The organism is Alkalibacterium sp. AK22 (genome assembly GCF_000585255.1).
Classification (GTDB): domain Bacteria; phylum Bacillota; class Bacilli; order Lactobacillales; family Carnobacteriaceae_A; genus Alkalibacterium.
Genome location: NZ_JANL01000029.1, coordinates 57,672 through 110,781, shown reverse-complemented (window position 1 = coordinate 110,781; position 53,110 = coordinate 57,672). Strand labels below are relative to the sequence as shown.

At 41.6% G+C, this 53,110-nt stretch carries 37 protein-coding genes (1 of these 37 running past the window's edge); 3 read left to right on the top strand and 34 right to left on the bottom strand.

Annotation, left to right across the window (positions count from 1 at the left end; all coding sequences use genetic code 11):
- A partial coding sequence (locus ADIAL_RS06205) for a SpaA isopeptide-forming pilin-related protein (RefSeq protein WP_034301347.1) occupies positions 1–5,434 on the bottom strand: 5,434 nt, incomplete at its 3' end.
- Between the two features lie 183 nt (positions 5,435–5,617).
- Between ADIAL_RS06205 and ADIAL_RS06200 the strand changes: the two genes are divergently transcribed.
- Positions 5,618–7,132 carry a helix-turn-helix domain-containing protein gene (locus ADIAL_RS06200; RefSeq protein WP_034301345.1) on the top strand — a complete coding sequence of 505 codons (1,515 nt, stop codon included), beginning with the start codon at positions 5,618–5,620 and terminating at the stop codon, positions 7,130–7,132.
- Between the two features lie 238 nt (positions 7,133–7,370).
- On the opposite strand, the gene ADIAL_RS06195 is transcribed toward ADIAL_RS06200, so the two are convergent.
- From ADIAL_RS06195 to ADIAL_RS06175, 5 genes are all read right to left on the bottom strand, one after another.
- On the bottom strand, positions 7,371–8,732 hold the full coding sequence (locus ADIAL_RS06195) for a xylulokinase (protein ID WP_269317647.1): 1,362 nt from the start codon (positions 8,730–8,732) through the stop codon (positions 7,371–7,373).
- A 667-nt stretch (positions 8,733–9,399) separates the two neighbouring features.
- Positions 9,400–10,374: an ATP-grasp domain-containing protein gene (locus tag ADIAL_RS06190; protein WP_081757708.1), complete on the bottom strand. Its 975-nt coding sequence runs from the start codon at positions 10,372–10,374 to the stop codon at positions 9,400–9,402.
- Between the two features lie 54 nt (positions 10,375–10,428).
- Complete coding sequence (locus ADIAL_RS06185; protein WP_034301339.1) at positions 10,429–11,598, bottom strand: diaminopimelate decarboxylase; 1,170 nt, start codon at positions 11,596–11,598, stop codon at positions 10,429–10,431.
- 224 nt (positions 11,599–11,822) lie between these two features.
- Positions 11,823–13,262: a 6-phospho-beta-glucosidase gene (locus ADIAL_RS06180; protein ID WP_034301392.1), complete on the bottom strand. Its 1,440-nt coding sequence runs from the start codon at positions 13,260–13,262 to the stop codon at positions 11,823–11,825.
- A 153-nt stretch (positions 13,263–13,415) separates the two neighbouring features.
- A complete protein-coding gene (locus ADIAL_RS06175) occupies positions 13,416–14,291 on the bottom strand; it encodes a tetratricopeptide repeat protein (RefSeq protein ID WP_034301337.1) in 876 nt (291 codons plus the stop codon).
- A 352-nt stretch (positions 14,292–14,643) separates the two neighbouring features.
- Here ADIAL_RS06175 and ADIAL_RS06170 point away from each other — a divergent pair, with 352 nt between their 5' ends.
- Entirely contained in the window at positions 14,644–15,585 is a 942-nt protein-coding gene (locus tag ADIAL_RS06170; RefSeq protein WP_034301334.1) for a hypothetical protein, read from the top strand.
- Between the two features lie 70 nt (positions 15,586–15,655).
- On the opposite strand, the gene galU is transcribed toward ADIAL_RS06170, so the two are convergent.
- From galU to ADIAL_RS06155, 3 genes are all read right to left on the bottom strand, one after another.
- Positions 15,656–16,543, bottom strand: a complete 888-nt coding sequence (galU, locus tag ADIAL_RS06165; RefSeq protein WP_034301332.1) for a UTP--glucose-1-phosphate uridylyltransferase GalU — start codon at positions 16,541–16,543, stop codon at positions 15,656–15,658.
- 292 nt (positions 16,544–16,835) lie between these two features.
- Entirely contained in the window at positions 16,836–17,729 is an 894-nt protein-coding gene (locus ADIAL_RS11060) for an N-acetylmuramoyl-L-alanine amidase family protein (RefSeq protein ID WP_051503761.1), read from the bottom strand.
- Between the two features lie 11 nt (positions 17,730–17,740).
- Positions 17,741–18,289: a sigma-70 family RNA polymerase sigma factor gene (locus ADIAL_RS06155; protein ID WP_034301330.1), complete on the bottom strand. Its 549-nt coding sequence runs from the start codon at positions 18,287–18,289 to the stop codon at positions 17,741–17,743.
- A gap of 792 nt (positions 18,290–19,081) precedes the next feature.
- Between ADIAL_RS06155 and ADIAL_RS06150 the strand changes: the two genes are divergently transcribed.
- Positions 19,082–19,696, top strand: coding sequence for a hypothetical protein (locus tag ADIAL_RS06150; protein ID WP_034301328.1), 615 nt, complete (start codon positions 19,082–19,084; stop codon positions 19,694–19,696).
- 112 nt (positions 19,697–19,808) lie between these two features.
- Here ADIAL_RS06150 and ADIAL_RS06145 read toward each other — a convergent pair whose 3' ends face one another.
- From ADIAL_RS06145 to ADIAL_RS06025, 25 genes are all read right to left on the bottom strand, one after another.
- Positions 19,809–20,504, bottom strand: a complete 696-nt coding sequence (locus tag ADIAL_RS06145) for a CpsD/CapB family tyrosine-protein kinase (protein ID WP_034301324.1) — start codon at positions 20,502–20,504, stop codon at positions 19,809–19,811.
- Between the two features lie 15 nt (positions 20,505–20,519).
- Positions 20,520–21,263 carry a YveK family protein gene (locus tag ADIAL_RS06140; RefSeq protein ID WP_051503760.1) on the bottom strand — a complete coding sequence of 248 codons (744 nt, stop codon included), beginning with the start codon at positions 21,261–21,263 and terminating at the stop codon, positions 20,520–20,522.
- Between the two features lie 29 nt (positions 21,264–21,292).
- Entirely contained in the window at positions 21,293–22,819 is a 1,527-nt protein-coding gene (locus ADIAL_RS06135) for a lipopolysaccharide biosynthesis protein (protein ID WP_034301322.1), read from the bottom strand.
- A 20-nt stretch (positions 22,820–22,839) separates the two neighbouring features.
- Complete coding sequence (locus ADIAL_RS11055) at positions 22,840–23,976, bottom strand: glycosyltransferase (protein WP_051503759.1); 1,137 nt, start codon at positions 23,974–23,976, stop codon at positions 22,840–22,842.
- A 47-nt stretch (positions 23,977–24,023) separates the two neighbouring features.
- Positions 24,024–25,103: a glycosyltransferase gene (locus ADIAL_RS06125; protein ID WP_034301318.1), complete on the bottom strand. Its 1,080-nt coding sequence runs from the start codon at positions 25,101–25,103 to the stop codon at positions 24,024–24,026.
- Positions 25,100–26,176: a glycosyltransferase gene (locus tag ADIAL_RS06120; protein WP_034301315.1), complete on the bottom strand. Its 1,077-nt coding sequence runs from the start codon at positions 26,174–26,176 to the stop codon at positions 25,100–25,102. The genes ADIAL_RS06125 and ADIAL_RS06120 overlap by 4 nt, the downstream gene beginning before the upstream one ends.
- A 59-nt stretch (positions 26,177–26,235) precedes the next feature.
- The gene (locus ADIAL_RS06115; protein WP_034301312.1) at positions 26,236–27,606 is read right to left on the bottom strand and encodes an O-antigen ligase family protein; all 1,371 of its coding nucleotides are present in this window, start codon (positions 27,604–27,606) and stop codon (positions 26,236–26,238) included.
- An 822-nt stretch (positions 27,607–28,428) separates the two neighbouring features.
- Positions 28,429–29,262 (bottom strand): carbohydrate ABC transporter permease, encoded by an 834-nt coding sequence (locus ADIAL_RS06110; RefSeq protein WP_034301309.1) that lies wholly within the window; start codon positions 29,260–29,262, stop codon positions 28,429–28,431.
- On the bottom strand, positions 29,259–30,134 hold the full coding sequence (locus ADIAL_RS06105; RefSeq protein WP_034301382.1) for a carbohydrate ABC transporter permease: 876 nt from the start codon (positions 30,132–30,134) through the stop codon (positions 29,259–29,261). The genes ADIAL_RS06110 and ADIAL_RS06105 overlap by 4 nt, the downstream gene beginning before the upstream one ends.
- 174 nt (positions 30,135–30,308) lie before the next feature.
- A complete protein-coding gene (locus ADIAL_RS06100; RefSeq protein ID WP_231492101.1) occupies positions 30,309–31,622 on the bottom strand; it encodes an ABC transporter substrate-binding protein in 1,314 nt (437 codons plus the stop codon).
- 36 nt (positions 31,623–31,658) lie between these two features.
- Positions 31,659–34,748: a glycoside hydrolase family 2 TIM barrel-domain containing protein gene (locus tag ADIAL_RS06095; protein WP_051503758.1), complete on the bottom strand. Its 3,090-nt coding sequence runs from the start codon at positions 34,746–34,748 to the stop codon at positions 31,659–31,661.
- A gap of 143 nt (positions 34,749–34,891) precedes the next feature.
- Positions 34,892–37,132, bottom strand: a complete 2,241-nt coding sequence (locus tag ADIAL_RS06090; RefSeq protein WP_034301307.1) for an alpha-galactosidase — start codon at positions 37,130–37,132, stop codon at positions 34,892–34,894.
- Between the two features lie 170 nt (positions 37,133–37,302).
- Positions 37,303–38,292 (bottom strand): LacI family DNA-binding transcriptional regulator, encoded by a 990-nt coding sequence (locus ADIAL_RS06085; protein WP_034301303.1) that lies wholly within the window; start codon positions 38,290–38,292, stop codon positions 37,303–37,305.
- Between the two features lie 25 nt (positions 38,293–38,317).
- Positions 38,318–39,370, bottom strand: a complete 1,053-nt coding sequence (locus ADIAL_RS06080) for an aldose epimerase family protein (protein WP_034301301.1) — start codon at positions 39,368–39,370, stop codon at positions 38,318–38,320.
- A 47-nt stretch (positions 39,371–39,417) separates the two neighbouring features.
- On the bottom strand, positions 39,418–40,926 hold the full coding sequence (gene galT, locus ADIAL_RS06075; protein ID WP_034301298.1) for a UDP-glucose--hexose-1-phosphate uridylyltransferase: 1,509 nt from the start codon (positions 40,924–40,926) through the stop codon (positions 39,418–39,420).
- Between the two features lies 1 nt (position 40,927).
- Positions 40,928–42,094: a galactokinase gene (locus tag ADIAL_RS06070; RefSeq protein ID WP_155849192.1), complete on the bottom strand. Its 1,167-nt coding sequence runs from the start codon at positions 42,092–42,094 to the stop codon at positions 40,928–40,930.
- 526 nt (positions 42,095–42,620) lie between these two features.
- Complete coding sequence (locus ADIAL_RS06065) at positions 42,621–43,868, bottom strand: dicarboxylate/amino acid:cation symporter (RefSeq protein ID WP_034301296.1); 1,248 nt, start codon at positions 43,866–43,868, stop codon at positions 42,621–42,623.
- Positions 43,869–44,281: 413 nt separating this feature from the next.
- Positions 44,282–45,799 carry a lipopolysaccharide biosynthesis protein gene (locus tag ADIAL_RS06060; RefSeq protein WP_034301294.1) on the bottom strand — a complete coding sequence of 506 codons (1,518 nt, stop codon included), beginning with the start codon at positions 45,797–45,799 and terminating at the stop codon, positions 44,282–44,284.
- Positions 45,800–46,034: 235 nt separating this feature from the next.
- A complete protein-coding gene (locus tag ADIAL_RS06055; RefSeq protein WP_034301291.1) occupies positions 46,035–47,042 on the bottom strand; it encodes a sugar-transfer associated ATP-grasp domain-containing protein in 1,008 nt (335 codons plus the stop codon).
- A 347-nt stretch (positions 47,043–47,389) separates the two neighbouring features.
- Entirely contained in the window at positions 47,390–48,460 is a 1,071-nt protein-coding gene (locus ADIAL_RS06050; protein WP_051503757.1) for a sugar-transfer associated ATP-grasp domain-containing protein, read from the bottom strand.
- 362 nt (positions 48,461–48,822) lie between these two features.
- Positions 48,823–49,851: a dTDP-glucose 4,6-dehydratase gene (rfbB, locus tag ADIAL_RS06045; RefSeq protein ID WP_034301289.1), complete on the bottom strand. Its 1,029-nt coding sequence runs from the start codon at positions 49,849–49,851 to the stop codon at positions 48,823–48,825.
- A gap of 23 nt (positions 49,852–49,874) precedes the next feature.
- Positions 49,875–50,744, bottom strand: coding sequence for a glucose-1-phosphate thymidylyltransferase RfbA (gene rfbA, locus ADIAL_RS06040; RefSeq protein ID WP_034301286.1), 870 nt, complete (start codon positions 50,742–50,744; stop codon positions 49,875–49,877).
- Positions 50,745–50,756: 12 nt separating this feature from the next.
- Positions 50,757–51,848, bottom strand: a complete 1,092-nt coding sequence (locus tag ADIAL_RS06035; RefSeq protein ID WP_034301284.1) for a DegT/DnrJ/EryC1/StrS family aminotransferase — start codon at positions 51,846–51,848, stop codon at positions 50,757–50,759.
- A gap of 15 nt (positions 51,849–51,863) precedes the next feature.
- Positions 51,864–52,331 (bottom strand): GNAT family N-acetyltransferase, encoded by a 468-nt coding sequence (locus ADIAL_RS06030; protein WP_034301281.1) that lies wholly within the window; start codon positions 52,329–52,331, stop codon positions 51,864–51,866.
- Between the two features lie 8 nt (positions 52,332–52,339).
- Positions 52,340–53,110: the 3' portion of an ATP-grasp domain-containing protein gene (locus ADIAL_RS06025; protein ID WP_034301277.1), read on the bottom strand. It continues 426 nt past the right edge of the window; 771 of the gene's 1,197 nt are visible here — the last part of the coding sequence; the start codon falls outside the window, past its right edge — the gene reads right to left on this strand; its stop codon occupies positions 52,340–52,342.

The following is a 53,110-nucleotide window of genomic DNA, read 5'->3' as shown; positions in this document are numbered from 1 at the left end:
TGTCTGTTCTTACCTTTTCGCCATCTCGGTAAAGACTAAAGACAGGATCCGACAAGGCTTCTCCCTGACTTGTGATTTTCTGGAACTGGACACTACCTTGAACATTTTCAAAGCTTCCTAAATCGAGCTGTTCAGGTTCATCTTCTGATTCGGCAAAAATCTGAAAGCTGACAGGCGTGGTGTTTCTGATAAAACCATCAGGCGCGCTCGTTTCAACTAAAGTATAGTCTCCTGGAGCCAGATCATTGATTTCAATGATGCCCTCCTGATTGCTTGTCCATTCGGATAACCGTTCGCCCTCTTTCAGCAAATCAAATGTTGCGTCAGCTAGAGCCTCTCCATTCTGATCTGTTTTCTCCAGTCGTATGCTTCCTTGGTAGTTGATTACTGGATCAACTTCAATAGTTTCTAGCACGCCGGTATGCTCATTAGGCACGGTAAACAAACGCTCCACCGTGTTTTTTATAAACCCTTCAGGTGCCTGAGACTCAACTAGGCGATATGAACCTGGGGCCAGCTGCTTAACTTCCAGCATCCCCAAGTCGTCCGTAATCAAATCACTAAACAGCCTTTCACCCTCTTTATACAAAGTAAAGCGTGCACCTTCGAGGGGCGCTCCTTCTGCATCTGTTTTCTGAAGCAGCACGTCTCCCTGGAAGTTTTCGAAGGTTCCCAGATCTATTGTTTCCAGTTCTCCGGCATTGCGGTCACTGATCTCAAATTCCAGCTGCTCCGTGTTTGTAATGAAACCTTCGGGAGACTGAATTTCTCTTAACCTATATGAACCCGGAGCTAAATCAGTCACACGGATACTTCCGTTGTCTCCTGAAACAATACCATCTTGGATCAGCAAATCATTATCATCTCTTACTTCAAAAACAGCACCTGATAAGCCCGCTCCATCTTTGTCTGTTTTGATCAACTCGATACTCCCCTGATAATTTATAAAATCATCAAGCATGATCAATACAGGCTCTCCTGAATGTTCAGACTTTATCTCAAAAGTAACAGGCTCAGTGTTGATTGCAAAGCCTTCTGGGGCTTGAACTTCTACAAAGCTGTACTCCCCTGGTTCTAAGTTCTCGACTGTGATGACGCCTGCTTCATCTGTTGTCCATTCAGATATAGCTTGATCACCCTGTCTAAGTTCAAATACTGCACCGGGCAGGATTTCTCCCGATGCATCGGTTTTAATCAAACGGACAGTGCCTTGATAGTTCGTCCAGCTACTTAGCTGAACAATATCGGGTTGTCCACTGTTTTCAGCTGTAATGGAAAAACTCTTTTCGTCGGTGTCTCTTATATATCCTTCAGCTGAACGTGTTTCTCTTACAGTATAGTTTCCTGGAGCAAGATTAGATACTTGCACTCGCCCATTTCGGTTTGATACAGGCTCGGCAACACTATCCCCATTGCTGTTTCTTATTTCAAAACGAGCTCCTGCTAAAGCATTGCCTGCTTGATCTTCCTTTTGCCATCTAACCTGGCCCTGATAATTCATGATTTCAATAGTTGGAACGGGCTGGGTGCCATCTTCCTTAATGGCTACCGTAAATGGGAAACGCTCTGTGTTTAAAATAAAGCCCTCAGGCGCTTGTACTTCCTGTACAAAGTACTGACCAGGATCGAGATCCTCAACGACTGCTCTCCCGTTCTCAGCTAATATATTTTCTCGAATAACCTCTCCTGTTTCGGATAGAACGGAGAACACAAAATCTGAGCGAATCCTACCTGAAGGGGACACTTTTCTGATATCCACCTGGGTACGTCTATTTTGAGCAGAAAATTCAGTTACCTGTTCATCTTCATCATGATTCAATGTAATGAGGCGTCCAGCAGCTAGATCTTCATCAATCACATAACGCTCAGGGGCCTCTACTTCACGGAGAAGGTATGTCCCACGTCTCAAACCTCCAAATCTCAGCTGACCGTTTTCATCAGTTCGTCCTCGTCGGAGTACTTGACTGCCTCGTTCAGTTAAGAGTTCAAATTCTGCTCCTGGAAGTAACGTCTCTGCCGGATCAGCTTTTTGAATGAGCAGGCTTCCTCGAATGCTAGATCCGTCTCCACCTCCCTGGTTGGATTTAAAAACTGAGATTTCCTCATCAGTCAACTCCAGAAACTCCACAGTGTTTCCTTCTACTCTGAACGCATTGGTGATGGCTTCGCCCTGGCTGACTAGTGGATCAATCAGAGAGCTGTAAGTTAAAATATAGGCTTCAGTAATTTCCGAAGGGAATGTCAGCTCAAAAGACTGTTCTCCTGTTTCTTCATCTATAGCAAGAACCAGATTATAGTCTTGTCCTTCAGTCAGGATTGTTTCTGATTTTGACAAGACGCCGTCTGCTGAAACATCTGCCTGATACAAAACAAAGGATTCCGGCACAAGCTGAGCGTTCAAATCCGGTGTATCCGTCAGCTTAAACTCTGTTACACGCGAGCGATTGGGATTTAGTTTAATTTCCCAATCAATACGTTCACTAAACTGTCCTGTCTGCTGGCCTGACTTGTCCGCAAACACACCGCCAAAAGGTACTTCAACCGAGGCTTCCAGGCGAATCGTTTCCTCATTGTTTGTCACAGTCGCTACATTATCAATGACTGCATCTCTGACCCAGCCATCGGTGAACTCTGTATTGAAGCGGACACCAACAGCTAGCCGCTCCCCTTTTAGAGAGTCATCCAGACTGACTACAAAGACTTCATTGTCTTCAACAAACTCAAGTGTAAACTGATTATCATTGAGGACTTGTTCATTGATCCGGTCTCCATTTGCCGCAACTTCATAAGAAAAGACTTCAAAAGAATCCATGAGCCACTGCTGGTTACCCGGCAACCGGTCTCTTATTTCAAAATCTTCACCAATAGGTAGTCTGGCGTAATTCGCAAACACAGACCAGGTTGTTTCTCTTGTTACTGCATTATAGCGTCCGTTTTTAACCCCATTGGAGGCTGTCAGCCCCGTGCTTCCAGAGCTGACTCGACCTGAATCGCTACTAAAAGTACGGTCTCCCTCTTCCCATTCAATCTTCGCTGTGTTAGCGTAAGTCGCTGTTCCGTCTGAATTCCGCTCAAAGCGTGTAGAGTAGCGCAAAGTGAGTGGAAAATCAATTGATTCAGTGAAGGTGAGTACAAACCCACCCGCTTCTTCTGCCTGCGCTTCAGTATAATCAATCGTATAGCCCGTAAACTCTTCACCCTCTATCGTTAACAATTTCAACTCGAATCCCGAGTAGTTATCGTCATTGGGTAAGAGCGATAGACCATCTCCTTCAAAAGTATCTGTCAGTACAAGGTTATTCATTGTATAACTGTTTCTGTTGATGCGCAGTTCCCAGTCTATTTGTTTTCTGCCAATATCTGTAGCCACATGACGCTTTCTTAGCCCTTGCTGGCCAAAGGCGCCGCTGGAACCACTGGAAGCCTCTGTTCCGGTAAGGATTTCGTTAATCACTCGACCTCCGCTTTCGACGATGCCGGTTCCCTGCTGGCCTGTTAAACGGGTCGTGTATACAATCTGGTAAGCCTGCCGGTCAATTAAGTCATTGAACTGTAGATCAAAACCTGAGTTGTCTGCACGGATATCCAAGGTGTATAAAGAAGAAGAAACTGGACTGGCAGATCGTATCGGCTGCCCCTGATTGTCTATTGACACCTCGAAGACTTGGAAAGAACCTTCTTTCAAAGCCATGACATTCTCTGGTGTCCATGTATCTGCTAGAGTAGCGCTACCTTGATCAATCAGTTTTTCATTAAAGTTATAATTAATAGTCCAGTCAAATGTTTGTAAAGTAGAATCATATCTTGGACTAAGCTTCTCGATAGCAAGACCGTAACCACTGCTTACAGTAGACGTTGTGGTATGGTTTTGCCCATCACTTGCAAGCACAGCACTATTTGTAAACGTCTGGGCTCCATCAAAACCTGTTTCTGGTTCAATAATGTCCGTTGTGTAGCGTATACGGTAAGCTTGTCTCAACTGGTCCTCATTTAGTCCACTTAAGTCTATCACCAACTTGCCTTCCTCTACGCTCACGGAGTAGGCCGCAGTATCTAGACGCTCTTCCTCAATGCGCTCTCCTTGAGGAGTCATGCGTAGTACTGTGATTTCCAGGCTATCCGACTGGTAAGCCATAAATTCAGGCAACTGATCTGATACAACCGGATTGACCATTGTATCCAGTGCTGTATTGATGTCAATCGTCCAAAAAGCTTCCGTTGAGTTGAATCCTTCGTTGTTTATTGTTCCTTCTTTATCAATCAGGCGGCTATTTTTAGGAATAACAGGAAAACTAACGACAAATTCCGGAACAATGTCAAAAGCAATTTCCTGTTGAATCTGATCGCTTAGTGCCTCTTCATCAAGAGCTACTTCAAAGAAAAACGACCCTCTTACATCATCCCCTTCAACGCCTTCATTGAAGGTAAACAGAACGGTTCCTTCCTGTGTGACCGACCAGGTGCCAACATCCCCAAGCAAGCCACTCGTGCCTGACACCGGTCTAAATTCATCCGGCAAATTGAAGGTATACGTATCTCCAGCGCTAACTGTATGTCCATCAATCAAAAACCAGCTGAAATCCAGTCGTCCAATGGATGACGCATTTAAATCCAATGGGTTGTCTGCATTGAAGACGGTCCCTTCTCTGTCCGTAAAGCGGACATCAGTGAAGCGTACTTGCTCTTCTGTTGCGCGCCCTTCTTCTATTTCATCCTGGGAATCTTCCTCGGTTGAAGCATTCGCTTCATCGGTAACCTCTTCATCTATTTGTTCATCCGTCTGTTCAGCTTGTTCTTCTTTATCGCGTTCATCCTCTTCAAGATCCTCAAAAGTATGCTCATTAGAGGCACTGAAATCTGATTGATCCTCTTCCGTGTCTACGGAATCCTTATTATCTTCTTCTGCCTCGTCATGTCTAGCTTCTTCAAACTCAATCGTCTCAGTAGTTTTCTGAGGCTTGACTGTTAGTGTCTGCTCGAAACGTTCACCATCTGCTGCAAATATAAACGCAACTGCTGCTTCTTCATCAGTTCCTGTGTCTATAGTCGCATCCACTAAAAAGCTGCCTGCTGTTTGCTCTATTACAGTTAAATCTATATAGTCTGGTGAAAGCGTGTATGTACCTATAGATTCTCCTGTTTCTTCATCAAGCAAGTCTCCATCTGAAGACGGCACATGTATTGCTTCGGGTAGCTCAATGTGTCTACTCTGTTTCTCTTCAGTGGTGTTCTCATACTGGACAGCAATCTTGATGCTGTCACCATCGATAACAGAATCGACTGTTTCCAGTGTGTCATTATCTATAATAGTTATTGAGTCTATCTGAAGGCCTTTGTCATTCGACCAGTCCTCGGCAATCACCGTAAAAGGTATCATAGCCAGTTGCTGAATAAACAACATGATCGTTATCATTGCATGCATTATACGCTTCATCTTTTTCCCCCTGTTTAATATAGTTTAAATTCTAAGTAAAACGCATTTTAGCAAAAATATTCATACGAAATCGTTCATTATTTGCACACTACAAGGCAAATAATGAATCTGACACCTGTTTTCATGTATAAACAATTATCTTTTGTGCTATTATGAATTTAAATGAGTAGGAGGATGATGAATATGTGGGAGCTAATTTCTTCTAAAGAACAAAAGCAGTATCAAATCATCGAACATCTCTATTACGCAGAAGAGACACAGACTATCGAAGACCTAACCAAGATTACCGGGGCTTCCCGACGGAGCACGGTTGACGATTTAAAAGAAGTGAGGAAACATGTGGAAGCTGCCGGAGGTGTACTCCATACAAACAATGATGGACTGGAAATCCGTCTGCCCAGACACTACTGTATTGATTATTTTCAGAACCAACTGATTCAAAGGGCGTTAGGATTCAACTTGCTGGAACTTCTATTTTTTCATACTAAACTCTCTGCTAAGCAACTTGAGGACCGGCTGTATTTGAGCACCTCATCTTTGAATAGACGCGTACAAGCAGCAAATTCCGCAATGCGTGAATTTGGGCTGTCAATACAAACGAATCCGTATACTATACAAGGAGACGAATATTTGATCCGTCGTTTCTTTACTACATATTTTATTGAAGCATATGGATATGAGTATTGGCCGTTTGAATCGGTAGATTTCGAGGAAGTATCAGCGATTATGGATTCGTTGACGGCTCTTTCCTCTATTAAATTTGAAACGGTCAATTTTCACCGCTTCAAAGTATTTACGGCGGTCAGCCTAATTCGAGAGCGCAAAGGATTTGATATATATAACTCGAAGTTGAACGAGTCCCCCATTGATACCAGTGAACTGCTTAAAGTCACTAAACACGTAGACCGTTGGCTTTCAACTTTACACTTACCCAAAGATAAGCATGCTGAATACACCAAACTATATACCTACTACATGTTCTATTACTTTAAATCTTATACGGACAAACCGCTGTCCTTTTTTAATCAACATGCCGCTTTAAAATTTATGGAGGATCTTGAGAAAATAGCTTCTAATTTCCAACTACCGAAGATTGACTTCAGTCAACTATCTGAAAAAATCGATGAAATGCTTTTTAACTATTCGAAAATTCCTTACAAGAGAGCGCTCGATAACTACTTACTATTCCCTTCACGTGATCTTTCCCTGGTCGGTTTTTACAAATGGAATTATCCCTTGTTTTATGACCAGCTGAATCAAGTGCTCAAAACAATGTACCTGGACTATGAGCTGAGCGAACAGAATGTCAATGTACAAACTTTGCTCTCAACTGTTTTAAACCGATGGGATCAACTCACCCTGCATTTATACGAAAATTACTCCGTGTGCCGCCTATTAGTTTACAGCCCCATCAGTTTAAGGCATGCAAATAATCTTGCCAGTATGCTCCGGTCCAAACTTGAGCGGGCCTGCACAGTTGAAGTCTTTTCAGGAACCCGACTGACAAAAAAACAATTATCTTCGTATGAGTTTGATATATTAGTTACTGCAACAACTCCGAAGATAAATATTTCTCAGCCGGTTATCGCTATGCACAGGAAATTAAGTGGACATCATATGGCTCCCTTAGTTAAAGAAATTGACCGCATAATGGACATGAACCGGTCCAAATCGCGTTATACTTTTAATGAAATATAGCCACAACTAATCAGAGACAGAAGGCATGATCTTAATTATTCAGCTGAACAGTCGGCTACCGAATAGGCTTTTATAACACTCACAGCCCCCTTTTAGCCTACTCTTATGATCAGACTATGTAACTAACTCAGTGTGTTTCAGTGTACAAGGACGACAAAGTAAATCACCGGTAAAATCAGGAGAGTCGATTCTCTGATTTACCGGTGATTTTTTTACCTCTTATTTTTAAAATGTAAGCTTACTGCATATGGCTTACAGCACTTTTTTCCACTTTCAAGAGTTCCTTGTACCGAAGCAGAAAGTCTTTGAAGGCTGCCTGTCCCTCTTTTTGCGGTTTGATGGCGTGGGACTGTTGCTGGCTGAATACTTTGTCAGAAAGAAAGTCTTCCAGATTTTCTTCCGCTTCTTTATTGATCAGATAGCTTGCCAGCAAAGCCATTCCCCAGGGGCCTCCTTCTCCTGCACTTTGCGTCACTGAGATGGATGCATTTAAAGCATCAGCCATCATCTGCTGACCGACATGAGCCGTTTTAAAAAATCCTCCATGCCCAACAATTTGTTTGATACTGACCCCTTCCTCAAGAATCAGAGTGTCCATTCCGAGCTTTAACGTGGCTAAAGCAGAGTAGATTTGCGTGCGCATAAAGTTTGCCAGGCTCAATGTGCTGTCCGGCATCTGCACAAACAAAGGCCGTCCTTCTTCCAGTCCTGTAATCGGTTCACCTGAATAGTAGTTGCAGCTCATCAGCTGACCATTATCAGGCTCCGCCTCCAGAGCTTTATTGAAAAGCGTATGAAATAACTGGCTGTCTGAGACTTCAAATCCAAAACTTTCAAATAAATCCTTGAACAAGCCTGCCCAGGCATTGATATCTGTCGTAAAGTTATTGCAGTGAACCATGGCTGTCGGCTTACCTGCCGGTGTGGTGACCATGTCGATTTCTTCATAGTAGTCAAGCAGGCTGTTCTTTAGTACGAGCATAGCAAATACTGATGTACCAGCGGACACGTTACCGGTTTGTTCTGCTACAGCATTCGTGGCTACCATACCTGTTCCCGCATCACCCTCTGGCGGACAGAATCTCACGCCTGGTTTCAGTGTACCGGAAGGATCGATCAGAATGGCTCCTTCTTTTGTCAAACTACCAGCTGATTCCCCGGCACTTAAAATATCTGGTAAAATATCCAAAAGGGTCCAGCCTTTGTCCACATGCTGAATAGCCTGATCATAAGCGTCAATTTTATTTTGATCGAACTGACCGGTCAGACTGTCTACAGGAAACATGCCGGATGCTTCACCAACACCCACAGCCTTGACACCGGTCAGCTTCCAGTGGATGTAACCGGCCAAGGTCGTCAGGTAAGCAATCTCCTTGACGTGCTCTTCCTTATCCAAAATAGCCTGATGCAGATGCGCAATACTCCATCTTTGTGGAATATTGAAGGCAAATAGTTCGGTCAGTTCCTTGGATGCTTTCTGCGTTGTCGTATTTCTCCATGTCCGAAAAGGGGTCAGCAACTGTCCTTGCGAATCAAAAGCAAGGTAGCCATGCATCATGCCTGAAAAGCTCATATAATCAATATCAGTGTAATTGACTATTTGTTTCCACGTTTGGCCCTCCTCAGTTTTTCCTATTTCATACCACCTTTAATTTCAGTACCCGTTCCACCAGAAACCGTTTACAAAGCTTTGAACAATAAACACTTTCAAACAATTATTTTTGATGGTTTAATGGATGTATTCATTCAGCTGCTCTCGACAGTCTGTTGATCGCATCTCACCGCTGTGCCATATAAAGTGACTTTTATGATCGATCCGTTTGTTTCATCTTTTATCTCCACTTTTCTTGCTGTGCCGGCTATCCGTCCTCATTCTACTTCCCCCTTTTATACTAAAAATCAACTTTCCGGCAAGGTTAATATTTAGTGATGCGGATTGATATAAATGATCCGTTATGATAGTTAGTTTGTTGAATTAACTAACCGGTAACATAACCCTAGCGAATCTCTGAAGCGTTTTCAATCGCTTCCAAATAAAAAGATAAAATTAAAATAATCGGTCATCCTTAGTCTCTTTATGCCTCAGATCGAACAAGGTTAATCATTAAATTCTGGTATCCATATCAGCAAAAACAGGAGGCTATATGAATACCAGACTGAAGGCCGTTTTGAATGATGCAAGAAGGTAGAGACATCTGACATGACTAAAAAAAATAACGCTAGCAAGTTTCCCCACCAGCGTTATTTACTTGACCCACCTAAAACAGTTAAGCGAGATCTTGCTCTTTTCTTATGACGACGCTGTCATACATCATCATCAAGACATTCTCTTCATAGTCTCCCATGTTTCTTTCATTCTCAAAGCCTTTTATATTGTTGCTGATAAGCTTGATAAAATTGACGCCACACCTATGAGCATGCACATACCCTCCGCCAAATCTCGGATTAATTTCCGACAAGTAGTATTCACCCTCTTTATAGAAAAAATCAATATCAATGGGGCCTCTAAAATCAAAGTATTGCGTAAGTTCATCTATCATTTCAAAAAGTGCTTCATCTTTAAATGAGATGGTCTTGTTTGCCCCACCAATCGTCGTAGCTAGTTTCCTTTTAAGAAAAACACTGACCGGCCTGTGTTGCACAGTGTCAACATAGACATCTGCACTTATATCTGTCCCTTCCATAAATTCTTGAATAACCAAATCCTGATTGTCCTCACATAGGAGTTTCAGTCTATCAAGCGATTTTACTTTAGTAGCACCGACACTTCCACTTCCTGTTCGCGGCTTGACAAATACAGGAAAATCAATTTCCTGAGACTGATAATCAACAAAAAACGCTTCAAAACTCGGATAGGTTTTGACTGTTTTAATATTACACTGCTTTATATATTTAAACATGTCGTACTTGTCAAAACAGATAGATGCAGTCTTTCTGCACGGTGCGAGCACTTCTACCCCCAAAGCACTAAAGCGCTCGCGGTTCTCAGATAGTAATTTAATTTCTGGATCAATGAACGTTGTTACTGCTTTAATCTTTTCACGTTCACAAATCTCAAGCAGTGTGGTCAAATAGTTGTCAGCTGTAATCTCAGGAACAATATATGGCTTGTCAGCTATATATAAAGCCGGCGCAGTAGGATCACAGTCAGTTGCAACGATTGTAGACCTTTCGCCAAGCGAGGATTTGAAATTTTTTATTAATTCCCCTCTTCTCCCTACACTACACAGTAATATATTCATAATACCTCGCTCCCTAATTGTGAAATAAACTTGTTTACTATACTTGATTATTCTCTAACCGTTTTGAATAGTGTAATAGTCCTGCACAGTCATTCTTTTTCGGATTAGCTGACTAACCCCGCTGTCTTCCACATACACTTCAGGAAAGTATTTGATAAACGGTCCCCCAAAAGTCATAGTATAGGCCCCTACTTTAGAGTAGATGATACGATCTCCAATTGAAAGAGCCCGCCCACCGGTAATAGACATGATTCGATCGTGATCCATGCAAGTATATCCGCAGATTATTTGTTTGCTTTTAATCTTGCTAGCGTCATAATCTGATTCAGTAGCATAATCATACTTATCTTTCGCCCATAACGGATCGATGTTGATTCTGCTGCCGTCTGTAGTGACTACCGTTGCTTTGGACGTGTCCTTGACATCGATAACTGAGGTATGAAAGCTCACGGCAGAGCCAATAATTGCCGATCCTGGTTCAACTATAAGTTTAGTTTTTTCAACATCGACTACATTTTTCAATTCCTCATAAATGACATTGACATAATCTACTGGACCCGGCTTCCCCTCTACTCCACCAAAGAAACCTCCTCCCACATCAATAAATGAAGGATCTATGTTGTACTTCAGAATCAGTTCCTTAGCATATAAGGCAATTTTTCGGTATACATCCACACTTCTTGACACACTGTTACAGTGAAAATGAAGTCCAATTCTGTTCTTCTCGTCACCCAACCTTAATATATCTATAGCCTGAGCTAGGTCCCTATTTTCTTCAGAGAAACCAAACCTAAAGCCCTCGTTTGTGTAAGCCACATCGCTTTCATCAAATATAGAGGTATCTACATTTATCCTTATTCCAATATTGCTGTTGGATTCCTTTATATGCGCCTTGAACCAGGCTAGCTCATTTTTAGAGTCTATGTTCACGATAGAGCCTTTTCTAACGGCACTGATGAAATAGTCTTCACTTTTAATTGGACCATTGTAGATGATTTCCGTTTCAGCGAATCCACAAAGCAAGGAGAGCTCATATTCTTCATCTGATACGACTTCAGCCTGTAACCCTTGTCCTTTAAGATACTTTAATAACCAAGGCATAGAGTTAGTCTTTACAGAATAACCGATACTAGAGTGTGCCCATATACGATTTAAAGCATCTTTAAAACTTACTAAATTAGCATCCAGCAGCTGCTTATCTAACAAAAAATATGGCGTTTGCATAGCTTCAACTCCCCTTTAAACTTCAAAATAGTATAAAGTGAACTACATGCACGAGTCATTTTTTACAATCATATTAACTATACTTTGTTATTTATAAAATTTACTATACCACAACCTGACAGCGGTCACAATTATTTCCCAGCTCCATAACCAAGCCTCAAAGTGTAACTAAATCATGGCTTAGTCCCGTGACTCAAGCAACAGCTCCTCGCATGCTCACAAGATCATTCATCCCCCAAACCATTTTGCTTAATCACTTGCTGGTACCAGCCAAAAGATTCTTTTCTGATCCGCTTTAACGAGCCTTTTCCCTGGTTGTCTTTGTCGACATATACGAAGCCGTAGCGTTTTTCCATTTCGCCTGAACCGAAGCTGACGATATCAATCACGCCCCAAGGAGTGTAGCCCATAAGGTCCACACCGTCCTCGTTCACGGCGAGCGTCATGGCTTTGATGTGCGCTTTTAAATAGTCGACCCGGTAGTCATCACAGATCTTTCCGTCACTGTCGATTTTATCGTAAGCGCCCATGCCGTTCTCAACTATAAAAAGCGGTTTGTTATAACGCTGGTAAACGATATTAAGCGTATAGCGCAAGCCGGTCGGATCAATTTGCCAGCCCCAGTCGTTCGCAGTCAAGTAGGGATTCGCAGTATCTTTGGCTCCCGGATAATCTCTGACGGCTTCTCCACCAACGTCAGGCAAGGTCGTCACCGCATGGGACATGTAGTAGCTGAAGCCGATATAGTCTACTGTGCCTTGCTTCAGTGCGTTCAAGTCTTCTTCAGTATAGACAATCTTATAGCCCTGCTTTTTCCACCGGGCAAGTGCATAAGCCGGCAGTTCCCCGCGCACATGCACATCACTGTAAAAAAAGCGGCGCTCCATCATTTTTACCGCAGCCAGCTGGTCATGCGGATGAGCTGACAGAGGATAAACAGGAACATAGGCCATCATGCAGCCAATCTGAAAGTCGGGATTGATTTCTTTCCCGATTTTGACAGCTTTAGCACTGGCGATCAGTTCATTGACACTGGCTTGAATAGTCACTTCTTCTTTATTGTCTTCTTCACCAAAACGCACAGCTGAGTTCGTCCATGTGTGCAGCTCGTCAAATGAATCCATCTGGTTGTTGATTTCATTGAACGTCATCCAGTACTTGACTTTATTTTTGTAGCGTGTCATGACGGTCTGTGCATAATGGACAAAAAAATCTATCAGCTTTCGGTTTTTAAAGCCTCCATACTCGGTGTGGAGATGGTAGGGAATTTCAAAATGCGACAGCGTGATGACTGGCTCGATCCCCTGCTTAAGCAGCTCGTCAAACAGGTCATCATAAAACTGCAGGCCCTCTTCATTTGGCTCCTGTTCATCTCCTTTTGGAAAAATTCGTGCCCAGTTGATTGAGGTCCTAAATGCTTTCAGACCCAGCTCTTTGAGCAGCTGGATATCCTCTTTATAGCGGTGATAGAAGTTTGAAGCCTCATGATTGGGATAATATTCCCCCTCTTTTATACCTGCAGTTATTTTTCTTTTCGTATCAACGTCGCCGGCTGTCATAACATCGGCAGTTGACAGTCCTTTCCCTCCGGACCTGTAAGCCCCTTCAATTTGATGAGCAGCCACTGCCCCGCCCCATAAAAAATCTTTTGGCAATCGGTTCATTTCTTTATTCAAAATAGCACTCCTATTTATGTTATTCCTTACTCTTTCAGCTTATCGGAATTGCAGAAAAAGGCAATTGTTTTTTGCCGCCTATAATTTTCATATAGAAAAAGCCAGGCACCTGCCCGGCTTTACATATGATTGCTGACGTGTCTATAAGTTCAATATACTTTCAAGTTCCTGGTCGCTTACCTCGTACATGGTAACATCCGCTCCGTCGAAATAAAGTTCTTTTCTGTCGTTCATTCGTACTTTGTATTCATGTATATCAGTGTCTTCCGGTTCCCCGTGGAAGCCGTAGGAGGTTGCATCAACCGTCAATGTATCCCCGTCTACCCAGTAGTCATTAATGATCATCGTTGAGTACTCTGAAAGCGCAAAGCCTTCACGAATTTCTACATCTGCTATCTCAATAATAAAGTAAGCTCTTGACTCAAAAGGTTCGCCGTAAAACATGATGTAAGTCCCCTGGAAATCCTCAAATACCAGCTCCTTACTTTCTACTGCTGTAGAATCGTTGCTGGTATCGATGCTGGCACCCTGTTCAGTTAGAGCGTTGTCCCCTTCGGAGTCTATACTATCCTGACGAACGGGCTCTTCTGTATCCGTCAGAGCCTCGCTACTGCTTTCTGCCAGAGCCCCTTCCACCCGTGACGCCATTATTAACTGTTCCAGTGTTGCCTGAGCACTTACGGCCAATTCTGCTGCCCGCTCTACCATTTCCTCTGATCCATCTTCCCTGTCGATCACAAAGTTCAGCTGTTCGATTGCTGAATCATAGTCATTTAGATCATAAAATTCGACTCCATTTTGATAGTGCTCAATCTGATACATTAGATTCATGATGCGCGTATCGTCGGGCCTAATTTCACGAGCTTCCTGGAAGGAGGCTTCTGCTCCCGGATAATTCTCGGCTATCAGTTGGTCCATACCTGCCTGATAATGAGTATTGAAGGTATCTTCTGAATTATCGCTGCAACCTGAGAGTACAAACGGCAGCAAAAACACAAGCAGCCATCTTTTTCTCATTATCCTCACTCCTCTTTAGTGTCTCTGTGTTGTTAAGTTTTTCTTGATGTCTGACTAGACTACTTTTGTAGCCCATCCTATTTCCACTTATTTAACTGAGTATACAGTATTTTCATTAGATAATCTTCTCAGGCGTCCTGTAAGCCAGGACGTCTTCTGCTCGTCTGTAACTATTTAACGGTAAAATAGAACCTGTACAGGTTTATGTTCATTTTGTCCTTTTCTTTTTTTAAATATGTAAATATAAGAGCATTTTTACAAAATTATGATGACATTTAGGCCAAAAAACTATAGACTAAGAGACAGAAAGCGGATACAATATAATTAATCATATTATGGGAGGAGCAACCACTTGAAAGATGCTTATTATATTCGAGACGCTCATCAGTATTTCAGAAAATGCCAGGAAACTCTACTATCCAAGCACACTGACACTTTAACAGATTGCAACCTGATGCCCATGAAGCAGCAGACATTGGATCATTATTTTATTCCCCCAGTCCCTATCCTCTATGACCGGTACTCCACTGAAGAACTTGATCAGTTACTGGATATCAGCTTACCTGCAGAGGCACTTTTTCCAACGGGGCAGACTTATTATGTTATGGATATTAGCAGTCAGCAGCATACGGCTTACAACTCCATCCTGTTTCAACTTGATGATGCTCCTAAAAAGTCGATGGAATCAACGGCTGCAATCATGACCCGTTACTTTGAATCCCGCCAGTTACCCTATCGTTCTATGCAGAAATTCGGCAATACACTGGGGCACTTCCACTGCCTGCCCTATCTATATGGGGATACCTGCTTTGTGCCCGACAGGGGAGCAAGTAAGCAGTCAGCCAGCTGGTATGCTTTGCATCACATGACTGATGTCTATTACGCCAGTGATCAGTCTGCGACTGTTTTGTATCATCACCAGTACCCTTTGCTGAATCTCTCTTTGAAAAAGGCGACGTTCAAAAAACAGCTGTCTGTTGCCTGTGACATGCTCCGTGTTCAAAATGCCTTAGCTGATCATATTTTATTGTTATATCCACAGCAGTACATCAAGGTACAGCAGCCACCGGATAATCTGATTCAAAAAGAACTGCTGCGCACATCCTTTCAGGCCCCTCCCCTGACTTTTTTTGAATATCTCGACTATATGATTTATTTCAAGGTCCAGCACGTCCTGACAGGTATTTTCGGAGTGGACAATCCCTACCTTGAAGAAGCAAGAGAGGGATTTAGAAAACCTAAATTTATGGACCGGTTCCCGGTAAAAAAAGGCAGAGGCCATCGTATACACTAACATGTGATTTACTTAACATACATGCACACAAAAAAGCTCTGACCCATATACAGTCAGAGCTTTTCAGGTGTTATTTTTGTTTAACCGATTCTTTCTCAACTAACGTTTCAAGGTAAGCCAGAAACTCTTCTCTTAAATCTTCTCTTCTCAGAGCCGTTTCAACCGTTGCTTCCAAAAACCCTTGCTTATTCCCAACGTCGTAACGCTTGCCTTCAAAATCATAAGCCACCATGTCTTCTTTTGAAGCCAGCTCCATCAAGGCATCCGTCAGTTGGATCTCGCCGCCTTTACCAGGCTGCGTTTCTGCTAGGATATCAAAAATTTCAGGATTGATGATGTAGCGACCTAAAATAGCAACATTAGATGGTGCTTCTTCAACAGAGGGCTTTTCGACCAGCCCTTTGACAGAATAAACATTGTCTTGAAGCTGCTTGCCGTCGACGATACCGTATTTGCTGACTTCTGAATCAGCGACTGTCTGCACACCCAGAACGCTTGACCCGTACTGATCATAACAGTCAATCATCTGCTTCAGGCAAGGCGTATCTTCCGTATGCACGATATCATCCCCCAGCATGACAGCGAAGGGTTCGTTCCCCACAAACGTTTTCGCACAAGCAATAGCATGACCCAGACCCTTGGCTTCTTTCTGTCTTATGTAGTGAATGTCGACCATATCGGAAATGTTATTCACGAGTTCCAAAAGCTCTGCTTTTCCTTTTTTCTCCAGTTCAAGTTCCAGCTCTACAGAATGATCAAAGTGATCTTCGATGGCGCGCTTAGCTTTACCCGTAATGATCATGATTTCTTCAATCCCACTGTCAATGGCTTCTTCAACGATATACTGAATGGTCGGCTTGTCAACAACCGGCAGCATCTCTTTTGGCATGGCCTTTGTTGCAGGCAAAAATCGTGTGCCAAAACCTGCTGCTGGAATGACTGCTTTTTTTACTTTCATTTTATCTTAACTCCCTTTTTATATTTTTTTGTCCTGAATACAGACAGCTTATTTTTATTATATATTTAATAAAAATATTAAGCAATATAATACATACGTTATTTTATCTTGCTGATTGCTCAACCTTGACGAGGAACTCTCGTACACTTGTTTAACGTATCTTTCAGTGAAATTGTATTATACCACAGGACTTTGGCCTAACCTATCAAAACAGCTGAGTTTACATCCGCTGCACCTAAACTGTAAACAAGCAGTAACCCACAGGCAGGCTACTGCTCTCTATTTCATCTATTTATATCAGTTCAACAAAACGTGAACTGGCCGTGACATAAAAGATCTGACCCCGGGAATTTCTGACCTTGTACTGTTCGCCCCTGCCAACTGGGATTTTTTCCATTACTACTGGAAATCCCAGGCCTTTATTCAAGTAGCCATAAACATCCTTGTCCTGCCAGCTTGGCTTACTGTAAAACCTTAGCTTTCCTTCGTGGACACTGCGCAGTCGTCTGCCAATATAAGTATCAGGACAGACACCACTATGGGGTTGATTTATTAGTACCGGGGTACTCCCCTTATCGCCACCGTCAGCCGCGTTTACGCTTTTAGCCGTCTTGACTCTGGCAGCTGGAGACTGATAGAGTATGTTCACTTTGCTGCATACCCCTTCAATCACGGCCTCCGCCGCTGCTGTAAATACGTCTTCATTTAAATAAAGCTGGTGATCTTCGCGGTTATCAATAAAGCCGTATTCAATAATGACGGTCTCCGTGCGTCCAGTGAGACGGTGCATGAAATAATAATCGACGCCTTTTTTGATTTCTCTTGAGAACGCCCGTCTTAACGGCAGACCGGTCGCACTGACCAGTCGTCTGGCCAAGTCTTCCGCAAATGCCGGTTGGGCCCGAACGGAATAGATTGTTTCGACTCCTCTCGCTGCACCATTGAATGCATTCCAGTGGTTGGACAGACAGACATCATACTGGTCCTTTATTTTGGAGACCCGCTGCATGTGATTCAGTGAATGATCACTCTGGCGCGTCATATATACCTGTGCTCCCAGTTCCTTAAGCCTTTCATACTGATACAAACTGATTTTTAAAGCCCACTCTTTTTCCTGAACCCCAAAACCGGACGCACCCGAATCTGCTCCGCCATGACCGGCATCGATAATCACTGTTTTACTCATCTTTTTCCTCCTTATCCCTGTTTTAAAATATGCTTAAAGCTGTCGAGTTTAACGGCTATGCGTTTTTTCCACTGGTAAACCGTTTTTCTACTGACACCGTAAGTTGATGCAATTTCCGTTACACTCAGCTGCTTGATGACTGCATCTTTCAGGTAGCCTTGCTCGTTTTCTGTTAGCAAGCTGAGCATGGATGGCAATAATTCCCAGACCAGCCAATCCTCATTCATAGATACTCCCCGTTCAGTTTCGCCTACACTATCGTAATCCGGCAGCACGGTTTCTCTCTTTTGCTGCCTAGACGTTTTTCTCAGTTCATCAATTAATGCCCACCGAACTTTCTGAAAAGCATAGCCGGTGAACTGATAAATGTATTCTTCCTGCAGCAAGTCCTCTGGATACGTTTGATACGCTTCAACCAGTTTGATTAGTCCGGTCTGGACTAAGTCATCATAATCTGGGTGATCATAACGTATCCCGCATGTTTTAACCGCACCGTATACAATCCCACTATGCACAAAGAAAAAATCCTGTTCCAATTCTTCACTTAATTGTCTGCTCATCTTGTTTTCCTTTATTGAAGATCTTCTCTAGTTTATTTATACAAGGCCCTGTATGCCTTTACTATATGCTTGAAGGCTTTCTCATTCAAAAACCCAAAGCAGGCACGAAAAGAGCTGAATGCACAGACATGCGCGAATATGGACTGTTCCTTATTTGAACAAGTCTATTCACTTCCCTATTCTCATACACTTCTTATTATACTGATAAGGAGTGAGCGCTATAAAAAGACAGCCCAGGCTATTCTGAGCTGTCTCTCTTTATGTATGTTAACTGACCTCTTCCATTTCCAGACTATCTTCCAGGACTTAAATCACTGACTAGCACCGTGAGTGAGCACCTTCTATTTTACCGTTGAAGGGGGTGCTTTCTGTGCCATCTGATTTACATATCATTTTGCGGACGATAACTCTTTTGCCCGCTTCCTACTCAGTTAAAGTGATCATCTTTTTTCAACTGATTGCTTTTGCTAATCCTATAATCGTGTCATATATATTCTTCATCAAGAGTTTCTTTTACCATAATAAATGATTTAGCGATGATAGGAACACCTCTTATAATACGAAGTACGCTGTTTTCCCAAACCTTTACACACTACTTTTATGCTATTTGAAACGATAAACAGCTCTCTTTATGTATAGACGAACTAAAAAAAAGCTGGCGGATCACATTCACACCCCTCTGCACGCGTTAGATACTGAATCCGCTCCCAATTTCAACTGAATAATAACCAGTTAACCTCAGCCGTTTTTTGTGTTAGACTTATAGAATCAGCGTAAAAGGAGAAAAACAACATGACTCAGAACACACTAAATACAATTCAAGAAATGGAAATCAAGAAAGCCCCTGAAGAGAGTACACAAGAAGCTGCCAATCAGCTGTACACTAAAAAGCAGTTGGCTTATTTCATCGAGCGCCACGACCTCGACATTGCCAAGAGCTGGAAGAAAGCCGAAATTGTATCTGCCCTGACTGAATGGATGGACGCAGCTGCAAAAGAACTGCTTAAAGCAGATGCTGATTTGCAGGCACTATTGGCTCAGTTGACTACAGAAGACAGCTTTGACCTCTACAGCGATGCCCTTTCCCGAGAGCAGCAAGAAAGCTTACGCTTACTAATTGAGCACGGATTAGTTTACAATGTCGACGGTTCAGCCTGGATACCTGAATCAGCGAAAAGTCAGGCTACTGAGAGTCCCTCGATTTCTAAAGAAGCAGCCGATTCAAACGAGGCTCAAAAAACAGCAGCACCTAAGTCTCAGGAGACCCAGACAGCTCAACAGACCAATGCATGGTCCAGACCTGCTCAAAAAGCGCCGGCTTTATCTACACAGGAAAAGATTGCCCGAAATAAACAAGCCAGACTGGCATACTTTAAAAAGCAAGCTAAAAAGAAAAAGCGTAAATAACATTATAAACAACCGCCCCAAACAGGTAATGAATAATTATCCCTGTTTGAGGCGGTTGTTTATTTGCTCTTGTGTGTTTCCTTACAGCAATCAACTCACCGTAATCCTTTGACTATTCTTTATAGTAATAATGAGAGTGTTTGGAAGGAACCATTCGATTCATTACTGCTCCTATAACATTAGCATGGATCATATCGAGCATTTTTTTTGACTTCATCACCTCATCTTTTGTAGCCTTGCCATTTGGAATAACAAAAATGACCCCATCCACTCTCCCAGACATGATTTGAGCATCAGTAACTGCTAAGATTGGTGGCATATCGAAAATAACCAAATCATATTCACTTTCCATCATTTCAATTAGCTCTTCCATACGCTTTGTGGCTAAAAGTTCGGAAGGGTTTGGCGGAATCGGCCCGCTCGTCAAAACAGATAAGTTTCCCATATCGGTAAGATAAACAAGATCGGACAAAGCTTCGTTTGGATGCGTCAATAACGTTGTCAGCCCACTGTGGTTATTAAAATTAAAGGTTCGATGCACGGTTGGCTTTCTCAAGTCCGCATCTACCAGTAGCACTCTTTTGTTTTCCAAAGCAAAAGTCGATGACAGATTAGCTGCAACAAATGATTTACCTGCACCTTGAACAGCTGATGTGATGACAATTGATTTAAGCGATTTATCTACCATTGAATACTGAATGTTGGTTCGTACGGTTCTGAACTGCTCGGAAACGACGGAACCGGGTTTTGTTTTGACAATGATGGCTGTCTGCTTATCTACACGGTGTTTATGACTGTTTACTGACATTATCTTTACTCCTCTCTATATTCTACTCTTGACCCTAGGCGGGTAAGTCCCTTGCTCTATTCCCGAAGGCTGTTTAAACTGTTTCATCTCTCTTGAGGTCACTTCGTTTATTTGACCAAGATTTGACCATCCCAGCTGGTCAGAGATGTACTGGTCTGATTTAATTGTGTTATCCATCAGTTCCAGCAAGAAGCTTAATCCTAAACCAGCAAAGAGTCCCAGCATAAATCCTAGCGTCAGATTAAGCATAATATTGGGAGAGACAGGGTCCGTATTTGGAATCCCTTGAGAAATAATCGTGACATTTTGTACATTCATGATCTCATTGATTTTGATACGAAACGTTTCTGCTATGTTATTAGCAATACTTGCGGCCTGATTAGGACTGTCAGCTCTCACATGTATTGAAAAGACCTGAGACGTGTCTGTTGTACTGATTTCAATTCGTTCACTTAGTTCAGTGTAGCCCATGTTAAGGTCTAAATTGTCTTGAACCTCGTCTAGGACAATGGGACTTTGAATAATGTCTCTATAGGTATTGATTAACTGAAGGTTGGTATATATATCACTCTCTCTTATATCCTCTCCCAGTTGCGACCGATTAACAAGCAGCTGAGTGGTTGAGCTGTATTGAGGTACTGCCAGCATAAAGGAGTATACAATCATGAACAATAAGCCTATTAGACTGGCTCCTACAATAATTTTCAGTCTTTTTTTGAATAGCTGCAGCACTTCAATCAAGGTAATATCTTTATCCATAAGAATTCTCCTTTGATGGGCTATCATTTTTAGCTTGCTTTAAGTTTGAGCATCTGTTTGAGCGAATAAGTCAACAAGTGGTAGCTTTTCTTCTCAAATATTAGGCTAAAAACAGCAGCAGTTGCGACTGAGAATATACCCGTATAGATACTTGAAAGAATCCAATCGAGCCACGTCACTATATTTAGAGGGAAGAGAAGGGTAAATACGCTGACATTTAACAAAACAATGAGGATAACCTTTGCCGCCCTGTAAAACGTCTTTCTAGCTGTCTGCTTTAGGATCTGCCTGTTTGAGAATAAAATAATGTCAATTGTCCTGTATCCAAATGATGCCATCGTTCCCACGAGTAATCCATAAATTCCCATGCGTTGAATTAGCATCAGCGACACTAGCAAGTTGATAGCAGCTTCTAACATTGCCCTCCATTGCGTTTCCTTGAAATATCCCCCTGCATTGATTAGCGTGTCACCTGGGACCCGAAGATTATTTGCTATCCCGATGGCCACGAACAATAAGGCTATTGTAGGATTACTGTAGGAAACGTCATTGGCTCCTGCAGTATAGAGCCTGACAAAAGGCAAAATCATGATGGAAGTGACCGAGTAAATGACTGTAACAACACTAAAGTATAAAAATTCATACAATTCATAGTTCGACTTTAACGCCTCTCTATCCTGTGTAAGCATCAAACTTCCAAAACTTGCGACACTTCCTTGAGCAAAAACTGTTTTCATTAAACTATAGAGGTGAGAAAACACTAACTGGTACACTGCGTAAATGCTGACCAGAACCATGTCCCCTGTGACAATCGTCAAAATCAGAATATCTGTATTGTTTACCACGAGACCCGCAATCTGATGAAGAAAGGCTGACCAGCGTTTAGACAGTGCTCTCTTGTCTCCTTTCACCTGTTTATCCAATCCTTTGTAATGTCGTTTAACATAGTGATTCTGCAGCAGCATGACGACAAGGATCGCGATTGTAGGAATAGCCTGTACTAGAATAACTGAACTAGCCCGGCGTATAAGCAGAATCTGGATTACCCCTCTGAGCACAAGAGCCACTATGTTAAACAGAGTCGCTACATAGAGCTTTTGATCTGCTTGCAGCAAAACAGTATGTTTGCTGATCAGAAACGATGTTAGCGTGCTCTGCATTCCCATGACGAGCATTAGCCAGAAGACAATATTGACAGGGACTTCAGGAATAAAATAAGGAAGGATCAAAGCTAGAAGGACAACGGAAGCAGTAAAGGCCATGCCTGTTTGAATGTAATATTGCCGAATCGCGTTTAATATTTCATTCAACCGTCTAATGTCTTTTTTGTTTAGAGGATCGTAAAGAGCCTGGATAGACGCCGTATTCAAACCTGCATTTAAAAGCAGCACATAGCTCATCACGTTTGTAATTGAAGAAGTCAGGCCATGAATCGTTGGTCCATAGTATGTCAGAAACAACCGAGGAATGATGAAACCAAAACTGATCATCACCAGTTGATATGAAAATTCAAAGACTGCATTTTGAATGGTGGCTTTTTTTCTGCCTATCTCCACTGTCACTTCGCCTCCTTCCATTAGAAGTGTATGGAAGCTGTACTTGTATACAGTTTTTGCAACTCCAAGATAATTTCACTTATATCAAACTGATCAAGCCTGTAGGTGTCATTAGAGGTTTTTTGAGGGGTGAGTACAGCTTCTGCCCACAAATCAACCGAATCAGCTAGTGAACACGTTTGGATAAGATTAGTGATGCAGACTTCAGACGTTATCTTATCAGACACCACACACCTTACACCGGCTGCCTGAGCTTCAAGTAAGACAATGGGAAAGCCCTCAAACAGAGAAGGAAACAGAAACACATCCATTACTTTCATTAGTTCAGGAATATCTGCCCGATTTTCTAAAATAGTCACATGCGAATTTAACTGCATGTGTCTGATCTTGCGTTCAATCTCCCCTCTTTTTTCCCCACTGCCGATAAGCAGCAAATGAGTTAGGGGATGACGCCTTTGACATTCCTTAAATATATCTAGTAAAAACAGGTGGTTTTTCTGCTCTGTAAATCTTCCGATATGTCCAATAACCTTTGTTTCTTCAGGGATATTCAATTGCTTTTTTTTATCCATCGAGTCGAAAGCAGGTATCTCAAAACGCTTGCTGTTGATTCCATTGTGCAACACTAGCACACTGTCCGTATCAAACAGTTCCTTAGCCTCATCCATCATTTTATGATGTAAAGCAATCAGCTGCATTTGCTTGTGTTTGATGCAGTATCGGGTAGACCATCTGTATACTTTCTGTGATTTTCTGAAGTGGACATCAACCTCATTATGCAGTGTATGAAAAAGCTGAATATTTCTCTTTTTTGTAGGTAAAGGTATTAAATACTCATTGGTTTGCAAGTGGGAATGGATAATATGGGGCTGTTCTTTCTTTACCCGTTTGTTCCATCGGTAATAACGCTGCATTTTATGAACCAGCCTGGCCAACAGTCTGGTTGAGTTGGGAAACAGCAGCTCATCACCCAAGTAAATGACTCGAATGTCGGCTTGTTTGAGTTTTTTTTCGTTTGAGGTGTGGTGCTCTTTTTCTAGTGTGACAACAATCAGTTCAAAAGCTGACCGGTCAATTTGCATCCCATATTCGGTAACAAGTGATTCTGCTCCTCCCATTTGGAGATGACCAATTAATTGAATAATTTTCTGTTTCATACCTTTTCCTCCTGTCTAGCTGTACGCTGGCTCTAGTGTGGTGAACATTACACTGTATTAAAGACTTTTTCATATTCTTCAATAATTGCCTCGACACGGTAAGCTTCAGCTCGCTTTCCACTTTTATTTTTACTTTTAATGGTATGAAGAATCCCCTCGGCCAGTGCCTGTGGATCACTTGCTGGAACCAAAGTACCGTACGCATTGTCCAGAAGTATTTCTCTCGGTCCACTTGGACAGTCAGTAGCCACCACTTTAGTTCCGCATGCAAGAGCTTCCAAAAGCGAATTAGGGAAGCCTTCCCATCTTGAAGACAAAATATAGGCATCTGCATAGCGATAATAGGGATAAGGATTCTTTTTGAACCCCAAAAATTGAACATGCTGATCAATTTCCAATTTTTCTGAAAGAGTGCTCAATTCTTGCTTTAGACTACCTTCACCGATGACCGTCAAGTGAACAGTTGGTTCTGTTTGTAACACTATCCTTACAGCCTCTAAAAGAATGTCAAACCCTTTCTGATAACTCAATCTGCCCACAGCCAAGAGGTGAATGAGCCCTTCTGGGTAAGGATTACCTTCAAACGATTGCTTAATAATGGTATCTATATCAAGGGGGTTATAGATATGAGTGACTTTCTCAGAAGAAAGCTTGTAGGTATGGAGTATATCTGCTCTCATCGCCATGCACTGGGCGATGATGAGATCGGCTCGGGGGTAAAAGTGGGTGTACAAAAACAATACACTTTTCTTTTTTAATGGAGATAAGGTGCTGAGGGATTTTGAAGGAGTATTGGCTTCTCTCAAGATAATTTTAGGTTTTTTTCTTAGGAAGGGCTTAATTAGGACAAGCCCCAAATTAAGTTCATCCAGTGTTGAAAAAACGATGTCCGGCTGAACAGTGTTCAGCACATTTGTCAGCTTGATTAACGCGTATCTTACATGCCCGGCATTTAAACTGGTTATTTTAATAGTATCAGGCAGCAGCTCCATGTAAGGCCCTTCTGCTCTTACTAAAATCAGGTGAATACGAAACTTTTCTCTATTGATTGTCCTTACTAACGTAGCCACTACTCTTTCTGCACCTCCGCCTGCCATTGTAGGGACAAGTACAGCCACCGTTTTCATGAGGGAACCTCCGCTCTTCGTATGAGTGAGCTTTGATCAGCAACCTCACGATACAACTGTTCTATCTGCATTTTATATTGTTCATGGTCATTCAGTTTTGTATATAAATGGTAGCTTTTTTCTCCCATTTCATTTCTCAAGTCTTCAGATGTCACTAATCGGACCACCGCTCGACTGAGATTGGCATCATCAGCATATAAGAATCCTGTTTCCTCATGAGTGACTAAGTCCTGCATCCCGTCTACGGGTGTAGAGACAATAGGTAATTTGAATGCCATCGCCTCCAATGCAGCGATGGGGGTTCCTTCGAATTTTGAACACATCAGCAGACAGCTTGATGACTGCATGGCCTTATATGGATAGGCAAGACGCCCGGTAAATGTAACCTGGTGTCTGACTTTTTCTTGTTCAAAAACACTCTCCATTGCTTTTCTCATATCCCCTTCACCAATCACGCCAAATTGACTACTTGGAACTGCTTTTAACACCTCTGAAGCTACTTTGGCCATGCGCTCAGGATCTTTCTGATCTGTTAAACGACCGACAAAAATAAAATCGAATGTATAGTCATTGGTATCATAGGCCGCTAATGTATTTAGGCGATTTGGGTAGATGATATTCTTTAAAATATCCGTCTTATTTTTTATGTCCTGATTATACACGTAGTCTGCAAAACAGCTGTCGGAAACAGCAATAACCTTAGCTGCTTTTCTTACTGCCCACTTGTATAAAAAAGCTTTACGTGAAGGTCTGTTCATGTCTCCATTATTTACGTGCAAGTGTGAAATGAATGGAATAGGTCCAGCGACCAGCGACACCAAAACAGTGGCTCTGACATCATGGGCATGTATGACATCTGGGCTAAAGGAGTGAATAACTTTTTTTAGTTCACGGTACGTGAAGGAGGCAAGCGGTAGAAAACGGATACCCCTGTCGGCTAAAGCAGCAGCAATCGGACCATTTAAGGAACAATAAGCCATCTCAAAATTCTCATCCACCATCATGCAGATATCTCCTGCCACATTTTCTGCCCCGGAGAGCTTATTGGTGTAAAGCACATGAAGGACCTTCATTTCTCACCCTTCTTTCTACAATTTTTAAATCAACTGAGCCTCGTGAGCTGACAAGCAAATCATCGATACTGATTTCGCAAGATTACGGGGGAATCGGCTGCTTTGTTCATCTGCAGCTCCTGGGACTCTGCCACTTCGCTATTCCCAAGAATGGCCATTACTGAAATAACAATATACACATAAGTGGCCTCCTGGTAAAGCAAGGTCAGCGACTGGCTGTATATAAGGAGTAGCATCAACGGGATAAAACTGAGTAATTTGATGCTTTCGGGCTCTTCAAATCTCATCCGGTACTTGCTGGCACCGGCAATAAACAAACAAATGAAGACGATTCCTCCTACTATTCCCCAGGACATAATCAGTTCAATAATCGTGTTGTGCGGTCTTATTTCAAAATTATTCATGTAAGAATACATTCCCTCTCCAAATATGACTGTTTGGATGTGATCATGGAGATATTCCATGTAGTTGTTATAGATAAATGTTCTTCCCGTTGTAATATCACCCGCCCTTCTTCCAATTTCAAAGCGGTAAAGGATTTTTTCAATCGTCGTTACCACATAAGCGCTACGACTCAGCAAAAATCCGCCCAGGCTTAATATCGTCATCGATACAAAAAACTGCTTTTTGTTATTTAAAGTCGCGATAAGAAACACTACAGTTATTCCTATGGATGTCAAAAAATAGGTTTTTGATAAAGTCAGAGCCCCTGCAATCAGCACAACTCCAATAATCATCAAGCCTGAAAAATAACTGAATTTTCTGTTTCTTTTTATCAGTAAGTTCTGAGCAATCAGAGCAATCGCAAGTAAGTTATATAAGCCATAGGTATTGGGATCCAATTCTCCCAATCCTCCAAAACGAAAGGAATCTGTTACAACAATATTCTGATTCAGCCATAGGAAAGTTACTGCGTATAAAAATGTCCCTGCTCCTAAAAACCTTATCCCCAAGGCGTTTGAATACCCGCTAGGTGTCTCGAACAAATGCAAGCCGATAAGAAAGATAATCAGAAATAATTTAATCGTATTAAAGGTTGGAACGGTTCCGGAAGCAATCAGGTGAATCACTTCGATTGATATGACCGAAATAAGGAGAAAAGAAAACAATACATTTAAGTGAAAATCACTGTCAAGCAAGCGTTTCAGAAGCAGCAGCAGGATGATCACATTGTAAAGTGGAAAGGTCCCAATTACTAAATAGAGATACATAGGAGTGAAGAAGTATAAGGTGTAAGTGAGTTGATTTATAGTAGATACGACACAGAGAAGAGATAAAGCGAAGAAAGATAGAGTGGTAAGACCTGTGGAATTAAAAATACTGCCTATATTATAGACGAGTGTGGTGAAACACAAAAAATAAAAATAACTTCTGTCATTCAATAAACCTATTTTATTGCGAAAGGCATAATTCAAGTCAATCGGGTTCATATGCTTACCCCCCCTGATAACAAAGAACCAAAACAAAGCAAAAGAGCTTGTTTTTCTGATTGTCATAAGTTTAGGCGTATTGCCTATTAGTCAGAAAGTGATGGATGCGATTGAACTGTATGAGGCTACCGTGCTGCAGACTTAACTGTAATGAGGAGTCATTGGGTTAAAAGAGGGTGTAAAGGAGGACAAACGTCAAGGCATACATGTCGCCTTGGTAGAGGCTAGAGCGTGAATTAAGGATGAATATTAGAGGAATTTGGGGTAAAACTAATTCATCATGCATAGCTTACCAAAGATTTAACTACATAGTACATTTTATTAAGGAACATTTCCAGTAAAACATTTAAAATCAAGGATTTTTATTTGTAGCTGTTTTAAAAGTAGCTGACTGCTTGAAACCAGATGATATGAATGATAAAGACAAAATAATGATACACTTACTGCTAAATCACACTTACCCATACATATCAGGCTAGTTATTTTTTATACTCACATTATATAGAACTGATGAATAGTTTTCACTCAATAAGCCTCTTAAAGTCCTCTAAATATGTATGATAGTCTTTTACGCACCTTAGTTAGACTATATATAAGTCTGTAAAACGACGGTATAGGCGCTCTGCTTCTAACAGAAAAGGAAGCAGTCTGACTGCAATCTAGATCAGCTTAGAATCAGTTCTGCTTGATTAAAAAATCAAACAAAACAGCAGCAGTCACCCATCTGAAAGTGATGACTGACTGCTGCTAAGAATGCTTTATTCTATAAAACGACCATGCGCATTGACTTTCTGTTCATCATTGTAACTCATCCATAGTCTTCTATTTAATCGAGCCAACCATTCCGGCAACAAAATGTTTCTGCAGCACGAAGAATATGATGGCTGTTGGTATCGTTGTGAAGAATATGGCGATCATGACTGCCCCAAAATCAATTAAATATCCAGATCCCATAGCTGAAATTACAAGAGGTACGGTGAAATTTCTTGGTGACTGTAGTATGACTAGTGGCCACAGGAAGTTATTCCAAGCCCCCATAAAAGTGACAATACCGGCAGCCGCATAGGTTGTTTTCATTGTTGGCATATATATTTTCAAAAACAAACCTAACTCAGATAGACCGTCTATACGTCCAGCTTCTAACAATTCTTTAGGAAACATTTTTGTGTTTTGTCTAAAAAAGAAAATCAAGAAAGCAGTAGAAACGTAAGGGAGAATGACTCCGAAAAGGGTGTCTATTCCAAATATAGGTGCGACTTCTGATATAGTTCCAAAAAGTCGGAATAATGGAACCATTAACGCTGCAAAAGGAATCATCATGGACAACAGAACCATATTGTAAACAATCTCTTTCCCCCGACTTTTATGAACTTCAAACCCATAACCTGCTAATGAAGACACGAATATAGAGAGAATCGTCTGTCCAAAGGAGACAATCGTTGAATTAATGACTGCTCTGGATAGCAGTGATGTCTCTATCATCGTTCGAAAGTTTTCAATAAAGTGTGTCCCAGGAAGCAGTCTTCCTCTTGTAATATCTATTGAAGGATTCGTGATACTAATGATTAAAAAATAAAACGGAAAGAAAAACATCACAGACGTTAGGATAAGAAAACTATACATAAACACTTTTTTCATTGTTTCTTGATTTTTCATTTTCTCTCTCTCCCCAGTCTAAATTGTATAGCAGATAAGATAACTACAAATACGACTATAGTATAGGAAACGGCCGAGGCGTATCCAAAGTTCGGTGTGAACTGAAACGATAAATTATAAATATATTGAGATAGGGTCGTTGTAGCATTTCCTGGTCCCCCACCTGTTAAGTTCATCGGTTCATCAAACAATTGGAGCGTTCCAATAGTAGAAGTGATGGAGGTAAAGAGGATGACGGGTCTAAGCATAGGTATCGTTATCTTAAAGAACTGTTGTACTGCGCTAGCACCATCGATTCTGGCGGCTTCATAAATACTTGGACTCACGTTTTGCAGTGCTGACAAGTAAAAAATCATATTGTATCCTGTCCATCTCCAAGTGATTGCAATAATGATTAACACACGTGCCCAAAAAGGATCGCCGAGCCAGAGAACAGGGCTGTCAATTAAATTTATCCCCATAAGGATTTGGTTTACTATTCCATTATTAGAGAATAGATACCTAAAAACTAGCGAGTAAGCAACAAGCGAGGTGATTGATGGAAGAAATACAAGCGTTCTAAATATTCCTTTTAGCTTCAGTGTCTTTTGATTCAAGATAACTGAAAAGACTAACGCTAAAATAATCATCAAGGGTATTTGAAAAACTAAAAAAATAAATGTGTTGGTCAACGCTGCGATAAACGCTTGATCGCTAAAAAGACGCCGGTAGTTATCGAAGCCTGTAAACGTCAAATTAACCCCTGCACCGGTATGAAGTGACAGCCAAAACGCTTGAACCATCGGATAGAAATAAAATAAGAGTATAAAGAAAGTTGGAATAATGACGAAGGTCCAACTCATAATTACTCTATTTCTTTCCAGCTTTCCCATGCCTTTGTTTTTTACCGCTATATTATCGGAAGAAACAGTATTGTGATTCTTTTTCTGAACACTACTTTCGTTTTTGCTAAATTTACTTAAACTTGATGACATAAGTATTTCCCCCTTTTATGTAACAGAGACTCTCTCAATTGTTTATTGAAAGAGCCCCTATCAAGTTGCTTTTTACATGGCTAGCTCTGCTTGGCTCTGTGCATTTTGAAGGACTTCATCTAAATCAGCTCCACCAAGGAAGTCTTGAAGTGCTACAGACAAGATGTCCTCAATTTCATATGTTCTTTGGCCAAAGGCAACCTCAGGTATCTCTTGAGTCCATTGAGCTAAATCCTGGAAAATCTGCTGCCCACCATAGAAATCCACCTCTACTTCAAAAGCTTCTCCATCAGATGCTGGTGCAAAGGCACCCATAGCCCCAATATCTACCAATAAGTCTTGATAAAATTCAGCATCCGAGCCGAAAGTCGCTGCCAAGAATTCTGCAGCCAGTTCATTGCCTTCTACGTTAAGCACATATATAGAAGAACCACCTAAGTTGGAAGCATTCACTGATCCTTCAACACTTTGTCTAGGGATAGGCGCTACTCCCCAGTTGCCGGCCTGATCTTCTGCCTGCATAATGGACGCATTAATCCAGTTACCTGTCGGAACAGTCACAACGTCCCCATTGTTAAATGTTTGGATAAATTGATCCCAATCGTTATGGATATTAACGATCCCCGCATCCACCATTTCTTTATAGTTTTCAAAAGCTAGCCTCAAAGGCTCGTTGCCTTCGATGAATGGAGTCACACCGTCTTCTTCATCTGTCCACCATACACCTGAAGAGTGCATCATGATACGCATCAAACCTAAGTCTCCGTTGTCATTCGTAATCCAGCTGACACCTGTCTGTTCATAGACCGACTTACCAATTTCAATATATTCTTCCCACGTGATATCTTGAAGATCATCGAGGGAGTAGCCCGCTTCCTCCAGGTAATCCGTTCGAACAAATAAGCCAGTCACTCCTGTATCAAAAGGAACATTATACACATTATCATTGTGTGTACCTGCGGCTATTTTATAATCTGCAAAGTCAGAGGTTTCAAAATAATCACCTAATGAATAAAACGATCCTTCATAAGCAGTCAAGAAACTTGGTGCACGGTAATCTTCAATGAGTACGATATTAGGTAGACCGGTCTCGACGCCGGAGCTTAAACTCGTGTTCAGTCTCTGGATAACATCCGCCTGAGAGTTTTCAACAATATTTAGACTAAAGTCAGGATTATTTTCCTGAAAACGCTCTTCGGCCATTTCAAAGGCCGCAACGTTAAAGTTAGGGTCCCACATCCAGGCTGTGAGTTCTGTTGGATCATCAGTGATTCCTTCAAAGTCATCTCCTTCAGAGGCCGCTCCGTTATCCTCTCCATTGCCGCATGCTGCCAATAGAAGTAACGCTGTTGCACTTAAAGCTAGGTACCCTTTTTTGTTCATCATTGTAAACCCTCCACTTTTCTTTTTTTTAGCCAATCGTTAATGACGTAAATAAGGAACAAATGACAGTGAGTAGCTGTACGATTCATTTTTAAGCAGATATTTATCCAACACACCCGGTCCACAACTTGAAGAGCCAATCCCATTCACTTTGTAATCGAGATTAAGTTCATACGCATCGCTTAACGGTGTTAACTCAAAGCGGTGATTGGCTTTTTCAAGGTCTTCCGTTGTCCATTCACTGACAGAAAAGTTAAACGATTCGCCTTGAACAAGCAAGCCTTCGCCTCTCTGGTTATAGAAAGCGACCCAGTCCACTTGACTTCGATTGCCACTTTCTTGCGGCATAATATAAGGTGTAGTCAGGCTGCTGGTTTCCTGTGTCCAAACGCCTTGCTTGACAGCCTGTTTGATATCCGGGTAAGACTCTCCAGGTCCTGCTCCTTGCCAACTCGTTTCGGTCAGCGTGTTTGCAATTCTTAGCTGACTACCGATTTTAGGTAAATGATCGCAGCCTTTTCCGAACGCTTCTGCTGAGACCGTCATGTCCATTTTTCCGGTATTTTGAATCACATAAGTGGTTTCAATTCTAAATCCCCATTCAAAAATAGGGGGGGCCAGCGTACTTTTGACCGTCACTTTGACCGTTTGACCCTCTGACTCACTGACGTCGAAAGACTCCATTCTTTCCTGCATCTTATCCAAAGCATTCGCTCGCCAGTATTTTTCACTGTTTGAAGACCGGAATTCATCATGGCTGATGCGGTCATTATCGGTTAAAGCGTGCCAGTAATTCGCTTTGGGGCCGCTGGTAATAAGCGTTTCGCCATTGTAACGGTAATGCTTTAAGCGTCCAGTGTAGCGATCAAAGCTGATGTCAACGATAGTGTTACTGATCATCACGTCATCTGCTGTATAGTTACACTCCAGAGCGTTTGCAGGCAAGTCTATGTCAAATACACACTCTTTTTGCTTTTCTTGAATCACCAACTGACCCCAGGCTATCTCATGACCAGAATCGGCCCAGTCAGTCGCATGCTTCAGTCGGAAACTTACGTTCAAATAGACTGCCTCATTTTCCTGGTTCTCAGACAAATCAAGCGGGAATACTTTAGACTCTTTCGCCTTGATCTCATCTGTATCAATGAAGCCTTGCTGTAATACACGTTCACCCACTACCACTTCATACACACCATACACCTGGTCTAAGCTGATAAAGTCATGCACATTGGTGACTTTTACAGCAGACTTTTCTGAATCTGACCAGTCAACTTTGATGGGTTCAATGACTTTTTTGTATTCTGTTAAAGCGGGCGACGGCTTACGGTCGGGGAAGATCAGTCCATCAATCACAAAGTTTCCATCATGTGGATCCTCTCCAAAGTCTCCTCCGTAGGCAAAGAACGTTTCACCTTTTTCATTGACTGCACGGATGCCATGATCAATCCATTCCCAGACAAAGCCCCCCTGCAAGCGCGGATATTTATAGAACAAATCCATATACTCTTTAAGGCCGCCTGGTCCATTTCCCATAGCATGAGCGAATTCGCATAAGACATGCGGCTGGGATAAGTGGCTTTGCTTGCCCAGTTTTTCCATCGTATCGACATCGGTATACATGGTTGAAAACATGTCAGCGCTCTGGTTAATGTCTTTTGGCTCATAGTCTGACCGTTCAAGAATGTAGCGGGTCTCTCCTTCATAATGTAAAAGACGGGTATCATCTTTTTCCCTAGCCCATTTGGCCATCGCTAAATGATTTCGCCCAAAGCCCGATTCATTCCCAAGAGACCAGATCAGTACAGACGGTCTGTTTTTGTCTCTTTCGACCATACGCTTCATGCGTTCAAGATAGGCTTCCGTCCATTCAGGACTGTCACTCAAGCGATCCCAATCATTGATCAAGGCAAAACCGTGTGTTTCAATATCTGCTTCATCAATCACGTACAAGCCGTACTCATCACACAATTCATAAAATCTTGGATCACTGGGATAATGGGAGGTTCTGACTGCGTTAATGTTATGCGCTTTCATTAGTTTGATATCTTGAATCATGACATCCAGTGGAACATAATGACCCAAGTCTGTATGAAATTCATGCCGGTTGACTCCTTTAAACAAGAGCGGTGTCCCGTTCAGTTCAATCAAGCCGTCAGTCAACTTCACTTCCCTGAAGCCTACTTTTTGCGGAATTGCACTTAATACCTCATGGTTTTCTTTCAGAACAATATATAGGCGATATAAGTGAGGGGCTTCCGCTGACCACTTTCTGGGTTGGCTGACTGTTTGAGTAAAAGTGAGTTCACTTGACTGGACCGCTACCGTTTCTTCAAAGAGGCTCTTATTCCCATCTTCAAGAATAAAGGTCACGTCACAGCCTACTGCCTCTTCAGTCAGCTGCAGGTTTACAGCCAGTTGACTGTCGGTATAAGTCGAATCAAAGGTTGTCTTGATTGCAAAATCCTTTACCCGTTTCTGTTTAAGTTTCTTGATGTATACATCTCTAAAAATGCCTGATAGCCACCACATATCCTGATCTTCTAAATAAGTATGGGCCGACCACTTGTATACTCTAACCGTCAGGGTATTTTTTCCTTTTTTGATCACGTCAGAAAGGTCAAACTCAGACGCTGTCCGGCTTCCCGTAGCATATCCGATGTATTCCCCGTTAACCCAGACATCAAAGGCCCCATCCACGCCTTCGAACCGCAACAGGCAGCAGTCGTTTAAGTCACTGACATCAAAGGTTCTTCTATATATCCCCGTTGGATTCTCTGACGGGATAAAAGGCGGATCTACCGGGAAGGGATACTGTACATTGGTGTAGTGCGGCCGGTCGTAGCCTTCAAACTGCCAGTTGGAAGGCACTTTGATCCGATCCCACTCACTGTCATCATAGTCCGAGTGATAAAAATCTTCCGGACACTTTTCCGGGAACGGGCTATAATGAAAGGCCCATTCTCCATTCAACAACTGGAAACCGGATGAAAGTCTTCGGTTATGTGTTTTCGCTTTTTTTAGATGATCATATTGAAAGTGATATGCAGACTCAGGTAATCGATTTTTATGAATGACTGACTGCTTTAAATAGTTACTTAAAATATGAATCCCGCCTCTCTGTATCAGCATATTGTAATCGGTTTCTTCTACATCTATACTATATAAATTTTTAGTAAAAATTGCAAGCGTTTTCTTGATTTATTTTACTTATTATTTAGTAAATATATTTTGAATGTTTACTAAATACATCTTCTCAGCTTACTCCACTGTGTTCAGTCTACGGCTTTTATCTGGACACACACACTTCTAAAGTCGCCATTGATCTGATAGCTGGACTGAGTCTCTGATTCCGCAAGAGGCGGCTGCACAAACAGACCTTTATACATCAGCTCACTGCCGTAATAGACTTTCGGTTCAGATTCACCTTTCTCTTTTACTGTGTAACGTCGATGGGGATCCAGACCAGTTAAGGTGACTCTTGGCCGTAACGTATTGGTTTTATCCAAAATAAGGTAATAGAAGAACAAGGCTTCCGTCTGGTTTTCGTCGACAAACATCCAAGCGACTTCATTATTCCCTTCAAAAGGTGATTTCAGCCTGTAAAAGAGGCCATACTGAATAAGCTGACGGTGGTTTTTGTAAAAGTCGATTTGCTTTTTCACGATACGGCTTTCGTCAGCTGTCAAAACAGTCGGATCCAGCTCATAGCCTAAATTCCCAGCACTAGCGACGTCCCCTCTCATTTTTAAAGAGGTTGTTCGATTGACTTGGTGATTCGGTACCGAAGACACATGACTGCCCATGGAGCTGATGGGGAAAACCAGGCTGGTCCCCGTTTGAATTTCCAGACGGGCAACAGCATCGGTGTTGTCCGATGTCCATGTCTGAGGCATATAGTGAAGCATGCCCGGATCATATCGTCCTCCACCGCCCGAGCAACTTTCCCACAATATATGAGGGTAAGCAGTCGTTAAGGTCTCCATGACTTCATATAGCCCTAACATATAACGGTGCGTGACAGTACCATCACTGATTGAAGGATCCTGAGATCCAATTTCAGTCATGTTCCGATTAAAATCCCATTTAATGTAGTCAATGGGTACCGTATCCAAAACCGCTTTGATTTGGTTGATTATATTTTCTCTGACTTCTTTTCTTGTATAGTCCAGGATGTATTGATCTCGTCCTACAGAGGCTTCACGATGGACCGCTTTGAGTACCCAGTCAGGGTGGGCACGGTACAACTCACTGTCTTCTGAAATCATTTCCGGTTCAAACCATAAGCCAAATTTTAATCCTTTGGCCTTAATTTTTTCAGCAAGAGACTTCAGGCCATTCGGCAATTTTTCTCTATGAATAGTCCAGTCACCTAGAGACGAGCGGTCGTCATTCCGCTTGCCGAACCAGCCATCATCCAGTACAAACAATTCGATACCCAATTGAACGGCTTGATCGGCCATATCCAGAATCTTTTCCTCTGAAAAATCGAAATAGGTTCCTTCCCAGTTGTTCATTAATACTGGACGTTCCTTAAACTGATGCTGACCTCTGATCAGGTGTTTCTGGTAGAAGCGATGCAGGCTTTGTGAAAACTCATTGAGCCCGTCAGGTGAATAAGACATAACCACTTCCGGTGCTTGAAATCCCTCATCCGGCTGAAGTGTCCAGTTAAAGTATTCCGGACTGATCCCCATCTGTATGCGTGTATGGTTATATTCTGTAACCTCAACATTCGCCATAAATTCCCCTGAGTAAACAAAGTGCATGCCGTAAATGTCCCCAGTGTGTTCTGTGGCCTTAGGATCACACAAGGCTAAAAAGGGCTGATAGGTATGGCTGGTTGTCCCTCTTTTGGAATCTATTTTATGGACGCCACGGTGTACGGGGTGTCTCACGATATCGCGTTCCCGACCCCAGCCACCGGGTAATTGGATCAAATCAAAATCAGCATGATCATAATCAATGGAGGCACTGAGCAGTTTGTTTATCTCCACAGGCTCGCTTCCTTCATTGCTGAGTTTTACCGAGCGGGTAATGATCGGGTAGTCTTCAAAAATCGTGTACATCAGTTCGAGCTTGAGACCCTTTAGCTTGTCTTTCAGCTGAATAGTCAGCATCTGTGCCTCCTGGTCTTTGGAGGCATACGTATGGGGAAGTCCCTTTAATGCGGCTTTCCCTTCTTTGATTGCATAAGAGTCGTATTCAAATTGCGTTGAAAAGGTGCCGTCTGCGCAGGTCACAGCAAAAGCAGACTCCCGGTAGTCTCCATTGTTATGTCCAGGATACTCCTGGGGCAGAGTATTAAGGGAAAAATTGCGGTCAGCTGAGCCGCTGGGATTAGGTGAAAAAGAGCGGTCCCACATGGGGAAATCACTGTCTGTGTGGGTATTGCCCACCGTCTTCCCCCAGTATACGTGCGAGATATATTTGCTGTTTACAATTGCTAGCTGATAACTGACCTTTGTGTTGTATAAGTGAAAACTGCTGGACTGTTCGTTATATACAATAGTCATGATGACCTCCTGCTTGCTTTTTTACCCCTTCAGGCGAGTGCCTTGTGTGTGCACTCGAATAGAACTGTAACGTTCACTTTATTTTTTAACATCTGTAAGGAGAGACCCTAATTTAGGGAATAAGACAATTTTCTGGACTTTTACTTGTAGATGCCGCTCCTGTTCACTTACTAGGTGCTCTCTCTGAACACCAGTTGCGTAGAGACAATGACTTTTTTTGAGATGTCTCGTTCATCCTGGATTCGTTCGTCTAGAAGCTGAATGCCGCTTTTTCCCATTTCTTCTGTAAAAATCTTCACGGTGGTCAAGGACGGCGTACTGTATTTGGCAGTAGAGATGTCGTTGAAACTAATCAAGGACATGTCCGTTGGCACCTTGATATTTTTTTCGTACAGTGCTTTCAGGCACCCTATGGCAATGGTATCATTCGCTGCAATAAAGGCAGTTGGTCGCTCTGACTCCTTGAGAGTGTCTAGCGCTTTCAGCATGTTCTCCTTGCCATCTTTTACACAGAACTTGCCAATGAAGAAGTAGTCCGGCTGGTACAAGTCTTTTTGCTTCAAGTACCGTCTTGCAACTTTTTCGCGCAAGTCGGTCCAGCTGCCGGACCCATCACTATAAGATTCTTTCCCACCGATAAAGCCTATTTTTGAATGTCCTTTTTCAATCAAGTAATCAATATTGGTCTGCATCGCTTTTTTAAAATCAACGACTACACTGTCCATATCTTCTGTCGGTTGAGAATCTACAAAGCACACCGGTACTTGCTTGCTTTTAAAATTTTCGACCTGCTGGGGACTGTATTTACCGATAGCTAAAATGCCAGAAAGCTTTTCTTCCTCGCCCAGTTCATCTTGGCTGTAAATTTTGACATAGTCATAACCTAAAGCCTTGGCCTTTTGTTCTGCAGCGAGTCGAATCGATAGATAGTAAATATCATTTAACTCCTGCGACTCACTGACCCAATTGACGATTGCGATCGTTCCTTTGTTTCTTGATTCTACTTTTTTCGTATTTTTATAATCCATCGCTTCAGCGACTTCAAATATACGTTTTTTGGTTTCCTTGGCTACGGACAAAGTAGGATCATAATTCAATACACGGCTAACGGTTGATGTTGAAACACCTGCTTCTGCAGCAATATCTTTGAGGGTAGCCATTTCGTTTCACCTTACTTTCTATAAATTAGTGTGACTCACAGCTGAAAGAGTAAAGGGTGCGTGATGTAAAGTCCTGACCTGGCCTGATTACAGTATCGCCAAAGCCTTCCTGATTGACTGCATCCGGTAAGGTTTGGGTTTCCAGGGCAATGCCCGCATATTGTCTGACCGGCTCATTGAAAAGAGTAAAATCGTCTACCTCTGCGTTATGCGTAAAGATAACCACGCTGTTACGGTCTGTTGTGAAGGTCACTGTTCGTCCTGACACCGGGTCAAACAGTTTGCCTTGATGACCCTGGCCGCCTGAGTTCAGGACAAAGGGATGATCTAAGCCGCTTCTTGCCTTTATCTGCTCGTCGTCAGACCCTACCGCTTCCTTGAGTGGTTTAGACTGACTGAAATCAAAGGGCGTTCCTTGACTTTTCACCCACTCACCTAGAGGGATATTCTGGTCATTCAAAGGAACAAAATACGGACTGTTCAGCTGCAGCTCATGGTCCAGTATCGACGTTCTCACATCACCGGTTAAATTGAAGTACACATGATTGGTCGGGTTGAAGAGCGTTGGCTTGTCGGTTGTTGCCCGGTAGTCGATGATCCACTCGTTCGCCTCCGTCAGCGTATAGGTCACTTGAATCTTCACTGTGCCCGAAAAGCCACTTTCACCCTCAGGACTGGTGTACTCAAAAATTAAGCTGGCTGCCTCTTCATTCTGCACCGTTTGTACAGCCCATATTTTTCTATCCAAACCTTCAAAGCCGCCATGCAGCGTACTTTTTCCCTCATTTTGAGGCAGGGAATAGGGTTGGCCATCGATGCTGTACTGACCTTCAGCAATGCGCCCCGCTACTCGGCCAATCACGGCTCCATAAAAAGGCCGATGGTCCACCATATCACTGAGCGAGTCGACATTTAAAGTGATGTTGGCTTGCTTGCCGTCCTTATCCGGAGTCATGATTTGTGTCACAATGGCCCCATAAGACAGGGCACTCAGCGACACCCCTTGAGAATTGGTCAGCGTATACTCCCTTACTTCCTGACCCTCTAGATAGCCAAATACTTTTTTTGTCACATCCATATGTGTACAGACTCCTTTCTGTTTGACGCGCTGATTTTAATGGTCCGCTAAGCCTGCTTTACATACTCAGCAAAGCGCCTGAAAGCTTTTTTGCCTTCAGCATCTCTTTTGAACACCCCTGCGTGCTCCAGTACCTTCAGAAATACTGAACCGACCGCTTCATCCACGACTTGAGACACATTTTCTTCTGACACTGTGTTCATGGCTTTGAGTTCATTCGCCCACTCCTGGTGATAAGGGGCTACGTGAGACTCCCGGTCCAGGAGAAAGGCTTTGATGACTTCCAGTTCTTCCTTTAAGCGAGGAGGTAAAATCGCCAGGCCCATCACTTCGATCAGCCCGATGTTTTCTTTTTTAATATGCTGAACAGATGGATGGGGATGGAAGATGCCATCCGGATACTTTGGTGACGTCCGGTTATTGCGCAGGACCATGTCGATTTCAAAAGCATCTCCTCTTCTTCGGGCAATCGGTGTTATAGCATTATGCGGGATACCTTCACTTTCAGCATAAATGCCTACTGATTGGTCAGTATAGGTTTTCCACTTGGTCATGACTCTGTCTGCCGCTTCCACTAAAGCTTCTTTATGTTCACTGCTGATTCGTATAACAGACATTGGCCATTTCATTAGGCTGGCTTCGACCTCAGGCAAGCCATCTAATTGGAAGGTGCACTCTTTTTCGGCTAAATCCAGAGGGAAGGTATGGCGTCCGCCTTGATAGTGATCGTGAGACAAGATAGAGCCGCCCACAATGGGCAGGTCGGCATTGGAGCCCACAAAGTAATGCGGTAACGTCACCAGAATATCCAGCAGGTTTTGAATCGCCTGCAGGTCGACTTTCATTTCCCGGTGCTTCCCCGACAAGAAGATCGCATGTTCATTGTAGTAAGAGTAAGGCGAGTACTGAAAGCCCCACTCTTCCCCGCTGACTTTCATACGCACAATCCGGTGGTTGGTCCGCCCCGGATGCGACAGGTGTCCTTCGTAGCCTTCGTTTTCCATGCACAACACACACAGAGGATAATTGGACTGCTTAGTGCGCTTAGCCTGGGCAATCTCTTTCGGATTTTTTTCCGGCTTGGATAAGTTGATGGTTATTTGTAAATCCCCATAGTCTGAGGGATAGAGGTATGCGATATTTTTAGAGATTTCTCTCGTTTTTATATAATTCGTTTGCTTGGACAGAGTGTAAAATAAGTCTGTCGCCTTGTATGGTGACGTCTGGTAAGCCTCCCAAAACTGCCGGTTCACTTCATAGGGACTGGGTGTCATACTATCCATCAGTTTAGCTTCTAGAACATCTCGGGCTGAAACAGAATCATCGATTACCTTTGCGTGTACGGCATAGTCAACCATCTGGTCTAAAAGTGCTAAAGGCGGACGCAATGCTTTGGAGGGGCTCACTACTTCCATATCTGTCTTATTTAAAACAGCCAGGAGTTGATTGGTCGCGTAGTGTTTATTGAGCGGATGAATCAGTCCTTCTTTAATATGGCACTCAATAAAGTCTACAATCACTTGACTGATGTCTCGCTGCTGGTTGTCTTTACTCATCCTACACCCATTCCTTTGTTCCGTTTTCTGTTTCGGCAATATAAAATTCAGCTGGATGCCCGATTGCCTGCTCAAAGTCGGTCCCAACCTGTTCAATAAAGGCTTCTACCTGATCTTTTTCCACAATGGCAATACAGCAGCCGCCAAAGCCTCCTCCGGTCATTCGAGCTCCGACCGTCCCGGCTTGCTCCCAAGCCAGGCGCACCAGCAGATCGGTTTCTTTCACGGTTACCTCGTAGTCTTCATGCAAGGAGAGATGTGACGCATTCATGTACTGGCCAAAGGCATTTAAGTCCCCAGCCTTTAATGCCTCCGTTGCTCGAAGTGTCCGTGCACTCTCATATACGGCGTGCCGGGCACGTTTTCTATTGACCTCATCACTGATCACCTGTTGGTGGGCATCAAACTGTTCTTCCGTCAGCTCGCCTAAACTGGAGACGTTTACAACTTTCTGCAGGTCGGACAGTGCCGCTTCACATTGCTTTCGGCGTGTATTGTACTCTGAATCTACCAGTTCCCGGCGCGTCATGGAGTTCATAATTACAATTTTATGATCCGGCAGGTCAACTGGAATTTGCTCATACTCAAGGGTGGTCGTGTCGAGAAGCATGGCGTGCCCTTTTTCAGCCATCCCAATCGCAAACTGGTCCAGTATGCCTGAATTTAAGCCCATGAACTCATTTTCCGTGCGCATACCCAGTTTAACCAAGTCCAGTCTGTCTATCCTCAGGTCAAAGAGTGCCTTAACGATTACCCCAATCAGCAACTCCAGTGAAGCTGAGGAGGATAGGGACGATCCGTTGGGAATCGTCCCATATACATAAAGGTCAAAGCCGTGATCAATCCCGCCTTCGCTCTCATTTATGTATTTAATCATTCCTTTTAAATAATTTGTCCAGTTGTCTTCTTTTTTGAATGTTAGATCATCCAGGGAAAAAGTCAGCGTCCCCAAATCAGGAAAATTACCCGAGTAAGCCTTCACCACTTTATCGGCTCTTTTTTTAACTACTCCATAAGTCCCCATTGTGATGGCGCATGGAAATACTCTGCCTCCATTGTAATCCGTATGCTCTCCAATCAAATTGATCCGACCCGGTGAAAAGAAGATGCTGTCTGCCTTGTAGCCAAATACGTGTTCAAATGATTGATACAACTTATTTTTCTCCACCATTACCACTCCCATATTGATATAGTATAGAGTCATTGTAGCTCTTTTAGTAAACGTTTTCAATAAATTTAGTAAACTTTTATGCGTATATGTTTTTCTATTCAAATTATTTACTGTTTGAAATATACATTTGTCACGTAAACAGCGGTACAGGATAGATATCCACTATATCCAAAAAAATGGCTCCACTCTTGAATGGATATAGGTGACTAGACTGTATATTGATCCTTATGAGTAAATAAAGCATTTATCTATTATTCTACTCATTCATTACAGTTGGCAGACTCTTGGGTTTATTCAGAGTAGAAAGCACAGTCGGAATTGCGGGTGTATTCGTTAAGTATTTCTACTTAGTCAGCGTCTATTTCTAACGAATAAGCGCTATTCATCATAAATTCACACCAGCTAAAACAGTAGAGGTGACGAATAACGCTATTCGTCATCTCTACTCTCTATAAAGCAAAAAACTCATGACGATTAGCAGCTAAGCGTCATGAGTTACTCTAAACCGTTTCATTTATTTAATTCAGTTCACTGACTGGGTTTGTGCGCCTCTGACTTTTTTCGGCCGCTTACCTTTGTTGAGTAACTGTGAGACGATAACTGTTGCGGATGCATCGCCTGTGATATTTGTCAGGGTGCGACCCATATCAAGCAGTCGGTCTATCCCAGCTACTAGGGCAATGCCATCGAGTGGTAAACCTACTGATGACAAGACCATACTTAAAATAATCATGCCTGCTCCAGGTACGCCCGCTGCCCCTATTGAGGCAAGTGTCCCTACAGCTACTACCGTCAGCTGACTTACAATGCTTAACTCCAGTCCATAAGCTTGAGCGATGAACAGTGCGGTAATGCCCTGATAGAGAGCATTACCATCCATATTGATGGTCGCTCCAAGTGGAAGAACAAAACCTGATACTTCTTTATTAATATGCAGTTCTTCCATTGAGTTCAAAGTTACGGGCAGTGTTGCAGAACTGCTGCATGTCGTAAAACCTACTAACTGTGCTGGGAGTATAGCCTTAAAGAAATCTTTCAATTTATATTGAGACCAGAATTTTACGGTTAACGAATAAGTAATGCCAATGTGTAGCGCTACTGCCAGGTAAAAAGCAAAAATCACTCGACCAAGTGGCAGGAGGACTTCCAAGCCATTTGTTGCAACAACGGGTACAATTAATCCAATAACTCCCAACGGCGTAAATTGCATAATAATATGCGTGACACTGATGGAGACTTCGTAAATAGACTCCACCACTTTTCTGAATGCCTCTCCCTTTTCGCCTACTCTAACTACACCAATACCTAACAAAAGCGAGATAAAGATAATTTGAAGCATATCTACCTCAAGAAAAGCTTCCATTATGTTCCCTGGGAAAATAGTGACAATGGTATCAACAACTGATGGAAAGTCTGCATCAGAACTGGTTGCTTCTGGTACCAAATTCATACCGGCCCCCGGCTGGATAACGTTGGATATAAGCAGTCCAATTAAAACAGCCACTATAGTGGTTCCCATAAAATAAACGACGGTGGCTAATCCGATTTTCCCCACTTTTTTGATATCCGTAACATTAGATACCCCTAAAAGTAATGACGTAAACACTAACGGCACCATGATCAGACTAATCAAGTTAATGTAGATATCCCCTAAAGGTTGGAATATTATTGCCCTATCCGGATCATTCTGCAAAAATAATCCGATGACTACTCCAATGATTAAGGCGATAAATATCTTTGTTGTTAATTTCAGCTTTGCTATTCGTTTCATAATTCAACCCCATCTAATAATTTACTCAGAGTCCCCCGCCATTTGACCTTACTTCATTTGGCATAAGTATACCCTCGTCATACAAAAAAAAATCTGACTACATAACGTCCAGCATCAGCAGATTTTTGTCGTGCATTTACACTACCATATCCTGAAATTGAGAATCAAGTCATCCTATCCTTCTATCCTTAATCTCATTTCATTGCAGAATCTCTCTTCTCCATAGCTCCATTATTTCATTTCATAATTATGAAAAAACCACGCCTTGAATCAATGAGGAACTTTCCTTATCACTGATTGCCTGAATGGCTGCTGCCCGCTTTTGTCTTTATTGTACAAACAAAAAGAGACTGAACAGCAGTAGCAGCCCGGTCTCCTTTCTTGTCTCACTTTGATATACCTTACTCTTCGTATTACTTTTTCTTCTTAATAACGGTACGTATTCTGGGGATAAGCTCTTGCCACTCTTTCATCCAAAACAGACCTAATCCATATACGATAATGATGGACACTACAGTTAACAGGAAACTGTAGAACAAACCTGGAATGGTCAATGCAATAGGCAGAGTCAGCACATAAGCAATGTAGCCCGCTAAGCCCATTAAGAAGACATAGTAGGCATTTTTTATAAAGTAAGTTGACGTTTTAAAATTGAATCCATAAGAGTGAATTACTAATGGGTCAAAAATCATGGTCGTCAACATCGTTGCCGTTATGGTCCCTAATATAACCCCTTCAATACCCAAAATTTGGACAAGTACAATCGAGGTTACCAAGTTGATAATCATACTCAACAATGGCCGGTATTTTAACTGCTGGAACAAACCCATTGCATTTCTTATTTGGGAGAGAAATAAAGTCATTCCTCTTAAATAGAATTCAAAGGCAAAAAGCAGGACAAAAGCAGTAGAGAGTGTAAACTGATCGCCTATCCAAACCGTAATGAACTTATTGGAGAGAATAAAAATCCCTATAGAAGCTCCACCATATAAGATAGTCGTCATCAAGTTCACGACCTGGAAAATGCGGTAACTTTCTTCCTTGCTTTTTTGGGCTACAAAACTTCCCAAACTGGCTTTTACAGAATTTAGTATAGGTCTTAAAAAGCGCTTGATAGAATTAGCCAGCAGCGTATAGTTGGAATAGTAGCCGACCGTCGCCAGTCCAACAAAGTAGGTTAATACTAGGTTATCTGTAGATGATAGTACAACGCTGTTGATTCTATACAGAAAGGCTGCTGAGAAGTCTTTGAGCATCTCTTTTAGTTCTGCTTTACCTATCTTATCGTCATACTTTTGGATGTATGGATAATCTTTATCTACTCGTCGAGAAATGAGATAGTTTTTGGTGATATTTGAAACCACCAATATTAGCAGGTAACCATAAAAAGACTGGAAAAAGTACAAGACGGCCACTTCGGAAATCGATGTCCCGATAATGACGTAGTTGGCATATTTCGATATAATGTATTCTCTCTGGTCTGCTTGCAGTAACGTTGTCTTATAGGCAAAAAACAAATAAGTGGAAAGGGTTTGAGCAATATACATCGCAAAAACCAGGTAAATATTAATGCCTTCCGCTTGATCTCCAATTATTCTTCCCAAAAAGGGAAGCAAACCTAGTGCCATAACAATGATAAAGATACTGATCACACGGTACGCCAGCTTAAAGAACTTCATCAAAGCCGAAATACGGCGTTCATTGCCTTCATTTAAGGGCTGGTATAATCTGAATGCAATCGCCGAGCCAATCCCAAGTTCTGCTAAGGATAGAAACTGAAAGATATTTTGAAAAACACCGTTCAGACCTAGATATTCCACACCCAATGTTTGAATAAAGACTGTTCGTACACCAAACATCAATACAAGCGTTAAGAGCACATTAACGATATTATACGCAATGTTTCTAATACTTTTTTTCGTTCTTGACATGTCTACACCTTTTTTCCTAAGTAATGACGTGCTTAAAATGTTGCTTCAAAACTAATAAAGAATACCAGAATCTATTCATAAAAGCAATGTTATGGCGATAGATAATGAGCACATAATGCAGTCTAATCTTGCTTATATACATAAAAACTGACAAGCTGCCGGATGGCAGTCACTTGTCAGTTTTTTAACTTTTCTTATGCAATTATTGAGGACAGCGTGTCATTAAAGACCCCAGTCAACCTTTTCTGCGCTTGTATTCTTCTCTTACAAACTTAAAGTTCCCGTACTGTTCATCCAAGCCTTTGAATCCTTCCATCTGTAAGCCGTTAATAGCTGGACGCTTGGCATTTGCCTCAATGATACATGGACCATTAGCTGTGATGGTCGTGTCCCAGCCAATATAGCCAACCTCTGGGAACTTTACAGCAGCGTCGAGTACCAAAGCCTTCAGCGCATCCCATTCGGGTAGCTTGAACCCTTTAATTGGCTTTCCTGTCACTGGATGCAATTCGTACATCTTATTCTTTTTATCTAATGCATGATTCATGAGTTCCCCCGTATCCGCATTGATAATGGATATCACTGCCCCAGAATTGAAGTTGACGATCTGGCTGCCTGTACTCATATTAATGGCTGTAAAAATAATATGCGGCACACTGTTCTCATCCACATAGGTGATGAACCGTATAGGCGAAATCCCCCCCGGACTAAGATCTTTCAGTTCAGGATGAATTTCAATAATTTCTTCAATTAAATCGAAGGAATGGTCTTTGAGTCGTTTAAACTCTGTTTCAGGATCTTTTACTTCACTGACCATTTCTACCCCTTTACCTTGTCCGCTGTCTGACTGCTTCGCTATATAGGCTGGATGACGTGAAATAAAGGAGACATAATCCTCAAAGCTGGCGTCTCTAATAATTAAAAAATCTCTATTTACATAATCTTTAAAATGAGTTAAAAACTCAATCTTATTTTCCAGCTTTGGAGTTATCTCCTTCTTGTTGAATAGTTTGACGTACGCGTCTCTTTCTTTTCTAGAGACGATACTTTCTCGCCGCTTATCATCCGAACTGTAAAAATCAAGCTGCAAGTATTCATCCGGGTGAATATGGTATTTTTTTGTACTTGATACTAAATCTTTAGCAACCAAGGGGTAAGCTATCCATTTTTGCTTGGACTGCCATTTTTCTTTCTTCAGTTCTTCCGTGACGTAGCGGTGCATGGTTTTAATTTTTGTGGACACAGTTGTTTCCTCCTGATAGAGCCTGATAGTTTGAGTCTTAAATTAGAACATTACTAAGTACACGTATTTAAATCACAGATACGCAGTGAGAGTGCTTTTTTGAAAGTGATAAAAATGCTCGACTACTTTAACAGTTTCGTTTGGCTTAACTTTTCTTGCTAGACTATATAGCACTCACTAAACGATTATCTCATATAGAGTCTGAACAAGTAAAGAAATATGACCTTTCCTAAAAACTATCCGTACAGTCATCACAAAAATATAGAAGAGACAAACACTTTTGGCTTGTCTCTTCTATGGTCTTATAATTAGATAAGCAGTATTCCTTCACTCTTCAGACTGTGCTGCTAATGAATATTATGGTATTGATAGAACTCTTCCACCCTTGGATCAAAGGCAGTCAGTGGCTGATGAACCTGAAAGACCGATACACCTGAGAAACTGTTTATTTCAATAACTGTAAAACCTTCATCCGTTACTAGGATATCCCAGCCGACATACTTCAAATAGGGATTTTTCGTTACAGTGTTCAGTAAATCTCTTTTGATCTTGTCCCAATGCGGTACGGTCTTTCCTAAAAGTAACGCCTGCGTGTCAGGGTGACGTTCTATCGCTTCTTTTCTGCCATTGGAAGAAATGCGGGCCCCCTGGCTTAATTTACCGGTTTCTAGATCAACGAGGAAACTGAGTCCGCCTCTGCCTCCACCAAAGTTGTCAATCGGTTTGGTCTTTTCTGTCCCGATTCTTTGTGCAGCTGCAGCAATAAAAGGTTCATTGGTCTTTGGGTCAACCATTGTCAAGACTCTTATGGTATTCGTTGACTCGGGATACAGTGAAGCTGAATAATCGCTTTGCTTGGCAAATTCAGTTACTAAATAATTATTTAAACTCTTTAAAAAAGCAGTCATGTCCTGAGCACTGTTTTCTTTGTTGTTGGTGAAATAAACGTCACGCTTGTCATCATACACTACGACTTGTACGCCTGTACCACTCCCACCGGATAAAGGCTTCAAGATAAGCTTTTGTTCACGTCTAATGAACATCATTAATTCATCAACAGACAAAGACTCATGACTCTCTGTTGACAGAGGAGTTACCTTGCCACCGTCCAAATAATAGTAGCATTCAGGTACTGACACAAAAGCTTTTAAAATCCGTTCCGTAATGAGTTTATTATCAAACACATGCGCGGCTTTTTCGTTGATTCTCTTAGCCCGGTAGCGTCGATGTTCTGAAATGTACGTATCCACGTTGTCTTTTGTTAAACCGTACATCAATACTTTTTCACTGTTAAAGCCATGTCGTAACCCCAAGTACTTTTCCTTGTAGTTCGTTTCAAAGGCTGCTTTCTTTTCTTGCTGCAAAATGGTTTTGAATATAGTGACGTTTTGAAAAGCATATTTAAGTGTTTTTAACACGGGTATTCTCCTTATTTCGACTTATTATTTTTTTGGGTGGCCAATTTTGAAACTTTTCCTCCACAGTAAAACAAATTCTATATTATATATTTATTAGTAACTACACAACACAGTTCAGCAATTGCGCCTAAAAAGTCATTAACTTGATAGTGCAACAGTTATTATAATACACTTTTTATTGATCTTATTCAAAGCTAATTTCACAAAAAATTTAGCTGGGCATAGTAAATACAGAAAGCACTATTTTAGGATGCCTGCCGGATCAAATAAATACTCTCATAACAGACACTTAGCGTCTGTTATGAGAGTATTCCAGCTAAATAATAGTAACTTTATAGTGGAGTAAAAGATGACATCCTTAATTACTGACCACTCTCAGCATATTTAGCTTCAACTTGATTTTTCTGGGCTTTCCACCAGTCATGATTTTTTCTGTACCAGTTAATGGTCTCTTCTAAGCCGTCTTTAAAATCAGTAAACTCCGGTTTCCAGTCTAATTCATCATAAAGTTTTGATGCATCAATAGCGTAGCGCAAGTCGTGACCTGGACGGTCTTTAACATGTTCATAGGCATCTTTGGGCTGCCCCATGAGCTCTAAAATTAGTTCCAATACTTCTTTGTTGTTTTTCTCACCGTCAGAGCCAATTAAATACGTTTCTCCAATGCGCCCTTTAGTTAAAATCGTCCATACTGCAGAGGAATGATCTTCTGTATGAATCCAGTCTCGGACGTTTTTCCCTTCACCATATAACTTAGGTGAAATGCCTGACAAAACATTAGTGATTTGGCGCGGAATAAACTTCTCAATATGCTGATAAGGCCCGTAGTTATTGGAACAGTTAGACAGGGTTGCCTTTAAGCCAAATGAACGCACCCAGGCTTTAACCAATAGGTCTGACCCAGCTTTTGTGGAAGAGTAAGGACTAGATGGGTTATAAGCCGTTTCAGCTGTAAACTTTTCTCCCTCTCCTTCGCCTCCTCCGGGAAGATCCTCTCTAAGCGGTAAGTCCCCATACACTTCATCCGTAGACACGTGATGGTAGCGTAAGTTATATTTGCGTGCTGCTTCAATTAGGACATATGTGCCAATTAAATTGGTTTGCACAAAAGGAAAGGGATCAATTAGCGAATTATCATTATGAGACTCCGCAGCATAATGCACAATCGCATCCACCTCTTGAGCCAGCTTATCAACCTCTTCTTTATCTGCGATGTCGCCAACTACTAATTGCACTCTATCTTCTGGCAAACCCTTTAAGTTCTGTTCATTTCCAGCATAAGTTAATTTGTCTAGTACGGTAATGCTGATTTCCGGAAAATTGTTTACAACGTAGTGAACAAAGTTAGAGCCAATAAAGCCGGCTCCACCAGTGACTAAAATCGACTTCATTTCATCAAGCCTTTCCTTATCTGTTATTCTTCTTCTAGTATTGATAAAATATATTGCCCATAGGCTGTTTTCTTTAGACTCTGCCCTACTTTTTCAAGCTGATTATCATCTATGAACTTTCTTCTCCAGGCAATTTCTTCGAGGCAAGCAATATAAAAGCCCTGTCTAGACTGCACCGCCTCTACATATTCAGCTGCTTTTAGCATACCCTCGGGTGTTCCTGTATCGAGCCAAGCCATTCCTCGCCCTAATAAAACGACATTCAATTCTTTATTTTCCAAATAAGCTTTATTAATAGACGTAATCTCGAGCTCACCTCGAGCTGATGGTTTTACACTTTTAGCAATGTCGACTACTTTATTGTCGTAAAAATATAGGCCCGGAACTGCGTAGTGAGATTTTGGATGTTCTGGTTTTTCTTCAATAGATAAGACCTTCTTGTTTTCGTCAAACTCAACAACACCAAATGCTTTGGCATCTTTAACCGGGTAGCCGAAGATCACTGCACCGTCTTCCACACTCATTGCCTTTTTTAATACCTTAGTTAAATCTTGGCCATAAAATACGTTATCTCCTAGTATCAAACAGACATTATCATCACCGATGAAGTCTTCTCCCAAAATAAAAGCTTCTGCTAGTCCGTTGGGTTCGATTTGAACTATGTAAGAGATTTCAATACCTAAAGATGAACCGTCTCCTAACAATTTTTTATAAGACGGCATGTCATTAGGTGTCGAAATAATCAAGACTTCTCTTATCCCTGCCAACATCAATACGGACAAAGGATAATAAATCAAAGGTTTATCATATATTGGTAACAATTGTTTTGATACGGCTTGGGTAATGGGATACAGTCTTGTCCCATTACCACCTGCTAGTATTATACCTTTCATACTGTTATCACCCTATTCTTTTATAATTTGACAGATTTTATCTACATCAGCTAGACTCAAGTCGGCATATAAAGGAAGAGTTAATACCCTGTCTGCAATATACTTCGCTACTGGTGTGTCTTTTACATCATGATCATCTTTGTAGCAATTGAATTCATTTATAAGAGGATAAAAATACTTTCTAGCAATAATATCGTGTTCTTTCAACTTCTCAAATATTTGATCTCTTGTTGATTTGTAGTGATCAAAAACGACAGGAAAATACGCAAAGTTACTCTTTACACCCGGTTGTTCTTTTACAAGAGTGATGCCCTCCTCATGTTCAAGGTTTGAGCGATACCGTTGAACTACTTTTTGGCGTTTTGCAATTTCTTCGTCGACGTACCTTAAATTACATATACCCATTGCTGCCTGGAATTCGTTCATTTTAGCATTGCCGCCAACATAATCTATAGACTCTGGACTAGTAATACCAAAATTCTTCAGTTGATCAAGAACTGAACTCAAGGAGGCATCTCCAAAGGTCACAGCGCCACCCTCAATAGTATTAAACACTTTAGTTGCATGAAAACTAAACATGGAAGCATCACCGAAAGAACCAATGCCTTGTCCGTTTACTGTTACTCCAAATGTATGGGCCGCATCATAGATGACTTTCAAATAGTGTTTTTTGGCAATCTCTTCGATTTTTTCAACATCACATACATTTCCGTATACATGAACGGGGACGATTGCACAGGTATCTTCGGTAATTAAGCTTTCAATTTTATCGACATCAATCGTATAATCCAGTGGGTTTATATCACAAAATACTGGTTTTAAACCGTTTCTTACAATAGAGTGAGTCGTTGAAGCAAAGGTAAAAGGGGTCGTAATCACTTCACCCTTAAGATTAAAGGCATCCAGTATATTCTCTAGACCTAAGTGCCCGTTTGTGTATAAAGAGATATTAGACACGTTCAAATAATCAATTAATTCTTTTTCTAATTGTTGGTGCTTGCTCCCTCTATTTGTTAACCACTTACTGTCCCAAAGGTCTTTAATCTCATTAACGTAGTCATCAAAATGGGGCATCGAAGATTGAGTTACTTGGATTTTATTCATTAAGTTACCTCTTTTCTATAGCGATCTTTCCATATAAATAGAATATTCTGAAGCATCCCCACATTCTTTAAATCCTTGTTTTTTATAAAATATGATTGCCTTTGAATTATTTTTTTTAACTTCCAACTTTATCTTTTGCATGCCTTTAGTTTTACAAACTGAATATGCTTTATCCATGAGTTGCTTACCTAGACCACTCGATTGAGCACTGGTTTTAACCCCAACTTGCGTAATATATCCTATTTTATCCACTACATTATTGCAATAAAAAGCTATCAAGCCTAAAACCGATTGATCTATAGCTACGAATACTTCAGCATTCATAGCTAATTTAGCTGCAAATTCATATAAGTCCTTGATACTAGTGGTCAATGGTGGATTATATGCACTGCTTATCTCAAAAAGAGCATTATGAATTTCTTTAGGACTAGATATTTTTTTAATATTAAAATCATTATTTTTATCAAAACTTTTACTTGCCATGCACTCACCTACTCTACAATTACTTCAATCCATTGCTCGGGTTTAGTTACAAAGTCCATCTGTTCTTGTTGGTTATTAAAATTTAGAAAAACTATTCCTAGTGCCTTATTTGATCCATAAAAGCGCTGAACAAGCTCGCCATTTTTCTTATATAGAATTTTTTTTAGAATCTTTCCTTCTATTCCTTCTTTATACTTAATATCTAACAATCGTCCAGTTTGCTCTGTGTGCAACACATAAGTCGAAATAAATGTCTTATGCGGTTTATCTTGGCTAAAGGTGTAGCCCTGTCCTAATGCTGATTCTATAGTCGCTGCAATCATGTCTTCACCTGTAGCCATAAACAGCAAGTCAGGTATCATATTGCCTCCATTACGTGGTCCCATCTCAACAAAATATAGTTGTTCATTTTGGTCAATCATAATTTCCACATTAAAAGCACCAAACTTTATATTTAAACAATCAAATAATTTTTGTGTTTCTTTTTTTACTAAGTTGAATCGATCTTCACTGATATAAATAGGATAACTCGTACCAATAGGAACATAAGGATTAGCACCTTTATGCCTGTGGCTATTGAGTAGCCCCCAGTAAGTGACTTGTCCATCCACTACAAAGCAATCACCAGCAATCATATACGGATGATCTTGAACGATAAATTCTTCAACAATGATGTGCTGACTTCTTGAATGCTCTAAAGCTATTTCAAAAGCTTGTTCAAAGTCTTCTAACTTTAAAACTTTACTAACGCCTTTACTGCCTGAGGAATCAATTGGTTT

Coding starts and splice junctions, on each gene's coding strand:
- galT (WP_034301298.1), bottom strand. CDS start 40,926: ATGAGTAAAGACAACCAGCAGCGAGACATCAGTCAAGTGATTGTAGAC.
- galU (WP_034301332.1), bottom strand. CDS start 16,543: ATGAAAGTAAAAAAAGCAGTCATTCCAGCAGCAGGTTTTGGCACACGA.
- ADIAL_RS06085 (WP_034301303.1), bottom strand. CDS start 38,292: ATGGCTACCCTCAAAGATATTGCTGCAGAAGCAGGTGTTTCAACATCA.
- ADIAL_RS06190 (WP_081757708.1), bottom strand. CDS start 10,374: ATGAATATATTACTGTGTAGTGTAGGGAGAAGAGGGGAATTAATAAAA.
- rfbA (WP_034301286.1), bottom strand. CDS start 50,744: ATGAAAGGTATAATACTAGCAGGTGGTAATGGGACAAGACTGTATCCC.
- ADIAL_RS06030 (WP_034301281.1), bottom strand. CDS start 52,331: ATGGCAAGTAAAAGTTTTGATAAAAATAATGATTTTAATATTAAAAAA.
- ADIAL_RS06155 (WP_034301330.1), bottom strand. CDS start 18,289: ATGAGCAGACAATTAAGTGAAGAATTGGAACAGGATTTTTTCTTTGTG.
- ADIAL_RS11060 (WP_051503761.1), bottom strand. CDS start 17,729: ATGAGTAAAACAGTGATTATCGATGCCGGTCATGGCGGAGCAGATTCG.
- ADIAL_RS06110 (WP_034301309.1), bottom strand. CDS start 29,262: ATGAAAAATCAAGAAACAATGAAAAAAGTGTTTATGTATAGTTTTCTT.
- ADIAL_RS11055 (WP_051503759.1), bottom strand. CDS start 23,976: ATGAAACAGAAAATTATTCAATTAATTGGTCATCTCCAAATGGGAGGA.
- ADIAL_RS06145 (WP_034301324.1), bottom strand. CDS start 20,504: ATGTCAGTAAACAGTCATAAACACCGTGTAGATAAGCAGACAGCCATC.
- ADIAL_RS06065 (WP_034301296.1), bottom strand. CDS start 43,868: ATGAAACGAATAGCAAAGCTGAAATTAACAACAAAGATATTTATCGCC.
- ADIAL_RS06095 (WP_051503758.1), bottom strand. CDS start 34,748: ATGCTGATACAGAGAGGCGGGATTCATATTTTAAGTAACTATTTAAAG.
- ADIAL_RS06080 (WP_034301301.1), bottom strand. CDS start 39,370: ATGGATGTGACAAAAAAAGTATTTGGCTATCTAGAGGGTCAGGAAGTA.
- ADIAL_RS06140 (WP_051503760.1), bottom strand. CDS start 21,263: ATGGATAAAGATATTACCTTGATTGAAGTGCTGCAGCTATTCAAAAAA.
- ADIAL_RS06035 (WP_034301284.1), bottom strand. CDS start 51,848: ATGAATAAAATCCAAGTAACTCAATCTTCGATGCCCCATTTTGATGAC.
- ADIAL_RS06125 (WP_034301318.1), bottom strand. CDS start 25,103: ATGAAAACGGTGGCTGTACTTGTCCCTACAATGGCAGGCGGAGGTGCA.
- ADIAL_RS06120 (WP_034301315.1), bottom strand. CDS start 26,176: ATGAAGGTCCTTCATGTGCTTTACACCAATAAGCTCTCCGGGGCAGAA.
- ADIAL_RS06060 (WP_034301294.1), bottom strand. CDS start 45,799: ATGTCAAGAACGAAAAAAAGTATTAGAAACATTGCGTATAATATCGTT.
- ADIAL_RS06175 (WP_034301337.1), bottom strand. CDS start 14,291: ATGAGAAAAAGATGGCTGCTTGTGTTTTTGCTGCCGTTTGTACTCTCA.
- ADIAL_RS06105 (WP_034301382.1), bottom strand. CDS start 30,134: ATGGGAAAGCTGGAAAGAAATAGAGTAATTATGAGTTGGACCTTCGTC.
- ADIAL_RS06185 (WP_034301339.1), bottom strand. CDS start 11,598: ATGCAAACGCCATATTTTTTGTTAGATAAGCAGCTGCTGGATGCTAAT.
- ADIAL_RS06100 (WP_231492101.1), bottom strand. CDS start 31,622: ATGATGAACAAAAAAGGGTACCTAGCTTTAAGTGCAACAGCGTTACTT.
- rfbB (WP_034301289.1), bottom strand. CDS start 49,851: ATGAAGTCGATTTTAGTCACTGGTGGAGCCGGCTTTATTGGCTCTAAC.
- ADIAL_RS06115 (WP_034301312.1), bottom strand. CDS start 27,606: ATGAACCCGATTGACTTGAATTATGCCTTTCGCAATAAAATAGGTTTA.
- ADIAL_RS06090 (WP_034301307.1), bottom strand. CDS start 37,132: ATGACTATTGTATATAACGAACAGTCCAGCAGTTTTCACTTATACAAC.
- ADIAL_RS06200 (WP_034301345.1), top strand. CDS start 5,618: ATGTGGGAGCTAATTTCTTCTAAAGAACAAAAGCAGTATCAAATCATC.
- ADIAL_RS06150 (WP_034301328.1), top strand. CDS start 19,082: ATGACTCAGAACACACTAAATACAATTCAAGAAATGGAAATCAAGAAA.
- ADIAL_RS06180 (WP_034301392.1), bottom strand. CDS start 13,262: ATGAACCGATTGCCAAAAGATTTTTTATGGGGCGGGGCAGTGGCTGCT.